The 57671-nt window shown below is 74.2% G+C and carries 48 protein-coding genes (2 of these 48 only partly in view); 18 read left to right on the top strand and 30 right to left on the bottom strand.

Annotated features, from left to right (window positions below; translation table 11 throughout):
• On the bottom strand, positions 1–153 hold the start of the coding sequence (locus ACI79R_RS04510) for an enoyl-CoA hydratase/isomerase family protein (RefSeq protein ID WP_456572381.1). The gene continues 615 nt to the left of window position 1, outside the view; only the first 153 of its 768 coding nucleotides appear in the window; its start codon is at positions 151–153; the stop codon falls past the left edge of the window.
• Between the two features lie 72 nt (positions 154–225).
• The gene (locus ACI79R_RS04505) at positions 226–1029 is read right to left on the bottom strand and encodes an ABC transporter ATP-binding protein (protein ID WP_456572380.1); all 804 of its coding nucleotides are present in this window, start codon (positions 1027–1029) and stop codon (positions 226–228) included.
• Between the two features lie 71 nt (positions 1030–1100).
• On the opposite strand from ACI79R_RS04505, the gene glgX reads away from it, so the two are divergent.
• Positions 1101–3236: a glycogen debranching protein GlgX gene (gene glgX, locus ACI79R_RS04500; protein WP_456572379.1), complete on the top strand. Its 2136-nt coding sequence runs from the start codon at positions 1101–1103 to the stop codon at positions 3234–3236.
• A gap of 82 nt (positions 3237–3318) precedes the next feature.
• On the opposite strand, the gene ACI79R_RS04495 is transcribed toward glgX, so the two are convergent.
• Positions 3319–4290 carry an FHA domain-containing protein gene (locus ACI79R_RS04495; RefSeq protein ID WP_456572378.1) on the bottom strand — a complete coding sequence of 324 codons (972 nt, stop codon included), beginning with the start codon at positions 4288–4290 and terminating at the stop codon, positions 3319–3321.
• A gap of 117 nt (positions 4291–4407) precedes the next feature.
• Positions 4408–6957 (bottom strand): alpha-glucan family phosphorylase, encoded by a 2550-nt coding sequence (gene glgP / locus ACI79R_RS04490; RefSeq protein ID WP_456572377.1) that lies wholly within the window; start codon positions 6955–6957, stop codon positions 4408–4410.
• A 170-nt stretch (positions 6958–7127) separates the two neighbouring features.
• Between glgP and ACI79R_RS04485 the strand changes: the two genes are divergently transcribed.
• From ACI79R_RS04485 to ACI79R_RS04450, 8 genes are all read left to right on the top strand, one after another.
• Positions 7128–9146: an alpha-1,4-glucan--maltose-1-phosphate maltosyltransferase gene (locus ACI79R_RS04485; protein ID WP_456572376.1), complete on the top strand. Its 2019-nt coding sequence runs from the start codon at positions 7128–7130 to the stop codon at positions 9144–9146.
• Between the two features lie 79 nt (positions 9147–9225).
• The gene (treS, locus tag ACI79R_RS04480) at positions 9226–11064 is read left to right on the top strand and encodes a maltose alpha-D-glucosyltransferase (protein ID WP_456572375.1); all 1839 of its coding nucleotides are present in this window, start codon (positions 9226–9228) and stop codon (positions 11062–11064) included.
• Positions 11061–12446, top strand: a complete 1386-nt coding sequence (locus ACI79R_RS04475) for a maltokinase N-terminal cap-like domain-containing protein (protein WP_456572374.1) — start codon at positions 11061–11063, stop codon at positions 12444–12446. The genes treS and ACI79R_RS04475 overlap by 4 nt, the downstream gene beginning before the upstream one ends.
• A 59-nt stretch (positions 12447–12505) precedes the next feature.
• Complete coding sequence (gene glgB, locus ACI79R_RS04470) at positions 12506–15484, top strand: 1,4-alpha-glucan branching protein GlgB (protein ID WP_456572373.1); 2979 nt, start codon at positions 12506–12508, stop codon at positions 15482–15484.
• Between the two features lie 81 nt (positions 15485–15565).
• Positions 15566–16945, top strand: a complete 1380-nt coding sequence (locus ACI79R_RS04465) for a neutral zinc metallopeptidase (protein WP_456572372.1) — start codon at positions 15566–15568, stop codon at positions 16943–16945.
• A gap of 136 nt (positions 16946–17081) precedes the next feature.
• On the top strand, positions 17082–18467 hold the full coding sequence (locus tag ACI79R_RS04460; protein WP_456572371.1) for a neutral zinc metallopeptidase: 1386 nt from the start codon (positions 17082–17084) through the stop codon (positions 18465–18467).
• A 62-nt stretch (positions 18468–18529) separates the two neighbouring features.
• Positions 18530–19915 (top strand): neutral zinc metallopeptidase, encoded by a 1386-nt coding sequence (locus tag ACI79R_RS04455; protein ID WP_456572370.1) that lies wholly within the window; start codon positions 18530–18532, stop codon positions 19913–19915.
• A 52-nt stretch (positions 19916–19967) separates the two neighbouring features.
• Positions 19968–21356, top strand: coding sequence for a neutral zinc metallopeptidase (locus ACI79R_RS04450; protein WP_456572369.1), 1389 nt, complete (start codon positions 19968–19970; stop codon positions 21354–21356).
• 6 nt (positions 21357–21362) lie between these two features.
• Here ACI79R_RS04450 and ACI79R_RS04445 read toward each other — a convergent pair whose 3' ends face one another.
• From ACI79R_RS04445 to ACI79R_RS04430, 4 genes are all read right to left on the bottom strand, one after another.
• The gene (locus tag ACI79R_RS04445; protein ID WP_456572368.1) at positions 21363–22328 is read right to left on the bottom strand and encodes a tetratricopeptide repeat protein; all 966 of its coding nucleotides are present in this window, start codon (positions 22326–22328) and stop codon (positions 21363–21365) included.
• Between the two features lie 860 nt (positions 22329–23188).
• A complete protein-coding gene (locus ACI79R_RS04440) occupies positions 23189–24661 on the bottom strand; it encodes a phytoene desaturase family protein (RefSeq protein WP_456572367.1) in 1473 nt (490 codons plus the stop codon).
• Positions 24662–24684: 23 nt separating this feature from the next.
• A complete protein-coding gene (meaB, locus tag ACI79R_RS04435) occupies positions 24685–25740 on the bottom strand; it encodes a methylmalonyl Co-A mutase-associated GTPase MeaB (RefSeq protein WP_456572366.1) in 1056 nt (351 codons plus the stop codon).
• A complete protein-coding gene (locus ACI79R_RS04430; RefSeq protein WP_456572365.1) occupies positions 25737–26930 on the bottom strand; it encodes an acetyl-CoA C-acetyltransferase in 1194 nt (397 codons plus the stop codon). The genes meaB and ACI79R_RS04430 overlap by 4 nt, the downstream gene beginning before the upstream one ends.
• 207 nt (positions 26931–27137) lie before the next feature.
• Here ACI79R_RS04430 and mce point away from each other — a divergent pair, with 207 nt between their 5' ends.
• The 6 genes from mce (at position 27138) to ACI79R_RS04400 (ending at position 34068) form a co-directional block, all read left to right on the top strand.
• Positions 27138–27593: a methylmalonyl-CoA epimerase gene (gene mce, locus ACI79R_RS04425; RefSeq protein WP_456572364.1), complete on the top strand. Its 456-nt coding sequence runs from the start codon at positions 27138–27140 to the stop codon at positions 27591–27593.
• A gap of 103 nt (positions 27594–27696) precedes the next feature.
• Entirely contained in the window at positions 27697–29028 is a 1332-nt protein-coding gene (gene ccrA, locus ACI79R_RS04420) for a crotonyl-CoA carboxylase/reductase (protein ID WP_456572363.1), read from the top strand.
• Positions 29029–29153: 125 nt separating this feature from the next.
• Positions 29154–30602, top strand: coding sequence for a hypothetical protein (locus ACI79R_RS04415; protein ID WP_456572362.1), 1449 nt, complete (start codon positions 29154–29156; stop codon positions 30600–30602).
• A gap of 84 nt (positions 30603–30686) precedes the next feature.
• Entirely contained in the window at positions 30687–32432 is a 1746-nt protein-coding gene (locus ACI79R_RS04410; RefSeq protein ID WP_456572361.1) for a hypothetical protein, read from the top strand.
• Positions 32433–32548: 116 nt separating this feature from the next.
• On the top strand, positions 32549–33421 hold the full coding sequence (locus ACI79R_RS04405; protein WP_456572360.1) for a DUF4397 domain-containing protein: 873 nt from the start codon (positions 32549–32551) through the stop codon (positions 33419–33421).
• A gap of 5 nt (positions 33422–33426) precedes the next feature.
• Positions 33427–34068, top strand: a complete 642-nt coding sequence (locus ACI79R_RS04400; RefSeq protein ID WP_456572359.1) for a class F sortase — start codon at positions 33427–33429, stop codon at positions 34066–34068.
• Between the two features lies 1 nt (position 34069).
• Here the strand turns inward: ACI79R_RS04400 and ACI79R_RS04395 are convergent, their stop codons facing one another.
• From ACI79R_RS04395 to nucS, 8 genes are all read right to left on the bottom strand, one after another.
• Positions 34070–34372, bottom strand: coding sequence for a hypothetical protein (locus tag ACI79R_RS04395; RefSeq protein WP_456572358.1), 303 nt, complete (start codon positions 34370–34372; stop codon positions 34070–34072).
• Positions 34373–34375: 3 nt separating this feature from the next.
• Positions 34376–36157, bottom strand: coding sequence for a 3-hydroxyacyl-CoA dehydrogenase family protein (locus ACI79R_RS04390; RefSeq protein WP_456572357.1), 1782 nt, complete (start codon positions 36155–36157; stop codon positions 34376–34378).
• A gap of 69 nt (positions 36158–36226) precedes the next feature.
• Positions 36227–37186: a helix-turn-helix domain-containing protein gene (locus tag ACI79R_RS04385; RefSeq protein ID WP_456572356.1), complete on the bottom strand. Its 960-nt coding sequence runs from the start codon at positions 37184–37186 to the stop codon at positions 36227–36229.
• Between the two features lie 92 nt (positions 37187–37278).
• Positions 37279–38004: an SDR family NAD(P)-dependent oxidoreductase gene (locus ACI79R_RS04380; RefSeq protein WP_456572355.1), complete on the bottom strand. Its 726-nt coding sequence runs from the start codon at positions 38002–38004 to the stop codon at positions 37279–37281.
• Positions 38001–39128: an alcohol dehydrogenase catalytic domain-containing protein gene (locus ACI79R_RS04375; protein WP_456572354.1), complete on the bottom strand. Its 1128-nt coding sequence runs from the start codon at positions 39126–39128 to the stop codon at positions 38001–38003. The genes ACI79R_RS04380 and ACI79R_RS04375 overlap by 4 nt, the downstream gene beginning before the upstream one ends.
• A complete protein-coding gene (locus ACI79R_RS04370) occupies positions 39125–40423 on the bottom strand; it encodes an MFS transporter (protein ID WP_456572353.1) in 1299 nt (432 codons plus the stop codon). Before ACI79R_RS04370 ends, ACI79R_RS04375 begins: the two co-directional genes overlap by 4 nt.
• Before the next feature lie 25 nt (positions 40424–40448).
• On the bottom strand, positions 40449–40982 hold the full coding sequence (locus ACI79R_RS04365; protein ID WP_456572352.1) for a 2,4'-dihydroxyacetophenone dioxygenase family protein: 534 nt from the start codon (positions 40980–40982) through the stop codon (positions 40449–40451).
• 172 nt (positions 40983–41154) lie between these two features.
• Positions 41155–41838 carry an endonuclease NucS gene (gene nucS, locus ACI79R_RS04360; protein ID WP_456572351.1) on the bottom strand — a complete coding sequence of 228 codons (684 nt, stop codon included), beginning with the start codon at positions 41836–41838 and terminating at the stop codon, positions 41155–41157.
• 82 nt (positions 41839–41920) lie between these two features.
• Between nucS and ACI79R_RS04355 the strand changes: the two genes are divergently transcribed.
• The gene (locus tag ACI79R_RS04355) at positions 41921–42778 is read left to right on the top strand and encodes a hypothetical protein (protein WP_456572350.1); all 858 of its coding nucleotides are present in this window, start codon (positions 41921–41923) and stop codon (positions 42776–42778) included.
• 75 nt (positions 42779–42853) lie between these two features.
• Here the strand turns inward: ACI79R_RS04355 and ACI79R_RS04350 are convergent, their stop codons facing one another.
• The 3 genes from ACI79R_RS04350 to ACI79R_RS04340 all read right to left on the bottom strand — a co-directional run bounded on the left by ACI79R_RS04350 (position 42854) and on the right by ACI79R_RS04340 (position 47268).
• Positions 42854–44215, bottom strand: a complete 1362-nt coding sequence (locus tag ACI79R_RS04350; protein WP_456572349.1) for a dicarboxylate/amino acid:cation symporter — start codon at positions 44213–44215, stop codon at positions 42854–42856.
• Positions 44216–44407: 192 nt separating this feature from the next.
• Positions 44408–45178, bottom strand: coding sequence for an enoyl-CoA hydratase-related protein (locus ACI79R_RS04345; protein WP_456572348.1), 771 nt, complete (start codon positions 45176–45178; stop codon positions 44408–44410).
• A 56-nt stretch (positions 45179–45234) separates the two neighbouring features.
• Positions 45235–47268 carry a protein meaA gene (locus tag ACI79R_RS04340; protein WP_456572347.1) on the bottom strand — a complete coding sequence of 678 codons (2034 nt, stop codon included), beginning with the start codon at positions 47266–47268 and terminating at the stop codon, positions 45235–45237.
• Positions 47269–47363: 95 nt separating this feature from the next.
• On the opposite strand from ACI79R_RS04340, the gene ACI79R_RS04335 reads away from it, so the two are divergent.
• A complete protein-coding gene (locus ACI79R_RS04335; RefSeq protein ID WP_456572346.1) occupies positions 47364–47693 on the top strand; it encodes a hypothetical protein in 330 nt (109 codons plus the stop codon).
• Between the two features lie 60 nt (positions 47694–47753).
• Here the strand turns inward: ACI79R_RS04335 and murA are convergent, their stop codons facing one another.
• Positions 47754–49037 carry a UDP-N-acetylglucosamine 1-carboxyvinyltransferase gene (gene murA / locus ACI79R_RS04330; protein ID WP_456572345.1) on the bottom strand — a complete coding sequence of 428 codons (1284 nt, stop codon included), beginning with the start codon at positions 49035–49037 and terminating at the stop codon, positions 47754–47756.
• Positions 49038–49111: 74 nt separating this feature from the next.
• Here murA and ACI79R_RS04325 point away from each other — a divergent pair, with 74 nt between their 5' ends.
• Positions 49112–49693: a cob(I)yrinic acid a,c-diamide adenosyltransferase gene (locus ACI79R_RS04325; protein WP_456572344.1), complete on the top strand. Its 582-nt coding sequence runs from the start codon at positions 49112–49114 to the stop codon at positions 49691–49693.
• A gap of 4 nt (positions 49694–49697) precedes the next feature.
• On the opposite strand, the gene ACI79R_RS04320 is transcribed toward ACI79R_RS04325, so the two are convergent.
• The 10 genes from ACI79R_RS04320 to atpE form a co-directional block, all read right to left on the bottom strand.
• Entirely contained in the window at positions 49698–50099 is a 402-nt protein-coding gene (locus ACI79R_RS04320; protein ID WP_456572343.1) for a DUF2550 domain-containing protein, read from the bottom strand.
• Between the two features lie 38 nt (positions 50100–50137).
• Positions 50138–50527, bottom strand: coding sequence for a F0F1 ATP synthase subunit epsilon (locus ACI79R_RS04315; RefSeq protein WP_456572342.1), 390 nt, complete (start codon positions 50525–50527; stop codon positions 50138–50140).
• 162 nt (positions 50528–50689) lie between these two features.
• A complete protein-coding gene (locus tag ACI79R_RS04310) occupies positions 50690–50893 on the bottom strand; it encodes a hypothetical protein (protein WP_456572341.1) in 204 nt (67 codons plus the stop codon).
• An 87-nt stretch (positions 50894–50980) separates the two neighbouring features.
• Positions 50981–51646, bottom strand: a complete 666-nt coding sequence (locus ACI79R_RS04305; protein WP_456572340.1) for a hypothetical protein — start codon at positions 51644–51646, stop codon at positions 50981–50983.
• Between the two features lie 204 nt (positions 51647–51850).
• Entirely contained in the window at positions 51851–53293 is a 1443-nt protein-coding gene (gene atpD, locus ACI79R_RS04300; protein WP_456572339.1) for a F0F1 ATP synthase subunit beta, read from the bottom strand.
• A gap of 73 nt (positions 53294–53366) precedes the next feature.
• Positions 53367–54341, bottom strand: a complete 975-nt coding sequence (locus ACI79R_RS04295) for a F0F1 ATP synthase subunit gamma (RefSeq protein ID WP_456572338.1) — start codon at positions 54339–54341, stop codon at positions 53367–53369.
• A gap of 1 nt (position 54342) precedes the next feature.
• Positions 54343–55980 (bottom strand): F0F1 ATP synthase subunit alpha, encoded by a 1638-nt coding sequence (gene atpA / locus ACI79R_RS04290; protein WP_456572337.1) that lies wholly within the window; start codon positions 55978–55980, stop codon positions 54343–54345.
• Between the two features lie 52 nt (positions 55981–56032).
• On the bottom strand, positions 56033–56902 hold the full coding sequence (locus tag ACI79R_RS04285; protein ID WP_456572336.1) for a F0F1 ATP synthase subunit delta: 870 nt from the start codon (positions 56900–56902) through the stop codon (positions 56033–56035).
• Positions 56902–57474: a F0F1 ATP synthase subunit B gene (locus ACI79R_RS04280; RefSeq protein WP_456572335.1), complete on the bottom strand. Its 573-nt coding sequence runs from the start codon at positions 57472–57474 to the stop codon at positions 56902–56904. Before ACI79R_RS04280 ends, ACI79R_RS04285 begins: the two co-directional genes overlap by 1 nt.
• A 47-nt stretch (positions 57475–57521) precedes the next feature.
• A protein-coding gene (gene atpE / locus ACI79R_RS04275) for an ATP synthase F0 subunit C (RefSeq protein ID WP_456572334.1) crosses the window boundary here: on the bottom strand, positions 57522–57671 show its 3' portion. 60 nt of this gene lie beyond the right edge of the window; the window shows 150 of its 210 coding nt (coding positions 61–210); its start codon lies beyond the right edge, outside the window; its stop codon occupies positions 57522–57524.

Here is a 57671-nt window from a genome sequence, read left to right as displayed (position 1 = left end):
GCCGCCGTACAGGACGACGGCGCGCACGTCGGCGCGGTCGGCCGCCTCCAGGGCCGCCGCCCGGACCTCCCGGTGCAGCTGCTCGTCGATCGCGTTCATCTTGGGACGGTCGAGGCGGATCGTGCCCACCCCGTCGCTCACCTGCAGGGTCACGAACTCCGGCGCTGACAAGGGCACCTCCGGGCGGGGACGACGTCGTCGCCCGAACACTAAGGGGACGGGCCGCTACGCGCGGCGGGCGGTGTACCGGCCGTCGCGGCGCTCGACCTGCAGCGGCACGCCGAAGGTCTCCGACAGCCCCTCCGCGGTGACCACCTGCTCCAGCGGGCCGGCCGCGACCACGCCACCCTCGCGGAGCAGCAGCGCGTGCGTGTAGCCCGGCGGGATCTCCTCGACGTGGTGGGTGACCAGCACCTGGGCGGGGGCGTAGAGGTAGCGGGCCAGGTCGCCGAGCCGGCCGACGAGGTCCTCCCGGCCGCCGAGGTCCAGGCCGGCGCCGGGCTCGTCGAGCAGCAGCAGCTCCGGGTCGGGCATCAGCGCGCGGGCGATCTGCACCCGCTTGCGCTCCCCCTCGCTCAGCGTGCCGAACGGGCGGTGCGCGAAGGCCTCCACGCCCCACTGGCGCATGAGCAGCGCCGCCCGGGTGAGGTCGGCGATGTCGTAGCGCTCCCGCCAGCGGCCGACGACCGCGTAGCCGGCCGAGACCACGACGTCGCCGGTGCGCTCGTTCGGGGCGATCCGCTGGGCGAGGGCCGCGCTGGTCAGGCCGATCCGCGGGCGCAGCTCGAAGACGTCGACCGCGCCGAGCGTCTCCCCCAGCAGCCGCACGGTGCCGCGGGTGGGGTGCATGTGCGCCGAGGCCAGCTGCAGCAGCGTCGTCTTCCCGGCGCCGTTCGGGCCGAGCAGCACCCAGCGCTCGTCGGCGCGGACGGTCCAGTCGACGCCGCGCAGGAGGTACGTCTGCCCCCGGACGACGTCCACCCCGCTGATCTCGACCACCGGCTCCGCCACCGCGGCGCTGCTCGACACGGAGACCATCCAACCAACCTGCCCGGCCCGTCCTGCGACCCGACCCGCGGTCGGGTTGGCAGGATCGGCGGATGCGCAGTGCGACCGACGTCGAGGTGTGGCCGGGTTCCCCCACACCGCTGGGCGCCCACTGGGACGGCAACGGCACGAACTTCGCCCTGTGGTCGGCCGGGGCCACCGCCGTCGACCTCTGCCTGTTCGACCCCGACGGCACCGAGCACCGCCACCGGCTGCAGGAGACCACCCACCAGGTGTGGCACGGCCGGCTGGCCGGTGTCGGCCCCGGTCAGCGCTACGGCTACCGGGTGCACGGCGGCTACGACCCCGGCTGGGGGCTGCGGCACAACCCCGCCAAGCTGCTGCTGGACCCCTACACCCGCGCCGTGGACGGCGAGGTGGTGCTGCACCCGTCGCTGTTCGGCTACCCCGGCGACGCGGTCGACGCCACCACCCCCGACCTGCAGGACTCCGCGCCCTACGTGCCGCGCGGCGTGGTCGTCCACGACCCGTTCCCCTGGGACGGCGACCGGCGCCCGGGCACCGCCTGGTCGGACACCGTGATCTACGAGGTGCACGTGCGCGGCGCGACCATGCGCCACCCCGAGGTGCCCCCGGCGCTGCGCGGCACCTACGCGGGGCTGGCCCACCCGGCGTTCGTGGCGCACCTGCAGTCGCTCGGCGTCACCGCCGTCGAGCTGCTGCCGGTGCACCACTTCGTCAGCGAGCCGCACCTGATGCGGCGCGGGCTGACCAACTACTGGGGCTACAACACCCTCGGCTACTTCGCCCCGCACGCGGCCTACAGCGCGGCGGGCTCGGGCGGCCGGCAGGTCACCGAGTTCAAGGCGATGGTGAAGGCCCTGCACGCCGCGGGCATCGAGGTGATCCTCGACGTCGTCTACAACCACACCGCCGAGGGCGACCACACCGGCCCGACGCTGTCGCTCAAGGGCATCGACAACCCCGGCTACTACCGGCTCGACGGCGGCAACCGGGCCCGCTACACCGACTACACCGGGTGCGGGAACACCCTCGACGTCCGCCGTCCGCCGGTGCTGGCGCTGCTCATGGACTCGCTGCGGTACTGGGTCACCGAGATGCACGTCGACGGCTTCCGCTTCGACCTCGCCGCCGCACTGGCCCGGTCGTTCCACGACGTCGACCGGCTCTCGGCCTTCTTCGACGTCATCCACCAGGACCCGGTGGTCAGCCAGGTGAAGCTCATCGCCGAGCCGTGGGACATCGGCGAGGGCGGCTACCAGGTGGGCAACTTCCCGCCGCTGTGGACCGAGTGGAACGGCCGCTACCGCGACACCGTCCGCGACGTGTGGGCCGGCGCGCACGTCGGCGTCCGCGACCTGGCCTACCGGCTGACGGGCTCGTCGGACCTCTACCGCTCCGACGGGCGCCGGCCGTTCGCCAGCATCAACTTCGTCACCGCCCACGACGGCTTCCCGATGCGCGACCTGGTCACCTACGAGCGCAAGCGCAACGAGGCCAACGGCGAGGACAACCGCGACGGCGAGAGCCACAACCGCAACTGGAACTGCGGCGTCGAGGGGCCCACCGACGACCCCGAGATCCAGGCGCTGCGCGACCGCCAGGTGCGCAACCTGCTGACCACGCTGCTGCTGTCCACCGGCGTCCCGATGCTGACCGCCGGCGACGAGCTCGGCCGCACCCAGCAGGGCAACAACAACGCCTACTGCCAGGACAACGAGATCTCCTGGCTGGACTGGACGGCGACCGACGACGACCTGACCGCCTTCGTGTCCCGGCTGATCCGCATCCGGCGGGAATCCCCGGTGCTGCGCCAGGAGGCGTTCTTCGAGGGGCACGAGATCCCCGGCACCGGCGGCACCCGCGACCTGGCCTGGTTCGCCCCCGGTGGCGGGCAGCTGACCACCGCGGACTGGTTCGACACCGGCCTGCAGACCGTCGGCATGTACCTCGACGGCCGCGGCATCCGCCACCGCGACGAGCGCGGCCGGCGGGTGGTCGACGACTCGTACATGGTGTGGCTGCACGCCGGGCCGGAGCCGGTGCGGGTGGAGCTGCCGGGCCCGCCGTGGAGCGACGGCTACGAGTTCGTCGTCTCCACGGAGTACCCGACCGGGGCGCCACCCCGGCCGGCGGTGGTCGCGCCGGGACCGGTGGAGATGGCGCCGCGGACGGTGTGGCTGCTGCGGGTGCTGCGGAGGCCGTGAGGCCCACAGAGGCACAGGAGGCTCTGCGCACGTTCCTCGGCCGGGAACGTGCGCAGAGCCTCCTGTGCCTGAGCTGCCGCCCCTAGTCCTGGGGCTGCTCGAAGGTGATGACCGTCCAGCCCAGCAGCAGCCGGTCGCCGTCGGACAGCGGGTGCGCGACGCCGGGCTCCAGCTGGGTCCACTCGGTGGCCTCGGGCCCGGCGACGTGCGTGCCGTTGAGCGAGCCGAGGTCGACGAGGGAGACCTCGCGGCCCTGGCGCTGGATGGCCGCGTGCGCCGAGGAGAGCACGTTCTGGGTGTCGGCGATGGGCACCGGGCGGGCGGTGCCGCTGGTGACCAGCTCGTGGTTGTCGGGACGGCGGCCCAGGACGAGGTCCTCGTCGACGGTGACCACGAGACCGTCGTCGAAGCGCAGGATCGGAGCGGCCGGGGCGTCGGGCTTCCAGAACGCCGTCTCCTCGCCGCCGTCGGCCTGCGGGGCGCTCGCGCCGACGGCGCTGCTGCCGCCGCCGAAGCCGGCGTCGGAGGGCGCGGAGAACGACGACGGCGCAGCCGTGGCGGCCGGCACGACCGCGGCCGAGGCGTGCGCGGCGGCGGCCAGGGAGAGCATGGCGCCCGAGCCGGGCACGGTGCCCTCGACGAGGTCGTAGGCCACGCCCGGCGGCATCGACGGCACCGGCTGGCCCGGGCCCACGTAGAGGTTGGCGCCGAGCTGGAAGCCGGCGGCCAGCGTGCAGCCACCGTCGACCTGCTGGCCGGCGACGGGGACGCCGTCGACGGCCGGCTGGCCCTTGCCCGCCCACAGGGCGACGCCGGTGCCCGAGCCCCCGGCGGAGTCGACGAGGACGAGGGCGAACGACGCGCCGCCACCGAGGGCGGCCACCTGACCGGCCACGGCGGCCAGCACCCGGTCGGCGCCGGGGCCGGCGACCCCCAGGCAGGCGTGCAGGGTGGCCGCGAGCGCGGGGGCACCCGGTGCGTCCACCCACAGCAGACCGCCGCCGCGGCGGGCGACGACGGCGTCTCCGGGCAGGACTTCGCAACGGTCGGGCATGCCCGCCAGCCTAGTGACCGCGGACGGAACTGGGCGGTCCGGTCGCGCCGCCACGCCGGTCCCCCCGCGACCTGCGGTGACAGGGGGTACCGGCGTGACGGGAGTGCCGGGCGCCGGCTACGCGCTCGTGACGACCCCGAGCTCGGCGGGATCGGCCAGGTGCGGCGAGTACGGCAGCACCCGGACGGTGTAGCCGAAGGCGCCGGTGCGCTCCAGCGGCAGCGTGGCGGTGAACCAGTGCCGGGAGCCCTCCGCGTGCTCGTGCGTCATCGGCACGGTGGTCACCTCGTGCAGCCCGTCGGCGTCGTCCACCCGGCCGTAGGCGGCCTGCACCTCCACGTCGCCCGGCGCCAGCCCGGGCAGCTCCACCTCGGCGCGCAGCTTCAGCGTCGAGCCGATCTCGGGGGTGTCACCGGCGCCGGTGGCCTCGACGTGCGCGACCCGCACGGTGCTCCACTGCTCGAGCAGGTGCGACCGCCAGGCGGCCTCGCTGCGCGCCGGGGCGTACCCGGCGTCCGACATCGCCCGGGACGAGCCGGCGGCCGGCACGTAGAGCTGCTGCACGTAGTCCCGGACCATCCGGCTGGCCAGCACCTTCGGGCCGGTCTCGCGCAGCGTGTGCCGCACCATCTCCACCCAGCGGGTCGGGACGCCGTCGCGGTCGGTCTCGTAGAAGCGCGGGATCACCTGGGTGGCGAGCAGGTCGTAGATGGCCCGCGCCTCCACCTCGTCGCGCCGGTCGGGGTCGGCGATGCCGTCGGCGGTGGGGATCGCCCAGCCGTTCTGGCCGTCGAACCACTCGTCCCACCACCCGTCGCGGATGGAGAGGTTCAGCCCGCCGTTCAGCGCGGCCTTCATGCCGGAGGTGCCGCACGCCTCCAGCGGGCGCAGCGGGTTGTTCAGCCAGACGTCGCAGCCCCAGTAGAGGTAGCGCGCCATGCCGATGTCGTAGCCGGGGAGGAAGGCGATCCGGTGCCGGACCGCGGGGTCGTCGGCGAACTTCACCATCTGCTGGATCAGCTGCTTGCCGCCGTCGTCGGCCGGGTGGCTCTTGCCGGCGATGACCAGCTGCACCGGGCGCTCGGGGTCCAGCAGCAGGGCCCTGAGCCGCTCGGGGTCGCGCAGCATCAGGGTCAGGCGCTTGTAGGAGGGCACCCGGCGGGCGAAGCCGATGGTGAGGACGTCGGGGTCGAACGCCGAGTCGGTCCAGCCGACCTCGCTCTCGGCCGCCCCGCGGGAGAGCGCGGTCTCCCGCAACCGGCGGCGCACCTCCTCGACCAGCCGCCCGCGCAGCATCCGCCGGGTGCTCCACAGCTCCCCGGCGGGGATGCGGTCGACGCCGTCGAAGTGCACCGGTCCGCCGGCCTCGACCGGGTCGCCCTGGCTCGAGCTCTGGGTGCCGAGCTCGACCAGCTCCCGGGCGGTCCAGGTGGGGGCGTGCACGCCGTTGGTGATCGAGCTGATCGGCACGTCGGCCTCGTCGAAGCCCGGCCACAGCCCCTGGAACATGTGCCGGCTGACGTGCCCGTGCAGCCGGCTGACGCCGTTGGCCCGCTGCCCCAGCCGCAGGCCCATGTGCGCCATGTTGAACTTGCTGGGGTCCTCCTCCGCGCCGAGCGGGACCAGGTGCTCCAGCGGCACGCCGAAGCCGGCGAAGTAGCGCTCGATCAGCGCCCGCGGGAACCGGTCGATGCCGGCCGGCACGGGGGTGTGCGTGGTGAACACGGTGCCCGCCCGCACCGCCTGCAGCGCCTCGGGAAAGGTCAGCCCGTGCGACTCGGTGAGCTCGCGGATCCGCTCGACGCCCTGGAAGCCGGCGTGCCCCTCGTTGGCGTGGAAGACCTCCGGCGCCGGGGTGCCGGTGAGCTGGCAGTAGGCGCGCAGCGCCCGGACCCCGCCGATGCCGAGCAGCATCTCCTGCCGCAGCCGGTGGTCCTCGTCGCCGCCGTAGAGCCGGTCGGTGACGACCCGCTCGGAGGGCGCGTTCTCCTCGATGTCGCTGTCGAGCAGCAGCAGCGAGACGCGGCCGACCTGGGCCCGCCAGACGTGCGCGTGCAGGGTGCGCCCCTCGGGGAGCGGCACCGAGACGACGACGGCCGACCCGTCGCCCTGGCGCAGCAGCTTGACCGGCAGGCCGTGCGGGTCCAGCGCCGGGTAGTGCTCCAGCTGCCAGCCGTCGGCCGACAGCCCCTGGGCGAAGTAGCCGGCCCGGTAGAGCAACCCGACGCCGATCAGCGGGACGCCGAGGTCGGAGGCGGCCTTGAGGTGGTCGCCGGCCAGGATGCCCAGGCCCCCGGAGTACTGCGGGAGCACCTCGGTGATCCCGAACTCCGCGGAGAAGTACGCGATGCTGCGCGGCGCCTCGTCCCCCAGCGACTGGTACCAGTGCGGCGCCGACAGGTACTCCTGCAGGTCGTCGACGGCGTCCTGCAGCCGGCGCACGAAGCGCCGGTCGCGGGCCAGGGTGGCCAGCCGCTCGGCCGACACCTCCCCCAGCACCTTGACCGGGTCGCCGCCGCAGGTGACCCACAGCTGGGGGTCGAGGGCCTCGAACAGGTCCCGGGTCTCCTGGTGCCAGGACCACCGGAGGTTCGTCACCAGCTGGGAGAGAGGCATCAGCTCCTCGGGGAGGGATGCCCGGACCGTGAACCGACGGAGAGCTCGCACGCGCCGAGCGTAGCCAGGTGGACCCCTCGGGGCCGGGTACGGCAGCAGCCCCGTCGACGCCGCCGCGGACCTATCGCCGGCGGACGGACCGGCGGGGGCGGCTCCCTCGCAGGGGCCCGCCCGGAACCCACGAATGGCAGAGGTGAGGGGGTCCTTCTAGCGTGATCGCGATGACTGGCCGCGCTGACCTCCGCCTCGGCATCACCGATGTCGCCCCCGTCGTGTCGTGCGGGTCCTTCTCCGCACGTGCCGTGGTCGGTGAGCACCTCCCGATCACGGCGACCGTCTTCCGCGAGGGCCACGACGCCGTCGCGGCCAACGTGGTCTGGGCGCCCCCGCCCGAGCCCGGCAAGCGGGCGCCCCGGCCCCCGCTGCTGCGCATGGCCCGCTACGGCCAGGAGCCCGACCGGTGGCTGGCCACCGTCGTGCCCGACCGGGAGGGCCTGTGGACCTTCCAGATCGAGGCCTGGAGCGATCCGCTGGCCACCTGGCACCACGCCGTGGAGGTCAAGATCGAGGCCGGGCAGGGTCCGGAGGACCTCGCCAACGACCTCGAGGAGGGGGCCCGGCTCATCGAGCGGGTCGCCGCCACCGCCAAGGAGCACCGCGAGGCGCTCACCGCGGCGGTCACCGCGCTCCGCGACACCTCGCTGGACCTCCCCAGCCGGGTCGCCCCGGCGCTGGCCCCGGCCGTGCAGCGGGTGCTCGAGGAGAACCCGGTCCGCGAGCTGGTCACCCGCTCCCCCCGCTACGAGGTGTGGGTCGACCGCCGCGAGGCGCTCTACGGCTCCTGGTACGAGTTCTTCCCCCGGTCCGAGGGCCCCGTCGTCGGCGGCATCCCCACGCACGGCACCTTCGCCACCGCCGCCGAGCGGCTGCCGGCCATCGCCGACATGGGCTTCGACGTCGTCTACCTGCCGCCGATCCACCCGATCGGCACGGTCAACCGCAAGGGCCGCAACAACACGCTCACCCCCGGGCCCGACGACGTCGGCTCCCCGTGGGCGATCGGCAGCGACGAGGGCGGGCACGACGCCGTCCACCCGCAGCTGGGCACGCTCGAGGACTTCCGCGCCTTCGTCGACCGCACCCGCGAGCTCGGCATGGAGGTGGCCCTCGACCTCGCGCTGCAGGCCGCGCCGGACCACCCCTGGGTCACCGCGCATCCGGAGTGGTTCACCACCAAGCCCGACGGCACGATCGCCTACGCGGAGAACCCGCCGAAGAAGTACCAGGACATCTACCCGATCAACTTCGACAACGACCCCGACGGCCTCTACGCCGAGGTGCTGCGGGTGGTGCGGCACTGGATCGCCGCGGGGGTGAAGGTCTTCCGCGTCGACAACCCGCACACCAAGCCGCTGAACTTCTGGCACTGGCTGATCTGGGAGGTCAAGAAGACCGACCCGGACGTGCTGTTCCTCGCCGAGGCCTTCACCCGGCCGGCGATGATGCACCAGCTCGCCCGGCTCGGGTTCACGCAGTCCTACACCTACTTCACCTGGCGCACCGAGCGCGGAGAGCTGGAGGACTACGGCCGCGAGCTGGCGCGCAACGCGCACTACATGCGGCCGAACTTCTTCGTGAACACCCCGGACATCCTGCACGCGTCGCTGCAGTTCGGCGGGCCGCCGATGTTCAAGATCCGTGCGGTGCTCGCGTCGATGATGAGCCCCACCTGGGGCGTCTACTCCGGGTACGAGCTGTTCGAGCACGTCGCGGTCAAGCCCGGCAGCGAGGAGTACCTCGACAGCGAGAAGTACCAGCTGCGCCCGCGGGACTGGGCCGGCGCGGAGGCCTCCGGCCGCAGCCTGGTGCCCTACCTGCGGCGGCTCAACGAGATCCGCCGCGCGCACCCGGCGCTGCAGCAGCTGCGCACCCTGCGCTTCCACCCCGTCGACAACCCGAACCTGATCTGCTTCTCGAAGGTCGACCCGGCCTCGCAGGACGCCGTCCTCGTCGTCGTGGCCCTCGACAGCCACAACCGGCAGATCGGGACGACGGCGCTGGACCTGTCGGCCTTCGGGCTCGACTGGCACGAGCGCTTCACGGTCACCGACGAGCTCACCGGCGCCAGCTACGACTGGGGGCAGTTCAACTACGTGGAGCTGGACCCCTACCACGAGCCGGCGCACGTCTTCTCGCTCCGGTTCCCCCGCCCGGTCACCTGGCCGCCGCCGGTCGAGTGACCGGCCCGTCTCGCCCGCCCGTGCTCCCCCACCCGCTCGACCGCGAAACCGAGGGCGACACCTCCCGATGACCGTTCCCGTGCCCGACACCCCCACCAGCCGCTCCACGCTGCCGCCGCCCGGCACCGACCCCGAGTGGTACAAGCGCGCCGTCTTCTACGAGGTGCTCGTCCGCGGCTTCGCCGACAGCAACGCCGACGGCGTCGGCGACCTCCGCGGGATGATCGACAAGCTCGACTACCTGCAGTGGCTGGGTGTGGACTGCCTCTGGCTGCCGCCGTTCTTCGCCTCGCCGCTGCGCGACGGCGGCTACGACGTCAGCGACTACACCGCCGTGCTGCCGGAGTTCGGCGACATCGAGGACTTCCGCGAGTTCCTCACCGAGGCCCACGCCCGTGGCATGCGCGTGATCATCGACTTCGTCATGAACCACACCTCGGACCAGCACCCGTGGTTCCAGGCCAGCCGCAGCGACCCCGACGGCCCCTACGGCGACTTCTACGTGTGGGCCGACGACGACTCCGGCTACGCCGACGCCCGGATCATCTTCGTCGACACCGAGAGCTCGAACTGGACGTTCGACCCGGTCCGCAAGCAGTACTTCTGGCACCGCTTCTTCTCCCACCAGCCGGACCTCAACTTCGAGAACCCGCGGGTGCAGGAGGCGATCATCGACGCCCTGCGGTTCTGGCTGGACCTGGGCATCGACGGCTTCCGCCTCGACGCCGTCCCCTACCTGTTCGAGGAGGAGGGGACCAACTGCGAGAACCTCCCGAAGACCCACGAGTTCCTCAAGACGGTGCGCAAGGTGGTCGACGCCGACTACCCCGACCGGGTGCTGCTGTGCGAGGCCAACCAGTGGCCGGCCGACGTCGTCGAGTACTTCGGCGAGAACGGCGACGAGTGCCAGATGGCCTTCCACTTCCCGGTGATGCCCCGGTTGTTCATGGCCGTCCGCCGGGAGCAGCGGTTCCCGATCTCGGAGATCATGGCGCAGACGCCGGACATCCCGGACAACTGCCAGTGGGGCGTCTTCCTCCGCAACCACGACGAGCTGACCCTCGAGATGGTCACCGACGAGGAACGCGACTACATGTGGGCGGAGTACGCCAAGGACCCCCGCATGAAGGCCAACATCGGCATCCGCCGGCGGCTGGCGCCGCTGCTGGACAACGACATCGACACCCTCGAGCTGTTCAACGCCCTGCTGCTGTCGCTGCCGGGCTCCCCCGTCCTCTACTACGGGGACGAGATCGGCATGGGCGACAACATCTGGCTGGGTGACCGCGACGGCGTCCGGACGCCGATGCAGTGGACCCCCGACCGCAACGGCGGGTTCTCCACCGCCGACCCGCAGCGGATGTACCTGCCACTGAACCAGGACCCGGTCTACGGCTACCAGGTCACCAACGTCGAGTCCCAGCTGCGCAACACCACCTCGCTGCTGCACTGGATCCGGCAGATGATCAAGGTGCGCGGCCAGCACCCGACCTTCGGCCTGGGCACCTACGCCGAGATCGGCTCGCGCAACCCCACGGTGCTGTCCTTCGTCCGCGAGTTCGGCGACGACATCGTGCTGTGCGTGAACAACCTGTCCCGCTTCCCGCAGCCGGTGGAGCTGGACCTGCGGCGGTTCGAGGGCTACACGCCGATCGAGCTCACCGGCCGGGTGGAGTTCCCCCAGATCGGCGTCCTGCCCTACATGCTCACCCTCGCCGGGCACGGCTTCTACTGGTTCGCCCTGACCAGGCCCGCCGAGCCCGCCGCCGAGGAGCACGAGGACTGGGAGTCGGCCACCAGCAGCCCGCTGGCCGACTCGCTGCTGGCCGCCGGGGTGGTGACCGCGGCCGAGGAGATCCCCGGCGACAGCGACCTCCGCACCGGCGAGGACGTGCCCACCCCGGGAGGAGACCGATGAGCGCGCTGGCCGCCGTACTGCGGGACTGGATGCCGAACCAGCGGTGGTTCGGCGGCAAGGGCCGCGAGTGGGCCGACGTCAGCGAGGAGGGCTTCCTGCTCGACCAGGCCGACCCGGTGCTCTCGGTGCACCGGGTGCGCGTCACCTACACCGACGGGGCGCAGGAGACCTACCTCGTGCCGATCTCCTGGCACGAGCACGTCATCGACGAGCTGGCCTCGGCGTTCATCGGCGCCGTGCCGGCCACCGGCGGCGACGGCAGCCCCCGCGAGAACTACGCCTACGACGCGATGCGCGACCGGGACGCCACTCCCCCGTGGCTGATCCACCTGGTCAACGCCTCGACCATCGGCCCGATGCACTTCCACCCGGCCGGCGTCGCCTACATCCCGGAGGGCGTGCCCGGCGACATCCTCTCCACCGAGCAGAGCAACACGTCGCTGGTGTTCGGCTCCGAGGCGATCTTCAAGCTGTTCCGCCGGCTCGAGCCGGGGCTCAACCCCGACGTCGAGATCCACGCCGCCCTGCGGCAGGCGGACAACGAGCACATCGCCCCGCTGCTCGGCCACATCGAGATCGACGACCCCGACCCGGCGCAGGAGCCGGCGACGGTGGCGATGCTGCAGACCTTCGTGCCCAACGCCAGCGACGGCTGGCGGCTGGCCACCGCCAGCGTGCGCGACCTCTACGCCGAGGGCGACCTGCACGCCGACGAGGTGGGCGGGGACTTCGCCGCCGACAGCGAGCGGCTGGGCGCGGCCACCGCCTCGGTGCACGCCGACCTCGCGCAGGTGCTGCCCACCGAGCCGGCCGACCGGCAGTGGTTCGCCACCGTCGCCGAGCAGATGACCGCGCGGCTGGAGCAGGCGATCGGCGTCGTCCCGCAGCTGGAGGAGCACGCCGAGGGCCTGCGCCGCGTCTACGCCGCGGTCGCCGACGCCCCGGAGGACGTCGTCCGCCAGCGGGTGCACGGCGACCTCCACCTGGGCCAGGTGCTGCGCACCGCCACCGGCTGGATCGTCCTGGACTTCGAGGGCGAGCCGGCCCGGCCGCTGGCCGCCCGCCGGGAGCTCGACAGCCCGATGCGCGACGTGGCCGGGATGCTGCGCAGCTTCGACTACGCCGCACGTCACATGCTCGTGGAGATGCCCGAGGACTCCCAGCGCGCATACCGGGCGCAGGAGTGGGCAGTCCGCAACCGCAGTGCCTTCTGCGCCGGGTACTCCGCCGCCAGCGGCATGGACCCGTGCGGCGACTCCCCGTTGCTGCGTGCGTTCGAGGCGGACAAGGCGGTGTACGAGTGCGTCTACGAGGCGCGCAACCGCCCGCACTGGCTCATGATCCCGCTGCAGTCGCTGGCCCGGCTCGCCGCCGCGGCCTGACCGGCACCGCGAGACGGCACGGCCCCGGAACCGACAGCAGGGAAGAGGACGACGACGCGATGAGCACCGACGGATCGACCACCAACGAGACACCGAGCAGCCCGGCGAGCCGGGAGCAGCTGCAGCAGGCGGTCGACGCGATGGCGCAGCAGGCCGAGGCCGCGGAGCGCGAGCCGGTGGTCAACGCCGTCCCGGCCAAGAAGCGGGCCCCGCGCAAGGCCCCGGCCAAGAAGGCGGTCGCCGCCGACGGCGCGACCGACGGCGCGACCGACGCCGCACCGGCGAAGAAGACGACCGCGCGCACGACCGCGGCGAAGAAGGCACCGGCGAAGAAGGCGGTGGCCGACGGCGACGCCGACGCCCCGGCGCCACGCAAGCGCGCACCGCGCAAGCGGGCGGCGGCCGCCGCGACGTCGGAGGCGGTGCCCGAGGCGATCCCGGGCACGCAGGAGGAGACGATCGCCGAGCAGGGCGGGCAGACCGCCGCCCCGGTGGTCGCGCCGGCGCCGATCGCCGAGCCCGGCTCGCCCAGCGGCGCCCCGGCCGGGCAGCCCGAGCCGCCCAGCCCCGACCCGGCGGAGCCGAACGAGCCGCAGGCCCCGGGCGAGGGCGGCGCCCCGGCGGACACGACCCCGGCGGACACGACCCCGGCGGACACGACCCCGGTCGCCCCTGCCGACGTGGCCCCCTCCCCGGCCCCCGCCCCGGCCGACGCCCCCGAGGGCGGCCTGGTCTCCTCCACCGAGGCCGGGTCGGTGTCCGGGAGCCCGGAGCCCGAGCCGGAGGTCACCGGCGACCAGCTGCGGGCGATCGTCGAGGGCTGGTCCTACGCCCCGCACGCGGTGCTCGGCGCGCACCGCGCCACCGACGGCTGGGTGGTGCGCACCCTGCGCCCGGACGCCGTCTCGGTGACCGTGGTCGACGAGGACGGCAGCCGGTACGACGCCCGCCAGCTGCACGGCGGCGGCATCTACGAGGCGCGGCTGCCGCAGCAGCCCGGTGACTACCGCATCGACGTCACCTACGGCGACGGGTCCGGCGGCACCAGCACCTACACCGTCGACGACCCCTACCGGTGGCTGCCCACGGTCGGCGAGCTCGACCAGCACCTGATCCGCGAGGGCCGGCACGAGCGGCTGTGGGAGGTCCTGGGGGCGCACGTCCGCCGGTACGACACCCCGCGCGGCCGGGTGGAGGGCGTCTCCTTCGCCGTCTGGGCCCCCAACGCGCAGGGCGTCAAGGTCACCGGCGACTTCGACTACTGGGAGTCCCGCGCCTATCCGATGCGCTCGCTGGGCTCCTCCGGCGTCTGGGAGATCTTCATCCCGGGCGTGCAGGTCGGCACCCGGTACCGCTACCACGTGCTCGGCCGCGACGGGGTCTGGCGCGACAAGGCCGACCCGCTGGCCTTCGCCACCGAGGTGCCGCCGCTGAACTCCTCGGTCGTCACCGAGTCCACCCACGAGTGGGGCGACGGCGCCTGGCTCGAGGAGCGCGCCCGCGGCAACTGGCACGAGCGGCCGATGAGCATCTACGAGGTGCACGTCGGCTCCTGGCGGCAGGGGCTGTCCTACCGGGAGCTGGCCGACGAGCTCGTCGACTACGTGACCGCGGCCGGCTTCACCCACATCGAGTTCATGCCGGTCGCCGAGCACCCCTTCGGCGGCTCCTGGGGTTACCAGGTCACCAGCTACTACGCCCCGACCTCCCGCTTCGGCAGCCCCGACGACTTCCGCTACCTCGTCGACCGCGCGCACCAGGCCGGGATCGGGGTCATCGTCGACTGGGTGCCGGCGCACTTCCCCAAGGACGAGTGGGCGCTGGGTCGCTTCGACGGCACCGCGCTCTACGAGCACGGCGACCCCCGTCGCGGCGAGCAGCCGGACTGGGGCACCTACGTCTTCGACTTCGGCCGCTCCGAGGTCCGCAACTTCCTCGTCGCCAACGCGCTGTTCTGGTGCAAGGAGTTCCACGTCGACGGCGTCCGGGTCGACGCGGTCGCCTCGATGCTCTACCTGGACTACTCCCGCAGCGAGGGCCAGTGGTCGCCCAACGTGCACGGCGGCCGGGAGAACCTCGAGGCGGTGGCGTTCCTCCAGGAGATGAACGCGACCGTCTACCGCGAGGTGCCCGGCGCGGTCACCGTGGCCGAGGAGTCGACGGCCTGGCCGGGCGTCACCCGGCCCACCTACCTCGGGGGCCTGGGCTTCGGCTTCAAGTGGAACATGGGCTGGATGCACGACTCGCTGGCGTACATGTCCCGCCAGCCGGTGCACCGCAGCTACCACCACAGCCAGATGACGTTCTCGATGATGTACGCCTACTCCGAGAACTACGTGCTGCCGATCAGCCACGACGAGGTCGTCTACGGCAAGGGCTCGCTGCTGCGGAAGATGCCCGGCGACCGCTGGCAGCAGCTGGCCAACCTGCGCGCCTACCTCGCCTTCATGTGGGCCCACCCGGGCAAGCAGCTGCTGTTCATGGGCTCGGAGTTCGCCCAGGACTCCGAGTGGGCCGAGAGCCGCTCGCTGGACTGGTGGCACCTCGACGACCCGGCGCACCGCGGCGTGCTGCAGCTGGTCACCGACCTCAACGCCCGCTACCGCGAGTTCGACGCGCTGTGGTCGCTGGACGTCGACCCGGCCGGCTTCCAGTGGATCGACGCCAACGACGCCTCGGGCAACGTGCTGACCTTCCTGCGCTACGGCAAGCCGCCGCGCGCCGAGATCGCCCCGGCGGAGGTGTCGACGGGCGAGGACGTGCCCGTCGAGGCCGCCACGCCCACCCCCGCGGCCGGCCAGGCCCTGGCCGTCGTCTGCAACTTCTCCGGCGCCCCGCACCACGGCTACCGGATCGGCCTGCCCCGCCCCGGCCACTGGCGGGAGGTGCTCAACTCCGACGCCGAGGGCTACGGGGGCTCGGGGGCCGGCAACTACGGCGGCATCGAGGCCGTCGCGGAGCCCTGGCACGGCCAGCCCTACTCGGCGGAGCTCACCGCTCCCCCGCTGGGCACCGTCTGGTTCCTCCACGAGGGCTGACCCCCGCGAGCCTCGTGCCGGGGCCGGGGCCGGGGCCGGGGCATTGACGGCCGGGGAGGCGAGCAGGCAGCCTCCCCGGCCGTGTCCCGCTGCCGCACCGCCGCCCTGGGCGCTGCACTGCTCCTGACCGGCTGCACCGCGGCGGTGTCCGGCACCCCCACCCCGGCGGTGCCGCGCAGCGACGTCCCGCCCGCGGACTTCCCGGTCGGCCTGGCCGGCGACACCGAGGTCGACCGGCTGGCCCGCAACGCGCTGGCCGACGTCGTCACCTACTGGCAGGAGACGCTGCCGGAGGTCTACGGGCAGGAGTACACCGACCTCGCCGGCGGCTACTGGTCGATCGACCCGGCCACCACCCGGGACGCCGACCTCCCGCCGGGCAGCTGCGTCGACGTCGACTACGTCGCGCGCACCAGCGCGCTGTACTGCTCCGACGGCGACGTCGTCCTCTACAACGCCGCCTCGCTGGCCGACTCCGCCGCCGTCGTCGGCCCGCTGGTCATCGGCTCCACGATGGCCCACGAGGTGGGGCACGCCGTGCAGCACCGGGTCGGCACCAGCGACCGGGAGAGCTCCCTGGTGCTCGAGACCCAGGCCGAGTGCTTCGCGGGCAGCTGGAGCCGCTGGGTCGCCGACGGCGGCGGCGCGCACGCCCGCGTGCGCGAGCCGGAGCTCGACCGCTACCTCGAGGGCTACGCCTACTTCGCCGACCCGGTCGGCGCCTCGCCCGACGACCCCGGCGCGCACGGGTCGGCCTTCGACCAGCTCGCCGCCTTCCAGGTCGGGTGGGACGGCGGCGCCGCGGCCTGCCGCGACGAGTTCACCGCCGACCGGGTGTTCACCGTCGCCGAGTACACCTCCGCCGACGATGAGGACGCCGGCGGCGACCTGCCCCTGGCCGAGGCGCTGCCGCTGGCCGGCACGCTGCTGGCCTCCTTCTGGTCCGCGGTCACGGCCGGCGGGCTGGCCGCGCCGCCGGACTGGACCGGCGACGTCCGGCTGCCGGAGGTCCGCGAGGGCCCGGCCGGCTGCGCCGGCACCGGCGACCCCCTGCTCACCTGGTGCGCGGACGGCGGCGACGGCGGCCCCGCGGTGGTCGTCGACGTGGCCGGCGCCCTGGCACCCGCGGTCCGGGCGCGCGGCGACTACGCCGTCGTCGCACTGGTCGCCCTGCCCTACGCCCTGGCCGTGGCCGACGGCCTGGGGCAGCCGACCGACGGTCCCGGCCCGCTCGCCACGGCGGCCTGCTCCGCCGGCTGGCTCACCGCCGCCGTGCACGCCGGCGAGCTGCCCGGCACCGAGGTGCGCCTGTCGCCCGGGGACGTCGACGAGGCGGTGCTGGCCCTGCTCGACGCCGCCGGCGACGCCCGGCTGGTCGAGGCGACCGCGCTGTCGGCCTTCGACCTGACCGACGCCTTCCGGCGGGGTTTCGAGGGCGGCGGGAGCGCCTGCCTCCCCTGATCGGGTCACATGCAGGGCACGCAGTGCCACGAGGCGTGCGCGTTTCGTCCCCACGGGCGGCCCCGAGCAGGGATCATGTCCCGGCTCCGAGTGCCGGTCCACGGCACGATCCCAGGCAGACGAGGAACAAGGCTCCATGACGCAGGTCCTGCGCCGCGCGACGGTCGCGGCTGCCGCAGGCAGCATGCTGCTCGCCGGCTGCTCCAGCCAGGTCGACGGCACCCCCACCGCGGAGAACGCGCTGACCCACGTGACGGCCGAGGAGTTCCCCATCACGGGGGCCACCGACAGCGAGGTCGACCAGTACGCGCGCGATGCGCTCACCGACCTGGTCACCTTCTGGGAGCAGGCCTACCCGGAGGCCTACGGCGAGTCCTTCCCGCCCCTGGAGGGCGGCTTCTTCTCGGTCGACTCCCAGAACATCGACGAGAGCGCCTACCCCGACTACGGCATCGGCTGCGAGCGGGCGCCCGTCGACCCGGCCGAGGTCACGATGAACGCGCACTACGACCCCAACTGCGACGTCATCGCCTACGACACCCAGCTGCTCACCCAGCTCAGCGAGCAGTTCGGCCAGTTCATCGGCCCGGCGGTCATGGCCCACGAGATGGGGCACGCCATCCAGGGCCGGGTGGGCTTCTCCGAGAGCTCCATCCAGGACGAGACGCAGGCCGACTGCTTCGCCGGCGCGTTCACCCGCTGGGTCGCCGACGGCAACGGCTCGCACGTCGGCCTGCGGGTCAGCGAGCTCGACCCGCTGCTGGGCGGCTTCATCTACATCCGCGACGAGGTCGGCTCCGACCCGAACAACGACCGCGCGCACGGCTCGGGCTTCGACCGCGTCTCGGGGTTCTACGCCGGCTTCTCCGAGGGCGTGCTCAGCTGCCGCGACGACTTCGGCTCCGACCGGATCTTCACCGAGACCGAGTTCACCAGCCGGGAGGACGCCGCCAACGAGGGCAACGCCAGCTACGAGGACACCCAGTTGCTGATCAGCAACTCGCTGCCGCTGTTCTACGAGTCCTGGTTCCCGCAGGTGTCCGGCGGCGAGGATTTCTCGGTGCCCCAGGTGCAGACCTTCGACGGCACCGCGCCCGACTGCGGTGACATGGGCGCCGAGGACCGCGAGATCGGCTACTGCGCCGACGACCAGACCGTCTACGTCGACGAGACCGACCTCATCGGCCCCGCCTACGAGGAGATCGGCGACTGGGCCGTGGCGACCGCGGTCTCCCTGCCCGTCGCCGTGGCCGCCCGCGACCAGCTCGGCCTGTCCACCGACGACACCGACGCGACCATCTCCTCGGTCTGCCTGACCGGCTGGTACACCGCCCGGTTCTGGTCCGGTGACTACGCCGAGTCGGTCGGGCAGCTGTCCCCGGGCGACGTGGACGAGGCGATCATCTTCCTGCTGACCTACGGCCAGGACGACGCGGTCTTCCCCAACGTCGAGGCCAACGGCTTCGAGATGGTCGGCGCCTTCCGCGCCGGCTTCCTCGAGGGCGGCACGGCCTGCCTCTGAGCCGATCGACCCGGGCCGCCCGCCGCGCGCGGCGGGCGGCCCCCTGACCCGGGAGGAGTCCGATGAGGCAGACCGTGCGCCGCGCGGTCGGGAGCGCGGCCGTGGGGGTCGTACTGCTGGCCGGCTGCACGGCCGGCATCGAGGGCACGCCCACGGCCGCTCGGCCGATCACCGACGTGACCGCCGAGGAGTTCCCGATCACGGGCGCCACCGACAGCGAGATCGACCAGTACGCGCGCAACGCGCTGGCCGACCTGATCGACTTCTGGGAGCAGGCCTATCCGGAGCACTTCGGCGAGCCGTTCCAGCCGCTGGAGGGCGGCATCTTCTCGGTGAACGGCGCCGACATCGACGAGAGCCTCTACCCGGACACCGGCATCGGCTGCGCGCGCCAGCCGGTCGATCCCGAGCGGGTCGTCATGAACGCGCACTACAACCCCAACTGCGACGTCATCGCCTACGACAGCGCGCTGCTCCAGCAGCTCGCCGAGGAGTCCGACCCCTTCCTGGGCCCGGTGGTCATGGCCCACGAGTTCGGCCACGCGATGCAGGCCCGCTTCGGGTACGCGGAGACCTCCATCCAGGTGGAGACGCAGGCCGACTGCCTGGCCGGCGCCTTCACCCGCTGGGTGGCCGACGGCAACGCCCAGCACGTCAGCTTCCGGGTGCCCGGCCTCGACGCCGTCCTCGAGGCCATCAGCGACGGCCGCTTCCGCGATCCGCTGGGCCGCGACCCCAGCGAGGAGGGCGTGCACGGCTCCGGCTTCGACCGCATCTCGGGCTTCTACGCCGGCTACAGCGACGGCGTCCCGGCCTGCCGTGACGAGTTCGGCCCGGACCGGATCTTCACGCAGGAGGAGTTCAGCTCCGACGACGAGGAGGACACCGAGGGCAACGCCCCGTACGAGGACACCGACGACACCGCGACGCAGACGCTGGCCCTGTTCTACGGCCAGATCTTCGGCGACGGCTTCACCGCCCCCGAGTTCGCGACGTTCGACGGCACCGCACCGGACTGCGGCGACATGCGGGAGGCCGACCGCGACCTCGCCTACTGCGCGGCGGACAACACCGTGTACGCCGACGGGACCGACCTGCTCGAGCCGGTGTACGAGGAGTTCGGCGACTACGCCGTGGTCACCGCCATCTCGCTGGCCTACGCCCAGTCGGTGCGGGCCCAGCTCGGCCGGTCGACCACCGACGCCGACGCCACGCTGTCGGCGGTCTGCCTGACCGGCTGGTACACCGGCCGGTTCTACTCGGGCGACTTCGACGAGCAGGTGGCCTCGCTGAGCCCCGGCGACATCGACGAGGCGGTGTACCTGCTGCTGCGCTACGGCCAGTCCGAGAGCGTCCTGCCCGGCGTCGAGGTGTCCGGCGCCGAGCTGGTCGGCGCGTTCCGCGCCGGCTTCCTCGAGGGCGGGGGGCCCTGCGACATCGGGCTCTGACCGACCGGCGCCCTCGCGGCGCGCCAGGCCGGGTGGCACCATCGGCTCCGCCATGCCCCGGACGCCGCCGTTCCGCGTGCTCGCCGCCGTGCTCGTGGGCGGGGGGCTGCTGACGAGCGGCTGCGTGGTGCAGGTGACCGGGAGCGCGCGGCCCGCCGTCCCGGCCCCGCCCGACGTCACCGACGCCGAGCTGCCCGTCGTGGGCAGCGACGACGGCGAGGTCGACACCGTCGCCCGCAACGCCCTGGCCGACCTGGAGACCTACTGGGCCGAGCAGCTGCCGGCCGTCTTCGACGTCGAGTTCGAGCCGCTCGAGGGCGGCTACTTCAGCGTCGACCCCGCGGACGCCGACCCCACCGACTACCCCGACGGGATCGGCTGCGGCAGCGACCCCGAGGAGGTCGCGGGCAACGCCTTCTACTGCGAGGCCGGCGGCCTGCCCAACTCCGACTCGATCAGCTACGACCGCAGCTACCTCGCCGAGCTCGCCGACCGGTCGGGGCGCTTCCTGCCGGCCCTGGTGATGGCGCACGAGTTCGGGCACGCGGTGCAGGCCCGCGCCCGGTTCCCCCGCACCTCGATCGCCACCGAGACCCAGGCGGACTGCCTCGCCGGCGCCTGGACCGTCTGGGTCGCCGACGGGCAGGCCCCGCACACGCGGATCCGGGAACCCGACCTCGACGACGTGCTGCGGGCCTACCTGCAGCTGCGCGATCCGGTCGGCACCGGCGCCGACGACCGCATGGCGCACGGCTCCTACTTCGACCGGGTGTCGGCCTTCCAGGAGGGGTTCGCCGAGGGGCCGGAGGCCTGCCGCGACAACTTCGGCCCCGGCCGGGTCTACACGCAGGACGAGTTCGACCCCGGGGAGAACGCCGCGACCGGCGGCGACGCCCCGTACGGGGAGCTGGCCGAGATCATCTCCGCGGCCCTGCCGGAGTTCTGGGAGGAGGCGTTCCGGGAGGACCTCGGCGGGGACTTCGACCCGCCGTCCCTGGAGGGCTTCACCGGCACGCCCCCGGACTGCGCGCCCCCCGGCCGCGACCTGGTCGTGTGCGCGGACGGGTCGCTGGTCGGCTACGACGAGCAGGACCTCACCCGCCCGCTGTACGAGGAGGTCGGCGACTACGCCGTCGTCACCGCCGTCGCGCTGCCCTACGCGCTGGCCGCCCGCGACCAGCTGGGGCTGTCCACCGACGGCCCCGACGCGCTGCGCTCGGCGGTCTGCCTCACCGGCTGGTTCACCGCCGAGGTGTTCGCCGGCGAGCTGCGCAGCGCGTCGATCTCCCCGGGGGACGTCGACGAGAGCGTGCAGTTCCTGCTCGACTCCGCCGACGACCCCGCCGTGCTGGGGCCGGCCGAGGTCACCGGGTTCGCGCTGGTCGACCTGTTCCGCGGCGGCTTCCTCGACGGTGCCGCCGCCTGCGACGTGGCGCGCTGAGCCGGCTCAGTACAGCGCGGTGGTGAGCTGCCGTCGGGCGGTGGCGACCCGGGGGTCGGCGTCGCCTACCACGGCGAACAGCTCGACGAGGTGCTTGCGGGCGGTGTCGCGGTCCTCCCCCGCGGTGCGGCGGACGACGTCGAGCAGCCGCGCGAAGGCGCCCTCGACGTCGCCGGTGCCGAGCAGGAAGTCCGCCGCGCGGGTCTGCGCCGTGACGTCGTCGGGCGCGGCCTCGGCCAGGGCGAGCGCGTCGGGGCCGGCCTCGTCGGCACGGCGGAACAGCTGCACCTGGCGCAGCGCCAGACCGGCGACCGGGTGGTCGGGCTCGGCGTCGACGATCGCCTGGTAGGCGGCCTCGGCGGCGGCGAGGTCGCCGCGCTCGAGGGCGGCCTCGGCGGCGTCCAGGCGGGGGTCCTCCAGCTCCTCGTCCTCGTCGGTCGCGCCGGGCACCGCGCCGCCGGTGGTGGCGCGGACCAGCTCGGTGACGAACTGCCGGGCCTGCTCCTCGGGGATTGCGCCGGTGAACTCGGCGACGAGCTGGCCCTGCCACACCGCCTTCACCGCGGGGATGCCCTGCACCCGCAGGCCCTGGGCCAGCGCGGGGTTGGCGTCGACGTCGACCTTGGCCAGCACCCACGACCCGCCGCCCTCGGCGGCCAGCCGCTCGAGCACCGGCGACAGCTGCTTGCAGGGGCCGCACCACTCGGCCCACAGGTCGAGGACGACGGGCACCTGGAAGGACCGGTCGAGGACCTCGGCCTGGAACGTCGCCTCGGTGACGTCGACGACCGCGGCGCCCGGGGCGCCGGCCGGCGCCGAGGCGCTCGGCGGCGGGGCGGCCTGGGCGCGGGCGGCGGCCTCGCTGCGCGCCTTGACGGCGGCGAGGTCGACGGCGCCGGAGAGGGAGGCGGCCAGCCGTGCCTGCTGGGCCTGCGCGCGCGGGTCGGGACGTCCGGGGCGGGAAGGCTGCATGACCCCCATGATCCCATCCCCCGGGCCGGGCGTGTCGGCGCCGGGTGGCGGCTGCGCTGCTCAGCCCACCGGCGCCGGCCGCGAGTGGTGAGGTGACGCGGCCACGGCCCCCGCCGAGGCCGCACGATGTCGCCACTCGGTCGGCGGCGAACCGCCCCGGCTCGGCATGCCACAGGCCGTCGTACTCGACCGCCACCCGATGGTCCGGGCACGCGAGGTCCACCCGCGCGACGAACGAGCCGGCCGCGTCGCGCACGACGTGCTGCGCCACCGGCGGTGGGAGCGCCGAACGGTGCACGACCAGGCGCAGCCGCGTCTCCTGGGGGGACTCGGCCCGACCGTCGGCCAGGCTCGCGGCGGTACGCGCCTGACGGCACCCACGGCCGGCCATCGACGCCGCGGCATCCCGCACCTCGTCGAGGCCGGCCCGCGAGCCGCGAGGGCGAGCAGCGTCGCCAGCGGTGTGGTGACCGGGACCGCCCCCCGCGAGGTCACCGACTCGGGCGACAGGACCATGCGTCGCACCGCCAGTCCCGGGACGACGCTGCGACCGCGATCGGGCGGGACCGTGAGCTCGACGGCGTCCGCCGGCCCCGCCAGGTCCATCCCCAGAGCACGGCCGCGCCGGCCCCGGACACGACGGCCCGGGAGGACCAGCCGCGCCGCCGCTCGTGCGCGGAGCTCGTGCGTGACCTCGAGCGTCGCGCAGGTGTAGACGTCGCGGAACAGCCGGCGCAGCGTGCCAGGAGTACGGGCGAGCGTGCTCCGGCCGTCCACAGGCCGACCTCGAGTGGCGAGCGACGGCGGTGTCGGTGCCCCGCGAGACCGCGACACCGCACCACTCGGCTGGATCCGGCTGCTCAGCCCACCGGCGCCGGCCGCAGCGCCGGCACGTGCCGCAGCCCGAACACCTCGCGCAGCGCCACCCTGGCCGCGTTGTCCCCGCACGCCCCGTGCACGGCGGGCCCGGGCGGGGTGGCCGCCGAGGCGAGGTAGACCCCGCGCACCGGCGTCTTGTAGGTGTTCCAGCGCGGCACCGGCCGGGCCAGCATCTGCCGCAGCGAGGCCTCGCCGTTGGAGATGTCGCCGCCGACGTGGTTGGGGTTCCACGCCTCCATCGCGACGGCGTCCTTGGTCGCGCGGGCCACGACCGTGTCGCGGAAGCCCGGGGCGAACCGCTCGATCTGCGCCTCGATCCGCTCGGTCATGTCGACGTCGGAGCCGTGCGGCACGTGCACGTAGGCCCAGAACACGTGCCCGCCCTCCGGCGCCCGGCTCGGGTCGGGCACCGTCGGCTGGACGGCGAGCACGTAGGGCCGCTCGGCGATCCGGCCGTGCGCCGGACCCTCCTCCCCCGCGATCGTCTCCGCCAGGTCGCCGGCCACGTGGATGGTGCCCGCGCGGCGCACCTCGGGGTTGGTCCACGGCACCGGCTCGGACAGGATCCAGTCGATCTTGAAGACGCCGGGGCCGTGCTTGTAGCGGTTCACCCAGCGCCGGTAGCCCTCGTTCACCCGGTCGCCGGCCATGGCGACGAACGCCCGGGGAGTGGTGTCCAGCAGCACCGCGGGGACGCCGTCGAACTCGCGCAGGTCGGTCACCCGGTGCCCGGTGACGACCTCGCCGCCCTGCTGCTCCAGCGCCGTCACCATCGCCTCGGCCAGCCGCTGCGAGCCGCCCTCGATCAGCGGCCAGCCCGCGTGGTGGGCGAGCATGCCGAGCACCATCCCGAGCCCGGCCGTCAGCGGGCGGGAGAGGTCGAGCATGCCGTGCGCGGCGGCACCGGCGATCAGCGCCTGGCCCTCCTCCGTGTCGAAGTACCGGCGCGCCAGCCAGCGCACGTTGGGCAGCGCGTTGAGCGCGAACCGCGTGACCGCTCCGACGCTGCGGGTGGGCAGCCGGCGCAGCTGGCTGGTCAGGAAGAAGTCGATGACGTCGTCCCCGTGCTCGACCAGCGGGCCGAACAGCCGGCGGTAGGCCGCACCGTCGGCGCCGAGCCCGTCGGCGGTCTCCTCCAGCGAGCGCCGGGAGACCGCGGCGCGACCGCCGTCCAGGGGGTGGGCGTAGGCGATCTCGGGGTGCACCAGCCGCACCCCGCGGCTGGGCAGGTCGAACTCGCGGAAGAACGGCGAGGCGGCGCCCATCGGGTGCACCGTCGAGCAGACGTCGTGCCGGTAGCCGGGCTCCAGCAGCTCCTCGGTGCGCAGCCCGCCGCCGGGGACGTCCGCGGCCTCCACGACCTGCACGCGCAACCCGGCGGCGGCCAGCCGCAGGGCCGCGGCCAGCCCGTTGGGCCCCGCACCGACGACGACGGCGTCCGGCTTCCCGTTCACCCCGCCATCGTGCCCGGCCGGGGTCAGAGCTGCGCGAGGAGCTCGTCGGCCGCGGTGTAGGGGTCGCTGTCGCCGGCCACCACCCGCTCGGCGAGGGCGTCCAGCGCGGCCGACCCGCCGACGTCGCCCATCCGCTCGCGCAGCCCGGCCAGCGCGATCGCCTCGATCTCGCGGGCGGCCCGCTCGGTGCGCCGCCGCCGGCCCTCCCCCGTGCTGGCCAGCCACTGCCGGTGCGCCTCGACCTGCTCCAGCACGCCGTCGATGCCGTTGCCGGTCTCCGCGGAGGCGACGGTCCGGCAGATCGGCGGCCGCCAGCCGCCGGGGCCCTCGTGCCGGCCACCGAGGGACTGCATGTAGCGCAGGTCGCGCACCGTGCGGTCGGCGCCGTCGCGGTCGGCCTTGTTGACCACGAAGACGTCGGCGACCTCGAGGATCCCGGCCTTGGCGGCCTGGATGCCGTCGCCCATCCCGGGGGCGACCAGCACCAGGGTGGTGTCGGCCAGCGAGGCGATCTCCAGCTCGGACTGCCCGACGCCCACGGTCTCCACGAGGACGACGTCGCAGCCGGCGGCGTCGAGCACGCGCAGCGCCTGCGGCGTGGCCCAGGCCAGGCCGCCGAGATGACCGCGGGAGGCCATCGACCGGATGTAGACGCCGGGGTCGCCGGCGTGGTCCTGCATGCGCACCCGGTCCCCGAGCAGCGCGCCGCCGGAGAACGGCGACGACGGGTCGACGGCGAGCACGCCCACCCGCTTGCCCGCCGCCCGCAGCGCGCGGACCAGCGCGGTGGTCGTCGTCGACTTGCCGACGCCCGGCGAGCCGGTCAGGCCCAGGACCTGCGCGGTGCCGGTGTGCGGCGCCAGCGCGGCAGCCACCTCGCGCAGCACCGGGCTGGCGTCCTCGACCAGCGAGATCAGCCGGGCCACCGAGCGCGCGTCGCCCTCGCGGGCCGCGGCGACGAGCGAGGGGACGTCGACTGCGCGCCGGGCGCGGCGGGAGAGCCGTTGCCCGCGGGGGGCGACGGGGTCGGGCGCCTGTACTGCCGTCGCGAAGGTGTCCTCCCCGACGCCGCGGGTCACGCGGCCGGCGCGGGCACGTGCAGGATCAGCGCGTCACCCTGGCCGCCACCGCCGCACAGGGCGGCGGCACCGACGCCGCCTCCGCGACGGCGCAGCTCCAGCGCGAGGTCGAGCACGATGCGGGCGCCGCTCATGCCGACCGGGTGGCCCAGCGCGATGGCCCCGCCGTTGGGGTTCACCTTCTCGGGGTCGATGCCCAGCTCGCGGGTGGAGACGATGCCCACCGCGGCGAAGGCCTCGTTGAGCTCGACCAGGTCGAGGTCCCTGGGGTCGATGCCCTCGCGGGCGCAGGCCTTCTGGATGGCCCGCGACGGCTGGCTCTGCAGCGTGGCGTCGGGACCGGCCACGACGCCGTGCGCGCCGATCTCGGCGATCGGGGTGATGCCCAGCTCGGCGGCCTTCTCGGCGCTCATGACCACGACCGCGCAGGCGCCGTCGGAGATCTGCGAGGCGGTGCCCGCGGTGATCGTGCCGTCCTTGGCGAAGGCCGGCTTGAGCTTGGACAGGCTCTCGGCCGTGGTGTCGGCGCGGATGCCCTCGTCCTCGCGGAACTCGATCGGGTCGCCCTTCCGCTGCGGGATGAGGACGGGGGTGATCTCCTCGTCGAACACGCCGTTCTTGGCCGCGCGGGCCGCCTTCTGGTGGCTCTCCGCGGCGAAGGCGTCCTGCTCCTCGCGGGTGAGGTCGTAGCGGGCGTTGGCCTGCTCGGTGAGCACGCCCATCGCCACCTGGTCGAAGGTGTCGGACAGCCCGTCGTGGGCCATGGCGTCGACGAGCTTGGTGTCGCCGTACTTGGTGCCGGTGCGGCCGTTGAGCAGCATGTGCGGCGCCTGCGTCATCGACTCCATGCCGCCGGCGACGACGACGTCGTACTCGCCGGCGCGGATCAGCTGGTCGGCCAGCGCGATGGCGTTGATGCCCGACAGGCAGACCTTGTTGATGGTCAGCGAGGGCACCGACATCGGGATGCCCGCGGCCACCGCGGCCGGACGCGCCGGGTTCTGGCCCGCGCCGGCCAGGATCACCTGGCCCATGATCACGTAGTCGACCTGGTCCCCGGAGATGCCGGCGCGCTCCAGGGCGGCCTTGATCGCGATGCCGCCGAGGTCGGCGGCGGAGAAGTCCTTGAGCGAACCGAGCAGCCGGCCCATCGGGGTGCGGGCGCCGCTGACGATGACCGAGCGGGACATGGGGCCTCCAGGAGCCGGGCCGCCGCCACTGGCGACCGAGTTCGAGCAGCCACCGCGCGCGGACCGGGCGGTGGGGCGGTGCGTGGGCTGACGATCAGGATAGGACGACGGGCACAACGAGCCAGCCCCCGCGGAGGCGCCCCCCGGTCCGGGTGACGCCGCCCACACCGATGTGACGTCCCAGACGTCTGGCGGCACGATGCCCGCGTGACCGACAACGCCACCGGGCTGCCCGGCGACCTGTTCACCACGATCGACCACGTCGGGATCGCCGTGCCCGACCTCGACGAGGCCCTCGCCTTCTACGACCGCGCCTTCGGGGTGCGCTCGGTGCACGAGGAGGTGAACGAGGAGCAGGGCGTGCGCGAGGCGATGCTCGCCGTCGGGGACGGCGACACCCGCATCCAGCTGCTCGCCCCCCTGACCCCCGAGTCGACGATCGCGAAGTTCATCGGGCGCTCCGGCCCGGGCCTGCAGCAGCTCGCCTTCCGCGTCGAGGACGTCGAGGCGGTGAGCGCGACGCTGCGCGAGCGCGGCCTGCGGCTGCTCTACGACGCCCCCAAGCGCGGCACGTCGGACAGCCGGGTGAACTTCGTGCACCCCAAGGACGCCGGTGGCGTGCTCGTCGAGCTGGTCGAGCCGGCTCGGCACGGCGGCCACTGAGCGCTGCGCCACACTCGGTGGCCTCGTTGGTTACCGGTCGGTAACCTCCGTCCACCGCCACTCGCACAGCCCCTCCGAGCCGACGAAGACCCGGGAGAGACACGTGGAGCAGATCAGGGACGCCATCCTCGCCGACCAGCTCGAGGACATCGCGGGGCTGCCGGTCCCCGAGTCCTACCGAGCGGTGGTGGTCCGCAAGGACGAGCAGGACATGTTCGAGGGCCTGGCCACTCGGGACAAGGACCCGCGCAAGTCGCTGCACGTGGAGGAGGTGGCGACCCCCGAGCTCGGCCCGGGCGAGGCGATCGTGGCCGTGATGGCCTCGTCGGTGAACTACAACACCGTCTGGACGTCGATCTTCGAGCCGGTGTCGACCTTCGGATTCCTGGAGCGCTACGGCCGGGTCTCCGAGCTCACCAAGCGGCACGACCTGCCCTACCACGTGGTGGGTTCCGACCTGGCCGGCGTGGTCCTGCGGGTGGGGCCGGGGGTGAACAAGTGGAAGCCCGGTGACGAGGTCGTGGCCCACTGCCTGTCGGTGGAGCTGGAGGACCCGGCCGGCCACGACGACACGATGATGGACCCGCAGCAGCGGATCTGGGGCTTCGAGACCAACTTCGGCGGCCTGGCCGAGCTCGCGCTGGTCAAGAGCAACCAGCTGATGCCCAAGCCGGCCCACCTGTCGTGGGAGGAGGCCGCCGCGCCCGGGCTGGTGAACTCCACCGCCTACCGGCAGCTGGTCAGCCGCAACGGCGCGAACATGAAGCAGGGCGACGTCGTCCTGATCTGGGGCGCCTCCGGCGGCCTGGGCTCCTACGCCACCCAGATGGCGCTCAACGGCGGGGCGATCCCGGTCTGCGTCGTCTCCTCCCCGGAGAAGGCCGACATCGTGCGCTCCATGGGCGCCGAGCTGGTCATCGACCGCTCCGCCGAGGGCTACCGGTTCTGGAAGGACGAGGCCACCCAGGACCCCAAGGAGTGGCAGCGGTTCGGCAAGCGGATCCGCGAGCTGACCGGCGGCGAGGACGTCGACATCGTCTTCGAGCACCCCGGCCGGGAGACCTTCGGCGCCAGCGTCTACGTCGCCAAGAAGGGCGGCACGATCATCACCTGCGCCTCCACCACCGGATACCTGCACGAGTACGACAACCGGTACCTGTGGATGAACCTGAAGAAGATCCTCTCCAGCCACTTCGCCAACTACAAGGAGGCGTGGGAGGCCAACCGGCTCATCGACAAGGGGCTGATCCACCCGACCCTGTCCAAGGTCTACCCGATGGACGAGGTCGGGCAGGCCGCCCTCGACGTCCACCGCAACCTGCACCAGGGCAAGGTCGGCGTGCTCACCCTCGCCCCCGAGGAGGGCCTCGGCGTCAAGGACGCCGAGAAGCGCGCCAAGCACATCGACGCCATCAACCGCTTCCGCGGCGTGTAGGCAGATCTGCCCGGGAGGTGGGTCCCCGGACGGGCACCCACCTCCCGGGCAGGCGTTCTATCGTCGGGACGGACGGGTCCGACCGACACGCCGACGAGCTCCCCCGACTCTGCGAGGATGACCGCATGACCGATCCCCGCCGCGACCTGATCCCGATGCGCGAGGCGCAGCACTCGTTCGACGTGGTCCTGCGGGGCTTCGACAGGCACCAGGTCGCCGAGACCATCGAGCGTCTCGAGGCCGACATCCGGGTGGCCCTGGCCGACCGCGACGCCGCGGTCAGCCGCACCGCCGAGCTGGCCGGTCAGCTGCAGGCGATGCACGGCGAGATCGAGCAGCTGCGGCGCAAGGCCGCCAACGCCGGTCCGGCCACGTTCGAGAACATGAGCGAGCGCATCTCGCACATGCTCCGGCTGGCCGACGAGGAGGCCGCCGACATCCGCCGGGCCGCCGAGCAGGAGGCCCAGGCGCTGCGCGAGCAGACCGCCGCCGAGGAGCGGGCCATGCTCGAGCGGCACGCCGCCGGGCAGGCCGAGGTGGAGCGGATGCTCGCCGACGCCCGCCAGAACGCCGAGCAGATCGCGAGCAAGGCGCAGATCCGCGCCGACGAGCTCGTCGCCAAGGCCCAGGAGAAGGTCGCCCGCCTCGACGCCGAGTCCCACGCGCGCCGGGTCAAGGTCGAGGAGGACTTCGAGATCGCGCAGCGGGCCCGCCGGGCCGAGGCCGCCCGCCTGGAGGAGGAGCGCGAGCGCGCCTCCACCGAGGCGGCCCGCCAGCGCGTCGCCGACGCCGAGCGGCACGCCGCCCGGCTGGTCAGCGAGGCCGAGGCCGCCGCCCTGACCATCCGGCAGGTGCGCGACGAGCTCACCGGCCGGCTGCTGGAGGCCCGCCGGGTGCTCGACGCCCTGCCCGACCTCGGTGACCGGCCCGCGCCGCAGCAGTCCCCCCAGCCGCAGGCGGGCCAGCCCCAGGTGCCCCAGCAGCAGGTGCCCCAGCAGCAGGTGCCCCAGCCGCAGGCGGCGCAGCGCCCCTCGCCCGAGCCCCGGCCGGCTCCCGCCCCGGCCAGCGGTGAGGCCGCGGCCGCCCGCCAGCCCCTGCGGCCGCCGGCGCCGATCACCCAGCCGGCGGTGCAGCGCGCCCCACAGGCGCAGGACGAGCGGCACGAGGCCCCGGCCCGTCCCGGTGCCGCCGACCCCGCCCTCGACCCGGCGGCCCAGAAGACCACCCCGCCCGGCGCGGCTCCGGCAGCCCGGCCGCGCACCGCTCCCCAGCCGGCCGTGTCGCCGCAGGGGCCGACGACGCAGGTCGCGATGCAGCCGGCGCCGGCGCAGGGCCCGTCCTCCGGCCAGCAGCCGGCCGCGAAGGCCCCCGCACCCGGTGCCTCCGCGGGCCCGCAGCAGACCCAGGTCATCCGCCCGGTGTCCGGCCAGCAGCCGGCTCCCGGGAGCACCGCCACTCCCGGCCCGGTCGACCCGCCCACCCGGGTGCAGCCGGCCGTGACGGTTCCCTCCGACGACAAGCCGGCCGACGGCACGGCCGTCGACGGCACGCCGGCCCAGGCCGTCCGCCGCTGACCGCGGGCTGCGCCGCCTCCCCCCGGTGGCGGCGCAGCCGGTGACGCCCGCGCGCCACCGCCCGGACCGGGGTACGGAGGTGCAGTGCTCGACGACGCCCGGCCGACCGCCGTGCAGCGGTCGGCACCGGGCGGTCGCCGCGGTGGCCCCCGGCACGCCGCCGACGAGGAGGTCGCCGGCCCGGACGGGCCCGGCCGGCCGTGGCCGCCGGCCGCGCTCGCGGTCGTCGTCCTGGCCGGCGCCCGGGCGCTGAGCGGTGCCGCCCGCCCCGGGGAGGGCGCTCTGGCCGGGGAGGCCGGCGCCGGCGCGGCGCACGTCGCGGCCTGGCAGTCCCTGACCGGCGCCGGCGACCGGGGGCTGTTCCTCGTCGCCGCCGTCGTGTCCGCGGCCCTGGTGTGGTGGCTGGGCGCCCGGCTGCGGCTGCCCGGCCCGACCTGCGCGCTCGCCGTCCTCGTCGTCGGGCTGCCCACCCTGCTGCCGGCCACCGCCCTGCTGGACCGGCCGGCTGCCCTCGCCGTCCCGTGGCTGCTGGCCGCCGGGCTGCTGCTCACCGCCGGCCACCGGACGGCCCTCGCCGCGGCCGCGGTGCCCGCCGCGGTCGCCGTGCTGCTCGCGCCCGACGTCCTGGCGCTCGCCGCCGGGGCCGCCGCGACCGCGGGAGCCACCGGCCGCCGGACACCGCCGGCGCTGCGGGCCGCGGCCGCGGCCGGGGGAACGGCGGCGCTCGTCGTGCTCGCCGTCGTCCTGCCCCGGTGGGACGGCGCGGGCGGTGGAGCGGCCGACCCGCTCGGGACCCCGGCCGTGCTGGGCGTCGCCGCGGGGCTGGCCGCCCTCGCCGCGGCCGCCGCGGTGGCGCTGCCCGGGCTGCGCCCGCTGGCCGGCGCGGTGCTCGCGACGGCTCTGCTCGCGGCGGTGCTCGACCGCTCCGCGGCCCTGCAGGTCGCGTTGCCGGCCGCGGCGCTGCTGCTCGCCGCGCTGGCCACCCGGGCGGCGACCCGGCTGGCCGCCGGCCGGCCCGCGCTCCCCCGCGCACTGGCCGCGGCCGGCGCCGCCGCGCTGCTCGCCCTCGCGGCGCTGGCGGGCACCGGGGTGCTCCGGCCCACGGGGGACGACGACGGTCCCCGGACCGCCGCCGCCGACCGCCCGGCCGACGTCGCCCCGGTCCTGGACTGGCTGGCCGGCGAGCTGCCCGACGACGCCCGCGTCGCGGCGCCGGCGGACCTCCGGGCCGAGCTGCTCGCAGCCGGTGCCGACCCCGGCATGCTCCCCGCCGACCTCCCGGACGCACCGGCCGGCCCCGGCGCCCCGGTGCTGCAGCTGGTGGAGACCGTGCCCGAGGGAGCCGTGCTGGTGGCCCGGTTCGTGCCCGGGAACGGCGGCGCCCCCCTGCTCGCCGTCGATCCGTTCCCGGTCGAGCCGACGCCGGAGGAGCTCGACCGCCGGCGGGGCCTGGCCGAGGCGCTGCTGGCCAATCCGACCACCCGCACCGGCGGCCGGGCGGCCGAGGTGCTCGCCGGCGCGGAGGTCGACCAGCGGCTGCTCAGCCTGCTGGCCGGCCTCGCCGCCCGGGAGGGCGTGGGCATCGCCGACCTGCCGCCCGCCCCCGGCGAGGAGGGCGGCGCCGCCCCGGCCCGCCGGGCGCTGCTGGACACCGTCGGCGGCCGCGTCGTGCCGGGCGACCGCGCGGCCACCGAGCGGCTGCTGGCCTGGCTCGACGCGCAACGGCCGCCGTTCGCGCCGGACACCGTGGAGGTCACCGACTCGGGTGTCCTCGTCGGGTTCGACTACGTGTCCGGGCCCGACGCCCTCGTCACCGGGGCGGCGGAATGACCCCCCCTGCCGCCCGGTCGCGGGAGCCGACCGCAGCGGGTACACGTGGTGTCCGACGGTGCACGCTCGGTGCACCCCTGCCACCGGCCCCCGTACCGACCACTGGGAGAGAGCTCGTGAACCGGATCGCCCGCGTCCTCGCCGTGGCGCTGCTCGGCGGGGGGCTGGCCGCCGTACCGCTGGGCAGTGCCCAGGCCGCCGACGGCGGCCTGCTGCGGCTGGCCCACCTCTCCCCCGACACCCCCGCCGTCGACGTCTACGTCGACTCGGTCAGCGACCCCGCCGCCGGGCTGACGTTCCCCGCCGTCGGCTACGGCACGGTGTCGGACTACCAGGCGGTCCCGCCCGGCAGCTACGCGATCAGCATGCGCCCCGCCGGCGCCGATCCGGCCACCCCGCCGGTGCTGTCGACCACCGTCCAGGTGGCGGCCGACCAGGCCCGCACCGTGGCCGGCGTCGGCCCGTTCGCCGACCTCGGCCTGGAGGTGCTGGAGGACGACCTGACCCCGCCGCCGCCGGGCTCGGCGCGGGTCCGCGTGGTCGCCGCGGCGTCCGGCGCGCCGACCATCGACGTGGCCCTGGCCGACGGCACGGCGATCGCCGACGGGGCGGCCTTCGCCGACACCACCGACTACGTCGACGTCCCGGCCGGTGGCACCGGCCTCCGGGTGACCCCCGCGGGCGGAACGCCGGCCGACCTGCCGGTGCAGGTCGAGGCGGGCTCGGTCTACAGCGTGCTGGTGCTCGACTCCCCCGGCGGCGGGCTGACCGTGCAGACGGCGCTCGACGCCGCCAGCCCGGGCGTCGTGCCGGTCGGCGGCGTGGAGGCAGGGGCCGGCGGCACCGCCGGGGACGCCTCCGGCGACGCGGTGCTCCCGACCGTGCTGACCGCCGGCGGGGTCACCCTGCTGGCCGGCGGCGTGCTGTTCGCGGTCGTCTCCGGCGCCGCGCGCCGCGCACCCCGGGCGCGGCACGCCCGCCGTCCCTGACGCCGGTGCCCGCCCGGCACCGGAGGCTCCCCTCCCGGCACCGCGCTCCGCGCTGGCGCCGCCTCACCCTGCTCCGGCTGCTGGTGGCCGCGGTGGCCGCCGTCGCCGGCGGGGTGGCCCTGCTCAGCCCGTCGGCGCCCGCCGCGCCCGCGGCGGCGGGCGAGACGCCGGCCCCGGTGGTGCGGTCGGCGCGCGCCCCCGACGCGGCGGCGGAGCCGGTGCGGCTGCGGGTGCCCGCGATCGGGGTGGACAGCGACCTGGCGCGGCTCGGCACCGACGCGGCCGGCGCCCTGGTGCCCCCGGCCGACTACGGCCGGGCCGGCTGGTACGCCGGCGGTCCCGCACCCGGCGACGTCGGCCCCGCCGTGCTCGCCGGGCACGTCGACTCCACCGCCGGCCCCGCCGTCTTCTTCCGCCTGCGCGACCTCGCCCCCGGGGACGAGGTGCTGGTCGACCGGGCCGACGGGACGACGGCGCGCTTCACCGTCACCGCGGTCGACCGCTACGCCAAGGACGCCTTCCCGACCACCGAGGTCTACGGCCCGACCCCGGACGCGCAGCTGCGGCTGATCACCTGCGGCGGCGCGTTCGACCGCGCCGCGCGCAGCTACCGGGACAACGTGGTGGTCCACGCCCGGCTGAGCTGACTCAACGGCGCCGGGCCCGTGCCCGCCAGCAGACCGTGTGCCAGTGCCGGCGCCGGTCGGTGGCCGACTCGGTGTCCCACGGGTCGAGGTCGGAGTCGCGGGCGTAGGCCGGCCAGGTCACCACGTGCGGCGTCCCGGGCCGGATCTCCTGGTCGCACCCCGGGCAGCGGTAGACCCGGCCGGCCGAGCCGGTGACCGGCCGCACCACCCAGTCGCCGTCGGCGGCCTCCTCGACCGGGTCGGGACGCCGGGCCGGGCCGCGATCGGCAGATCGCGACCCGGCCCGGGGCCGCCGGCGGGGCACCGGTCAGCGAGTGGCGTAGTCCCGGAACCCGCGGCCGGTCTTGCGGCCGAGGTACCCGGCGGTGACCAGGTGCTCGAGCAGCGGCGCCGGCGCGAAGCCGGGCTCGCGGAACTCGGTGTACAGCTCCCGCTCGATGGCCAGGGACACGTCGAGGCCGACGACGTCCAGCAGCTCGAAGGGCCCCATCGGGTAGCCGCAGCCGACCTTCATGGCCGCGTCGATGTCGTCGGCGGTCGCGTAGTGCGCCTCGAGCATCTTCACCGCGTCGTTCAGGTAGGGGAACAGCAGCGCGTTGACGATGAACCCGGCCCGGTCGGTGCACGACACCGCGTGCTTGCCGAGGCGCTCGCTGACGGCGTGCGCGGTGGCCGCGACGTCGGGCGCGGTGGAGATGGTGGAGACGACCTCGACCAGCTTCATCACCTGCGCGGGGTTGAAGAAGTGCATGCCCACGACGTCGGCCGGGCGGCCGCTGGCCTTGGCGCACTCGATGACCGGCAGGCTCGACGTCGTGGTGGCCAGCACCGCGCCGGGCTTGCAGATCTCGCCCAGATTGGCGAACAGCGCCTCCTTGACCGGCAGCGACTCCACGACGGCCTCGATGACCAGGTCGCGGTCGGCGAGGTCGTCGAGCGACGTCGTCCCGCTGACGCGGGCCAGCGTCTCGTCGCGGGCGGCCTCCTCCAGCCGGCCGCGCTGCACCTGCTTCTCCAGCGACTTGGCCAGCGCCTTCTGCACCGCCTCGACCTTCTCCGGGCTGCGCGCGACGAAGCGGACGTCGTAGCCGGCCTTGGCCACGACCTCGATGATCCCGGTGGCCATGGTGCCCGAGCCGACGACGCCGACCGTGGCCACCGGCCGCGCGCCCTCGCTGGCCCCGCCCGCGGCCGGGGTGAACTGGTCGGGCACGACCTCGGCCTCGCCGACGCCGGCGTAGGTGTAGAAGCCGCGGCCGGACTTCCGGCCCAGCAGCCCCGCGGTCATCATCTGCTTGATGATCGGGCTGGGCGCGTGCAGCCGGTTGCGCGACTGCTTGTACATCGTGTCGAGGATCTCGTAGGCGGTGTCGATGCCGATGAGGTCCATGAGCGCCAGCGGGCCCATCGGCAGGCCGCAGCCCAGCCGCATGGCCGCGTCGATGTCCTCGCGGCTGGCGTAGCGGTTCTCGAACATGGAGACCGCGTGGTTGAGGTAGCCGAACAGCAGCGCGTTGGCGATGAAGCCCGCGCGGTCGCCGATGGTGACGTCGACCTTGCCCAGGCGGGTGGCCAACGCCTCGACGTCCTCGACCACCTCGGGGGCGGTGACGACGGTGCGCACGACCTCGACGAGCTTCATGACCGGCGCCGGGTTGAAGAAGTGCATGCCGATGACGCGGCTGGGCCGGCCGGTGACCACCGAGAGCTCGGTGACCGACAGGCTCGAGGTGTTGGTCGCCAGGATGGTGTCCGGCGGGCAGATCTTGTCGAGCTGGGCGAAGACGTCGGCCTTGAGCTCCATCCGCTCCGGGATGGCCTCGATGACCAGCTCGGCGGCGGAGAGCTCCTGCAGGGTGGTGCCGTAGCGGATCCGCCCGAGGATCTCGTCGCGCTCGGCGGCGTCGAGCTTGCCGCGGCTCACCGCGCGCTCGGTGGACTGCTCGACGTGCGCCCGCCCGCGGGCGACCGCCTCCTCGTCCAGGTCCACCGCGGTCACCGACAGCCCCGCTCGGGCGAGCACCTCGGCGATGCCGGCACCCATGGTGCCCAGCCCCACGACGCCGACCTCGGTCAGTTCTCTGGCCACGCTGCCATCTCCTCCCGTCGTTGATCGCGAGGAGTCTCCCACCGACGCACCGGGCGCGCGCGGCCGGGGCTACCGGTGAGTAACCAGCCGGCCCGAGCCCCGGACGTCGGTCGGGGTGCAGCCGAACCGGGCCCGGAACAGCCGCGTGAAGTGCGCCTGGGACGCGAAGCCCCAGCGGAAGGCGACGTCGGCGACGCGCAGCCCGGCGGAGGCCGGGTCGGCGAGCTCGGCGGCGGCGCGGTCGAGCCGGCGGCCCTGCACGTACTGCGCGACCGTCGTCCCCTCGGTGGCGAAGGCGCGGTTGAGGTGCCGCGCGGTGACGCCGACGGCCCGGGCGACGGCCTCGGTGCACAGGCCGGGGTCCTGCAGGTGCTCGTCGACGTAGGCCTGCGCCGCCAGCAACCGGGTCGCGCTGACCGGCGAGCCGGTGCCGGTGGTCATCGTGCGGAGCAGGTCCAGCAGCTGGTCCTCGGCCGGGACCCGCGGGACGACGGGGTCGCCGACGAGGTCCAGCAGCGCACCGCGCAGCGCCCGCGCGGTCACGCTGCCCACGCCGGCGCCGTCCCCGGCGATCCGCAGCGGCCGCTCGAGGTCGGCGCCGACCCGCTCGGCGAACACCTCCCGGGGCACGTCGAGCAGCAGCTGGCGCATCGAGGTGCCGAAGCCGAACAGATAGGGCCGGTCGGTCTCGTAGACCACCACGTCGCCGGCGCCGAGGGTCAGGCAGCCGCCCGGGTGGTAGAAGAACGCCTGCCCCTCGAGCAGCATCGTGACGAAGGTGGCGTCCTTGGGCCGGGCGCGGACCAGTGCCGGGGCCCGCTCGATCACGTGCGCGTTGCCCTCGATGTCGGCCAGCCGCAGGCCGCCCAGGTCGAGGTTGCGCTGCCGGGCGATCAGCCCGTCGGGCTCGTAGGTGCTGCAGGTCAGCCCGACCAGCGCCTCGGCGTTGTACTCCTCCCAGAACGCCAGCCGCTCGGCGGCGTCCAGCTCGGCGGTCGAGACCGACGACAGCAGCGCGGCAGCGGGCACGGCGGGACCTCCGGAAGGGGACGAACGGGCGGATCGGCGACGGCCCGGTCGGCACCCGAGGGTACCGGCCGGGCCGCTCCGTGTCGGCCGCGTCACACGGTCAGGTAGCCCCCGTCGACGGGGAGCACCACACCGGTCACGTAGGCGGCCGCGGGCGAGGCCAGGAAGACGACGGCCTCCGCGACGTCGGCGGGGGCGCCCCACCGGCCGAAGGGCATCCGGGCGAGCACGGCCGGGCCGGCGACGGGGTCGGCCTGCAGCCCCTGGGACAGCGGGGTGTCGATCCAGCCGGGCGCGACCGCGTTGACCCGCACCCCGTCGGCCGCGTACTCGGCGGCCAGCGAGCGGGTCAGCTGGGCGATGCCGCCCTTGCTGGCGCTGTAGGCCGGCCGGTCGGCGGCGCCGAAGAAGCTGTACATCGACGCGGTGGTCACCACGCTGCCGCCGGAGGCGGCGAGCAGCGGCCGGGCCGCCTCGGCGGCGCGCATGGTCGCGGTCAGGTTGACCGCGAGCACCCCGGCGAAGGTGTCGAGGTCGTACTCGGCGCGGTCGCGGCTGAGCCCCGCGCAGCACACGAGGACGTCGAGCCGGTCCAGCCCCGCGACCAGCTCCGGCAGCGCCGTGGGGTCGGTGACGTCGACCTCGGCGACCGTGACCCGCTCGGCGACCGGCGCGTTCGGCCCGTCCGCGGCCAGGCCGACGGCGTGCACGGTCGCGCCCAGCTCGGCGAACCGCAGCGCGGTGCCCGCGCCGATCCCCGAGGTGCCGCCGGTGACCAGCACCGTACGGTCGGCGAAGAGGTCGGGCAGCCAGCTCACGAGGCACCTCCGGGAGTGCAGCGGACGAGGGTCTTGACGCCGGCGGCGCCGCCGCCGGCCATCGCCAGCAGCGCGTCCGGCGCCTCGGCGAGCGGCACGACGTCGCTGACCAGGGCGGCCAGGTCCAGCCGGCCGCCGGCCAGGAGCTCGATGAGCTCGTCGTGGCAGTCGCGGTAGCCGACGCTGGCGGTGATCGTCAGCTCGGCGTTGACCACGTCGAACGCGGGGAGCACGAGCCGGTCGGTGAGGCCGAGCAGCACCAGCTCCCCGCCGGTGCGCAGCGCCGCCAGCGCGGTGTCGAACGCCGGCTGGGCGCCCACCACCTCGAAGGCGACGTGCACGCCGTCGCCGCCGGTGCGGGCGGCCACGGCCGCGGCGACGTCGTCCCCGGGTGCGAGGGCGAGGTCGACGCCGAACCGGCCGGCGAGGTCGCGGCGGGCCGGCGTGGGGTCCACGCCGACCACGAGCGCGGCGCCGGCCTCGCGCAGCAGCGCGCAGACCAGCAGGCCGACCGGGCCGAGCCCGACCACCAGCGCGGTCTGCCCCGCGGCGAACGACGACCGGCGCACGCCGTGCAGCGCCACCGCCGCCGGCTCCAGGACCGCGGCCGCGGCGAGGTCGGTGCCCTCGGGCAGCGGCCGCACCATGTACGACGGGACGACGGCGTACTCGGCCATCCCGCCGTCGCCCATCAGCCCGGCGAAGCCGAAGCCGACGCAGACCTCGTAGCGGCCCTCGCGGCAGGCGGTGCACTCCCCGCAGCGGTAGTTGGGCTCGACGGCCACGCCGGTGCCCGGGGGCGGGCCCTCGACGCCGTCCCCCAGCGCGACGACGGTGCCGGAGAACTCGTGGCCGAGGGTCACCGGGGCGACCGCGCCGGACAGCGGGTGCGGCCGGTCGACCGGGACGGCGTGCGGGCCGTCGGCGATCTCGTGCAGGTCGCTGCCGCAGACGCCGCAGTAGGCGACCGCCAGCAGCACCTCGCCGGGGCCGGGGGCGGGCACCTCGACGGTCTCCAGCCGCAGGTCCCGCGGGCCGTGCCAGCGCACCGCCTGCGCGCGACGGGGTGCGGGGGCACCGGCCGCAGCCGGTGCCCCCGTCCCGCGCGGGGTCGCGACGGTCACGCCGCCGCCCGGCGCGCCGCGATCCGCGACGGCGCCGTCTCGACCAGGCCGAAGCCCAGGAGCAGCACGACCAGTGCCGCGCCCGACGAGATCAGCATGGTGGTGTCCAGGCCGAAGCTGTCCGACAGCCGGCCGGCGACCGAGGGGGCGATGAACCCGCCGACGACCTCGCCGACGCCCATGATGAGCCCCAGCGCGGTGGCCATGACGCCCTTGGGCACCGTCTCGGCCGGGATGGTCGCCATGAACAGCGTGAAGCAGCCCATGCCGGTGTAGGTGAGCACCAGCGCGGCGAACAGCAGCCCGGGCGAGTCGATCGTCATGATCGCGACCGGCGCGAGGACGGCCAGGGCCGTGGCGCCGATCAGCGCGGGCTTGCGGCCGAACCGGTCGGACAGGCCCGGCACCATCGCGCCCCACAGCACCCACGCCACGCCGATGCCGGTGAGCACGAACCCGGCGTCCCCGGGGCTGAAGCCCTTGACCTCGGAGAGGTACAGCGGCGTGAACGTCTGCGTGGTCACGAACCAGGTGAGGTAGAAGATCGCGATCAGCAGGCAGACGACCACGTTGCGGTAGCGCAGGACCGCGCCGAGCCCGCGCACCGCGTGCGCCCCGGTCTCGACCTCGCCGTCCATGGCCACCGTGGCGGGGTGCCGCAGCCGCAGGTCGCGCACCAGCCACAGCACCAGGCCGGCCATGAGCAGGCCGGGCAGCACGGTGGCGTAGAACGCCGTCCGCCAGCCGTAGGACTCGGCGAGCCAGACCGTGACGACCGGGCCCACGATGCCGCCCAGCAGGCCGGCCGAGGAGCCCTGCAGCAGGCCCATGTTCAGCCCGCGCCGCTTGGGCGTGGACGAGTGCGCCATGAGCGTCTGGGACAGCGGCAGCACCGCGCCCTCCGCGCCGCCCATCAGCGCGCGGAACAGCAGCAGGCTGGCCAGCCCGCCCACGAAGCCGGAGAGCGCCGAGAACAGCGTGAAGGTGAGGATCGCGGCGATCAGCAGCGGCTTGCGCCGGTCGATGCGGTCGGACAGCAGCCCGACGCACAGGCCGGCCACGGCCCAGGTGAGGGCCGGGATGCCGCCCAGCAGGCCGATCTCGGCGTTGCTGAGGTCGAGCTCGTCCTTGAAGTACGGCGTCAGGTAGTTCAGCGCCAGCCGGTCGAAGAAGACGAACCCGAAGGTGCTGAACAGGACGGCGAGCAGGACGTTCTCGTACCGGCCGCCCCGCGGCGGCGGGGTGTAGTCCCCCGCCGCCGGGGAGCCGGCCTGGGAGGGCGCGGTGGTGGTCATCGTCGACTCCTGGACTGCGCCCGGCTCAGCGGATGAGGGTCTCGACGAAGTCGGCACCGATGCCGACCCGGTCGTAGTGCTCGCGGCAGAGGGCCAGGTAGTCGTGCACGTCGAAGTAGCCCTCGCCGTTGCCGTCCTCGTCCAGCCACACCAGGGGGCCCTTGACGACGAAGAAGGCGCGCATCGGCTCGTCGGACTCGTAGGCGACGAGCGTGTGGCCCTCACCGGGGGTCTCGAAGACGAACGAGCCCTTGGTGGCGGTCCAGGGCTGCTCGAGGTAGCCCCACTTGCCGCTGATCGTGTACGCGAAGACCTCGTGCGGGTGGTAGTGCCGGTTCACCAGGCCGGCCGACTTGGCCCAGAGGACGTCGGCCCAGCGGTTGTCGCGGGGGGAGATCCACAGCGGCCGGGAGCCGACGGTGGGGCTGAGCGGCACGTAGTAGCGCTCGTCCTCGACCGGGGCGTACTGGTGGAAGACCTCGGGCTGGGCGTCGGGCTTGAGCGCGTTGACGATCGGCTTCAGGTCGCGCCAGAACTCGTTGCCGGGGGCCTCGGGCATGGGTGTGTCTCCTCCGGGGTGGGTGCTGCGTCACATCCGAGTGACGCCGGAGGAGAGTCAAGGCGACGGCGGGCGCGGGGTCTTTCCCGTGCCGGACATGTCCTTTGCCGGTTCCGGACACGCGAGCGGAGTGGCAGGGACGCGTTTTCCGCGCCCCGGCACTCCGCTGGGATCAGAAGAGGCGCTGGGAGGGGTCGTCGGTGCCCTTGAGGACGGCGTAGTCCACGGTCAGGCAGTCGATGCCGCGGTCGGTGGCCAGCACGCGGGCCTGGGGCTTGATCTCCTGCGCCGCGAAGACGCCGCGCACCGGCGCCAGCAGCGGATCACGGTTGAGCAGCTCGAGGTAGCGGGTGAGCTGCTCGACGCCGTCGATCTCCCCGCGCCGCTTGACCTCGACGGCGACCGTCGTCCCGTCGGCGTCGCGGCAGAGCAGGTCGACCGGGCCGATCGCCGTCGGGTACTCGCGGCGCACCAGCGACCAGCCGGCGCCGAAGGTCTCCACGTGCAGCGCCAGCAGCCGCTGCAGCTCGGCCTCGACGCCGTCCTTCTGCAGGCCGGGGTCGACGCCGAGCTCGTGGCTGGAGTCGTGCTCCACCGACTCGATCGTGATGACGAGCTGCTCGCCGGCCTTGTTGGTGACCGTCCAGGTGCCGGCGCGGCCGTCCGGGGTGTCGACGAGCTCGTCGCGCAGCGAGCACGGCGGGCTCATCCAGTTCAGCGGCTTGTAGGCGCGGTCGTCGGCGTGCACCGACACCGAGCCGTCGGCCTTCACCAGCAGCAGCCGGGAGGCCATCGGGAGGTGGGCGGTGAGCCGACCGATGTAGTCGACGGAGCAGCGGGCGATGACCAGGCGCACGGGAGCCGACGCTACCCGGCTGGGACCTGCGTGCCTGGTGGGACGCCGGGAACCCGCCCCCGCCGCGGGTCGTCCTCTGCGCATGACGAGGTCTCGGGTCCTGGGTGCCGTCGTGGCGCTGGCCGCACTGCTCGTGCTCTCCGCGTGCGCGGAGAAGGCCGGCGCCGGCTCGCCCGCACCCTCGTCACCGGGGCCGGACCTCGCCGACGGCCTGGTGCTCCAGGTCGGCTACACCGGTGGCTTCGTCACCCCCGAAATCACCGCGACCCGGCTGCCGCTGGTCAGCATCTACTCCGACGGCCGGGTGGTGACCGAGGGCCCCGTCATCGCGATCTACCCGGGCCCCGCGCTGCCCAACGTGCTGGTGCAGCGGATCGACGAGTCCGCCGTCCGCGCGCTGGTGGACCGGGCGCTGGCCGCGGGCGTGGCCGAGACCGCCGACCTGGGCACCCCGCCCCTGGCCGACGCCCCGAACACCCGCTTCACCCTCCGGACGGCGGACCAGACCTACGTGCGCGAGGTCTACGCCCTCTCCGACGGCTCCGACGAGGGCCTGACCGAGGAGCAGGTCGCCGGACGGCAGGCCCTCCTCGGCCTGCTCGACGCGCTGACCGGCGCCGGCGGCGACGCGCCCGCCGAGCCGTACGCACCCGGGTCGGTCGCCGTGGTCACCCGGCCCTGGGCCGACACCGACGTCGACCCGGAGCTCCCGCAGCCCGACGTCGCCTGGCCCGGCCCGGCGCTGCCCGGCGAGCCGCTCTCCCCGCAGCTCGGCCTGGGCTGCGTCACCGCCACCGGCCCCGAGGCCACCGCGGTGCTGCAGGCCGCCGCGGCGGCCAACGCCCGCACCCCGTGGGTCGCGGCCGACGGCTCCCGCTGGGCGCTCACCTTCCGGCCGCTGCTGCCGCACGAGACCGGCTGCGCCGATCTCTCCGGCTGAAGTTGCGCGGACGTACCGCCGCGACGACGGACGGGCCCGGCCCCTGTCCGGGGGCCGGGCCCGTCCGTCAGCGGGTCAGACCGCGGCAGCTTCCGGACGGCGCAGGTCGGCGTCCACACCGCCGCCCTGCTCGACGCGGGCGAGCGGGTCGACCGTGGACGTGGACCGGTAGCGCTCGACGTCGAGGATGCCCTCGCGCTTGGCCACGATGGTCGGCACCAGCGCCTGCCCGGCCACGTTCACCGCGGTGCGGCCCATGTCGAGGATCGGGTCGATCGCGAGGAGCAGGCCGACACCGGCCAGCGGCAGGCCGAGGGTCGACAGCGTGAGGGTCAGCATGACCACCGCTCCGGTGACGCCGGCCGTGGCGGCCGAGCCGACCACCGAGACGAGCGCGATGAGCAGGTAGTCGGTGATCGACAGGTCCACGCCGAAGAACTGGGCCACGAAGATCGCCGCGAGCGCCGGGTAGATCGCCGCGCAGCCGTCCATCTTCGTCGTCGCGCCCAGCGGGACGGCGAAGGACGCGTAGGCCCGCGGGACGCCGAGGTTCTGCTCGGTCACCCGCTCGGTCACCGGCAGGGTGCCGACCGAGGACCGGGACACGAACGCCAGCTGGATGGCCGGCCAGGCACCGGCGAAGTACCGCACCGGGGACAGGCCGTGCAGGCGCAGGAGCACCGGGTAGACGACGAAGAGCACCAGCGCCAGGCCCGCGTAGACGGCGCCGGCGAACACCCCGAGCGAGCCGAGGGACTCCCAGCCGTAGGTGGCCACGGCGTTGCCGATCAGCCCGACGGTGCCCAGGGGCGCGAGCAGGATGACCCACCACAGCACCTTCTGGACCAGCGCCAGCGCGGAGCGGACGAAGCCGAGGAAGGGCTCGGCCGCCTCGCCGACCTTGAGCGCGGCGATGCCGATGGCCACCGAGATCACGATCAGCTGCAGCACGTTGAACGACAGGCCGACCGAGCCGTCGGCACCCGCCGACGCCTGCAGGCCGAAGACGTTGCTCGGCACGATGCCGTTGAGGAAGTCCCACCAGGAGCCGGTCGTCCCGACGTCCTGGGGTGCCGCGTCCACGGAGCTGTTGCGGCCGGGCTCGGTGAGCAGCCCCAGGCCGATGCCGATACCGACGGCGATCAAGGCGGTGATGGCGAACCAGAGCAGGGTCTGGCCGGCCAGCCGGGCGGCGTTGGAGACCTGCTTGAGGTTGGCGATGCTGACGATCACCGCGGTGACGATCAGGGCCGGGACCAGCGTCTTCAGCAGCGTCACGAAGGTGCCGCCGATGGTCTGGAGGGTGCTGGTCAGCCAGTTGGGCGAGCCGTCGGAGACGGGGCCCATCTCGCGAGCGACCAGGCCGAGGGCGACGCCCACGACCAGAGCGAGGAGTACCTGTGCCGCGAAGGGGACGCGGCGGAGACGAGCGAGCACGGGGGAGCCTTCCGGGGAGCGAGGGGGACGACGAGCGCGGCCGGCGTCAACAGCCGGCGGTCGTCACCCGGCCGAGGTCCAGGGCACGCCGCTGCGTGAGCCCCCACAGGTTCTGCACGGCATGCTCAATGCCGTCCGGCGGGCGGTCATGCCGGGATGTGCGGCGTCTCACCCGCCGGCCGGCCTCGTCGTTCAGTCGGTCCACACCGGCGGGCGCTTCTCCAGGAAGGCGCTCATGCTCTCCCGCGCGCTGGGCAGCTGGCTGGTCTCGGCCATGACCTCGATGGCCACCGCGTAGGCGTCCCGCTCCGGCCGGTCGAGCTGGGCGTACATCGTCTGCTTGCCCCGCGCCTTGCTCGCCCGGCTCCCGCGCGTGGCGCGGGCGAGCAGGTCGTCGACGGCGGCGTCGAGCTCGGCGTCGGGCACGACCCGGTTGACCAGGCCCCAGTCCAGGGCGGTGCGGGCGTCGATGACGTCGCCGGTGAGCGCCAGCTCCATGGCCCGCTTGCGGCCGACGTTGCGGGCGATCGCCACCATCGGCGTGTGGCAGAACCAGCCGGCCTTGCCACCGGGGGCGGCGAAGCCGGCGGACTCCGCGGCCACCGCGAGGTCGCAGGAGGCGACCAGCTGGCAGCCCGCGGCGGTGGCCAGGGCGTGCACGCGGGCGATGACCACCTGCGGCACCGACTGGATGGTCTCCATCAGCTCGGTGCACAGCGCCAGCAGGCTGCGCACCTCGCCGACCGGCTTGCCGGCGACGTCGGCGAAGTCGTGCCCGGCGCTGAACACCGGCCCGTCGGCGCCCAGGACGACGCCGCTGGCGTCGGACTCCCCCGCCTCGGTCACCGCGGCCAGCAGCTGGGTCAGGTGCTCGCGGGACAGCGCGTTGCGCCGCTGCGGGCGCGCCATCGTGATGCGGACGACGTCGCCGTCGCGCTGGACCCGGGGTGCGCCGTCAGCCATGGGCCGACGCTACCCGCGAGGGCGTTTCCCGGCCCCGTTCCGAGGCTCGCCCCGAGCTAGCGAGGGGTGAGGAGGACGGGGTCCTCCTGCTTCTCGTCCAGCTCGTGGGTCTCGCGGATGACGTCGACGACCTGGCCCATGATGTCGGTGAGGCCGAAGTCCTTGGGCGTGAACACCCGGGCGACGCCCTGCTCGCGCAGCCGCCGGGCGTCGCTGTCGGGGATGATCCCGCCGACGACGACCGGGACGTCGTCCAGCCCGGCCTCCCGCAGGCCGCGCAGCACCGCCGGCACCACCTGCAGGTGCGAGCCCGACAGCACCGACAGGCCCACCACGTGCACGTCCTCCTCGACCGCGGCCGAGACGATCTGCGCGGGGGTCAGCCGGATGCCCTGGTAGACGACCTCGAAGCCGGCGTCGCGGGCCCGGACGGCGATCTGCTCGGCACCGTTGGAGTGCCCGTCCAGCCCCGGCTTGCCGACCAGGAAGCGCAGCCGCCCGCCCAGCTCCTCGCCGGTGGCCCGCACCCGCTCGCGCACCTCCGCGAGCGTGTCGTCGGCCTCGCCGCCGCCGGTGGCCGCGGCCACGCCCGTGGGCGCCCGGTACTCGCCGAACACCTCGCGCAGGACGCCGGCCCACTCCCCCGTCGTCACGCCGGCCCGCGCGCACTCCAGCGTCGCGTCCATGAGGTTCTCGTCGGTCGCCGCGACGCGGCGCAGCCGCTCCAGCGCCCGCTGCACCGGCTCGGGGTCGCGCTCGGCCCGCCAGCGGCGGACCGCCTCCTGCGCGGCGTTCTCCACGGCGGGGTCGACGACCATGATCGCGGTGTCGAGGTCGGCGGTGAGGGGGTTGGGCTCGGTGGAGTCGAACCGGTTGACCCCGACGACGACGTCCTCGCCGCTCTCCATCTTCCGGCGCCGCTCGGCCAGCGAGGCGACGAGCTGGCCCTTCATGTAGCCGGACTCGACGGCGGCGACCGCGCCACCCATCTCCTCGACCCGCCGCATCTCCTCGCGGGCGCCCTCGACCAGCTCGGCGACCTTCCGCTCGACGACCACCGAGCCGGTGAACAGGTCCTCGTACTCCAGCAGGTCGGTCTCGTAGGCCAGCACCTGCTGCAGGCGCAGCGACCACTGCTGGTCCCACGGCCGGGGCAGGCCCAGCGCCTCGTTCCACGCCGGCAGCTGCACCGCGCGGGCGCGGGCGTCGCGGGACAGGGTCACCGCGAGCATCTCCAGCACGATCCGCTGCACGTTGTTCTCCGGCTGGGCCTCGGTGAGGCCCAGGGAGTTGACCTGGACGCCGTAGCGGAACCGCCGGTGCTTGGGGTCCTGGACGCCGTAGCGCTCCTGCGTCAGCTCGTCCCAAAGCTGGGTGAACGCGCGCATCTTGCACATCTCCTCGACGAAGCGGACGCCCGCGTTGACGAAGAAGGAGATGCGCGCGACGACCTCGCCGAACTGCTCCTGGGGCACCTGCCCGGAGTCGCGCACCGAGTCGAGGACGGCGATCGCGGTGGACAGCGCGTAGGCGATCTCCTGCACCGGCGTCGCCCCGGCCTCCTGCAGGTGGTAGCTGCAGATGTTGGTCGGGTTCCACTTCGGCATCGCCGTCACCGTGTAGGCGACCATGTCGGTGATCAGCCGCATCGAGGGCCCGGGCGGGAACACGTAGGTGCCCCGCGACAGGTACTCCTTGATGATGTCGTTCTGCGTGGTGCCGGCCAGCTTCGCGACGTCGTGGCCGTGCTCCTCGGCGACGGCCTGGTAGAGCGCCAGCAGCCACATCGCCGTCGCGTTGATGGTCATCGACGTGTTCATCTCGTCGAGCGGGATGCCGTCGAAGAGCGCCCGCATGTCCCCGATGTGCGTGACGGGGACGCCGACCTTGCCGACCTCACCGGCCGCCAGCTCGTCGTCGGGGTCGTACCCGGTCTGCGTGGGCAGGTCGAAGGCGACCGACAGGCCGGTCTGGCCCTTCGCCAGGTTGCGCCGGTACAGGGCGTTGGACTCGGCCGGCGACGAGTGGCCGGCGTAGGTGCGCATGACCCAGGGACGGTCGCGCTCCTTCGGCGATGAAGGGAACGGCATGCTCGGAACATAGCGCTGTTACTCGCCAGTAGCATCCCCGCCCCGGGAGCCGCTCCGGTGGCACACTCGGCAGGGCGACAGACGGGAGGGGCGCCGTGCCGGTGGATGCGGGCGGGCTGCACTACGCCGTGGGTCCGGTGGTCGTGTTCGTCGTCCTGGCCGGGCTGGCGCTGTTCATGCGCTGGGCGTTCGGGTCGACCACCGCCCGCCGGCGCCCTCCCCCGCCGTCCGACGACGGCCTGCTGACCCGGGTGGCCACGCTGTCGCGGCGGGAGTCGGCACTGGCGCTGCGCGCGGTGCTCTCCGACGCCGGCATCCGTTCGACGATCCGGGTCAGCGGGCCGCACCGCGCCGAGGTGCTGGTGTTCCCCGAGGACGCCGCCCGGGCGCGGGAGCTGGCCTCGACCTTCCCGTCGCCCGGCTGAGGAGCTAGGGCTGAGGAGCTAGAGCCGAGGAGCTAGGGCTGAGGAGCTAGGGCTGAGGAGCTAGGGCGTCGGGCGCTGGATGCGCTCGATCCGCGCGCCCAGCCCGCGCAGCTGCTCGACGAAGTCGGGGTAGCCGCGGTCGACGTGGTGCACGTCCTGCACCTCGGTGATCCCGTCGGACACCAGCCCGGCCAGCACCAGGCCGGCGCCGGCGCGGATGTCGGTGGCCAGCACCGGGGCGCTCGAGAGCCGCTCGCGGCCGCGCACCACGGCGTGGTGGCCGTCGATGCGCACCGAGGCGCCCAGACGGACGAGCTCGTTGACGAACATGAACCGGCCCTCGAACACGTTCTCGGTGATCAGCGCCGTGCCCGTGGACACCGCGGCCAGCGCGACGGCCATCGGCTGCAGGTCGGTCGGGAAGCCGGGGAAGGGCAGGGTGACGACGTCCACCCCGCGCGGCCGCTCGGCCATGGCCACGCGCACACCCTCGGGCGAGGCCTCGACGGTGGCCCCGGCGTCGGTCAGCTTGTCGAGGGCGACGGTGAGGTGGTCGGCGACCGCCCGCTCGATGAACACGTCGCCGCGGGTCATGACCGCTCCGATCGCCCACGTGCCGGCGACGATCCGGTCGGAGACGGTCGTGTAGGTGACCGGCGACAGCCCCTCGACGCCCTCGACGGTGAGCGTGGAGGTGCCGGCGCCGTCGATCCGCGCGCCCATCTGGTTGAGCATCGCGCAGAGGTCGGCGATCTCCGGTTCGCGGGCGGCGTTGTCGATGACCGTGGTGCCCTCGGCGAGGACGGCGGCCATGAGCAGGTTCTCGGTGGCGCCGACCGAGGGGAAGTCCAGCCAGATCGTCGTCCCGACCAGCCGGGGGGCGGTGGCGACGAGGAAGCCGTGCTCGCTCTCGATGCGCGCGCCCAGCCGCTCCAGGCCGGCGATGTGCATGTCCAGGCCCCGCGAGCCGATGGCGTCGCCCCCGGGCAGCGCGACCTTGGCGCTGCCGCAGCGGGCCACCAGCGGGCCCAGCACGCTGATCGAGGCACGCATCCGGCGAACCAGGTCGTAGTCGGTCTCCGTGCCCGGGGTCTCCGGGACGTCGATGGTGACCCGCCCGCCCCCGCCTCCATCGGGCCGCCGCTCGTAGGCGACCGCGCAGCCCAGCCGGCGCAGCACCTCGCTCATGATGGAGACGTCGAGGATGTCGGGGACCTCGTCGATGGTGGTGCGCCCGGAGGCCAGCAGCGCGGCGGCCATGAGCTTGAGGGCGCTGTTCTTGGCGCCGGTGACGCGGACGCGGCCGGTGAGGGCAGTGCCGCCGTGCACCTCGAAGCAGTCCACGCGATCACCCTACGGCGGGGCGCCGGCCGGGCGCCGTGGAGTGGGTCGTGCCGCCGTCTCCTAACCTCGGTCGCATGACCGTCCGGCTGACCCGCATCTACACGCGCACCGGTGACGCCGGGCAGACCCACCTGGGCGACATGAGCCGGGTCGCCAAGACCGACCCCCGGCTGGTCGCCTACGCCGACGTCGACGAGACCAACAGCGTCCTGGGTGTCGCGCTGGCGCTCGGCGCGCCGCCGGAGCCGGTCGCGGCCGTGCTCCGCCGGGTGCAGAACGACCTCTTCGACGTCGGCGCGGACCTCTCGACCCCGATCACCCCCGACCCCGCGCACCCGCCGCTGCGGGTGACCGCCGCCTACACCGAGCGGCTCGAGGCGGCCTGCGACGAGTACAACGCCGAGCTCGCGCCGCTGACCAGTTTCATCCTCCCCGGCGGCACGCCGCTGGCGGCGCTGCTGCACCAGGCGCGCGTGGTGGCACGGCGGGCCGAGCGCAGCGTGTGGGCCCTGCTGGCCGCCGACGGCGAGCGGACCAACCCGGAGACCGCCCGCTACCTCAACCGGCTCTCGGACCTGCTGTTCATCCTGGCCCGCACCGCGAACCCGGGCGGCGACGTGCTGTGGCAGCCGGGCGGGCCGGCCGCCGACGCCTGACCGGTCACCGCACGGGCGGGGCCGACTCCACCCAGGAGAGGAAGCCGGTCACGGTCGCGGCGTCCATGGCCAGCTCCCGCCGTCCCTCCGCCGTCCGGCAGGTCAGGACGACGAGGTCCGGCGCGAGCGAGACGTCGTCCCGGCCGGCGGTGCGGCGGCCCTCGATCTCCAGATCGGCTCGGCACAGCCGGTGCTGCGGGCGCACCGACAGCGACAGCGCGCGGTACCAGAGCAGCGCGTCACCGCCGTACCAGGCCACGCCGACCGACCAGCGCGACGAGCGGGAGGTGCGCAGCCACATCGTGACCGCGCCGAGCCCGGACAGCAGGAACCGGCGGCGGAGCAGGAAGACGACGACCAGCACGAGCAGCACGACCCCCACGAGGGTCAGCACGGCGGTGGTCAACGCGCGCGTCCGGCTCCGCCGTCGTCAGCCGACGGGGCTCAGGCGTCCTGACCGGCGGCGCGCAGCCGCGACTGGGCGCGGCGGGCGGCGGCGAGGGCCTCGGGGTCGTCGCCGGCCGCGTCGGCCCGGCGCAGGGCCTCGCGGGCCCGCTCGACGTCGATTTCGGAGGAGATCTCCGCGGTCTCGGCGAGGATGGAGACGCCCTGCTGGGTCACCGACAGGAAGCCGCCGTGCGCGGCGACGACGAGGTCCTCGCCGGCGGTGGTGCGGATGGTGACCACCCCGCCGTCGGCCAGCTGCCCCAGGAGCGGCGCGTGCCCGGGCAGGACGCCGAGCTCGCCCTCGGTGGTCCGCGCGATCACCATGCTGGCCTCGCCGGACCAGATGGTCCGCTCGACGGCCACCAACTCGACCTGCAGGGTCGCCACGACACTCCTCGGGGTCCACCCCTGCACGTGAGGGGCGCGGTGCGGTGCGGATCACCGCCCCGGGATCGGGAGCGGCGACGGGTCGCAGCCCACTCTAACGGCGCGACCTGCCGTGGCCCACGGCGCCCACCTGGTCGGGGGACGCGGCGCTCGCGCGCCCGGTCAGCCGGCCCGGCGGTAGAGCAGCGTCCACCGGCCGACGCGCACCCACGGGTGGCGGACGGTGGAGGCCGGCGCCCACTCGTCGGTGGTGAACGGCGAGCGACCCGGGTGGCCGACGGGGCCCGACGGCGGCCAGCTCCAGTCGGCACCCGACGGGCACGCCGCCCCGGCCGGTCGCGTGAGCATCGTGCTGCCGCCGTCCACCGTGTCCTCCTCCGCCGCTCCCCCGGGCCCTCCGGGATGCGCACCCCGAAGGTCGGCAGGACGGCGGTCGAGCTTGAGGACCGCGGCTCAGCCGATGCGCTGCCAGGTGCCGCAGCCGTCGGAGGAGAACGCGACGTCGCCGGCGCGGACGGTCACGGTGGCGTCCGCGGCGCCGAAGCCGTTGGTGATGAGCTCGTCGAACTCGCCCGACAGCCCCGACAGCCGCTCCCAGTAGCAGTCGCCGCCGTCGCTGGCCCGGTAGGTGCCGGGGGCGATCTCGCTGCCGACGAGGAACAGCCCGGTGCCGGGCACGCTGCCGTCGGCCGCCTGCTGCTCGAGCACGATGACGGCGTCCTCCCGGGCGGCCACGGCGGCCTCGCGGGCCGCCAGGTCGGCGGCCTGCTGGGTCAGCGCGGCCTCGGCCGCCGCGTTCTCCGCCGCCACCGCCGCCTCGGCCTCGGTCCGGGCCTCGGCGACGTCCTCGGCGGCCTGGGCCCGGGTGTCCTCGACCTCGGCCTGCAGGCCGGCCACCTGCTCCTCCAGGCCCGTGACCTGGCTGCTCAGCTCGTCGACCCGGGCCTGGTCGTCCGCGGCGCGCACGCCCCCGACGACACCCCCGGCGACCCCGACGGCCAGTGCCCCGACCGCGACCGCGGCGAGCAGCCGGCCGGACCGGCGCGTCCCGGGAGGCGGCGCCTGCCACGTGACCACCGCGGGCGCCGGTCCGGTGGGGGGCAGGCCGGGACTGACCACGGTCCACTCGCCGCCGTCGGATCCGGGGGCGGGCTGCGCCCCTGCGTCCTCGGGTCGCCCCGCTCCTGCCCTGCCGTCCACCGCTGCCCCCGTGTCCCCGGCGCCGCGGCCGGACCGGGCGATCATCCGGTACCGGCCGGTCCGGGTCCAGGAACCACGACGGCCGGGCCCCTCCGAGGAGGGACCCGGCCGGGTGACGGGCTCCTACTTCTTCAGCTTGTCCGCGTTGCGCTCGAGGTCCTCGAGGCCACCGCACATGAAGAACGCCTGCTCCGGCACGTGGTCGTACTGGCCCTCGGTGAGCGCCTTGAAGGCCTCGAGGGTCTCCGACAGCGGCACGAAGGAGCCGGGCTGACCGGTGAAGGCCTCGGCCACGAACATGTTCTGCGAGAGGAAGCGCTCGATGCGCCGGGCCCGGTTGACCGTGACCTTGTCCTCCTCGCCGAGCTCGTCGATGCCGAGGATGGCGATGATGTCCTGCAGCTCCTGGTAGCGCTGCAGGATCTGCTTCACCCGCTGGGCGATGGTGTAGTGCTCCTGCCCGACGTACTGCGGGTCGAGGATCCGGCTGGTGGAGTCCAGCGGGTCCACGGCCGGGTAGATGCCCTTCTCCGAGATCGGCCGGCTGAGCACGGTCGTCGCGTCGAGGTGGGCGAAGGTGGTGTGCGGCGCCGGGTCGGTGATGTCGTCCGCGGGCACGTAGATCGCCTGCAGCGAGGTGATCGAGTGGCCGCGGGTCGAGGTGATCCGCTCCTGCAGCTCGCCCATCTCGTCGGCGAGGGTCGGCTGGTAGCCCACGGCGGAGGGCATGCGGCCCAGCAGCGTGGAGACCTCCGAGCCGGCCTGCGTGAACCGGAAGATGTTGTCGATGAAGAGCAGCACGTCCTGGTTCTGCTCGTCGCGGAAGTACTCCGCCATCGTCAGCGCGGAGAGCGCGACCCGCAGCCGGGTGCCCGGCGGCTCGTCCATCTGGCCGAAGACCAGCGCGGTCGAGTTGATGACGCCGGACTCGGTCATCTCGGTGATGAGGTCGTTGCCCTCGCGGGTGCGCTCGCCGACGCCGGCGAACACCGACACGCCACCGAACTCCTGGGCGACGCGGCGGATCATCTCCTGGATCAGCACGGTCTTGCCGACGCCGGCACCACCGAACAGACCGATCTTCCCGCCGGCCACGTAGGGGGTCAGCAGGTCGATGACCTTGATGCCGGTCTCGAGCAGCTCGGTGCGGCCCTCGAGCTGGTCGAACCGCGGCGCGTGCCGGTGGATCGACCAGTGCGGGGCGTCGGTGCCGTAGCCGGGCTCGTCCAGGCACTCGCCGAGCGCGTTGAACACGTGCCCGGTGACGGCGTCGCCGACCGGCACCGTGATCGGCGAACCGGTGTCGGTGACGGCCGCACCGCGGACCAGCCCGTCGGTCGGGGCCATGGAGATGGTGCGGACCACGTTGTCACCCAGGTGCTGGGCGACCTCCAGGGTCAGCGTCTTGCCCAGGTCGGCGAGGGTGACCTCCACCTTCAGGGCGTTGAAGAGGTCCGGCATCGCGTCGCGGGGGAACTCGACGTCGACGACCGGGCCGGTGACCCGCACGACGCGGCCGGTGCCCTGCGTCGACGCGGTGGTCGGACGGTCCTCGGTGACGGTCATCTGTACTGCTCTCCTGCCCTGGGGCTCGGTGGTGTCGCGTCTTCGAGTGTCCCCGCTGCTGCGGGGACGGATGTCAGTCGTCGGCGCCGGCCGACACGAGCGCGTCGGCGCCGCCGACGATCTCGCTGATCTCCTGGGTGATCTCCGCCTGGCGGGCCTGGTTGGCCTGCCGGGAGAGGTTCTTCGCCAGCTCCTCGGCGTTGTCCGAGGCCGACTTCATCGCCCGCCGCCGCGAGGCCGACTCGGAGGCCGCGGCCTCGAGCATCGCCGCGTAGATGCGGGTGGTGACGTACTTCGGCAGCAGCGCGTCGAGCAGCGACTCGGCCGAGGGCTCGAACTCGTAGGACGTGGGGACGCCGCTGTCTCCGGCGACCCCGGCCTCACGGTCCTCCCGCTCGTAGTCGAACTCCTCGACCTCCTCGACCTCCAGCGGGGCCATCCGCTTGGCGACGGGGACCTGCGAGAGCAGCGAGCGGAACTCGGTGTAGACGATGTGCAGCTCGTCGACGCCGAGGATGCCGTCGGCACCGGCGCCGCCGGCCTCGTCGTCATCCTGACCGGCGGAGAAGGCGTCGATCAGCACCTGCCCCACGCGCTGGGCGTCGGGGTAGGAGGGCTGCTCGGAGAAGCCGGTGAAGGTCTCCACCATGTCCCGGTCGCGGAAGGAGTAGTAGGTCTCCCCCTTGCGACCGACGACGTAGAGCAGCGGCTCCTTGCCCTCCTGCCGGAGCAGGCTGAGCAGTTCCTCGGTGCGCCGCAGCACGTTGACGTTGTACGAGCCGGCGAACCCGCGGTCGGAGGTGATCACCAGGACCGCCGCCCGACGCGGGTTCTGCCGCTCGGTCAGCAGCGGATGGTCGAGGGACGCCGAGGAGGCCAGCGCCGAGAGCACCCGGGTGATCTCCCGGGCGTAGGGCTTGGAGGCCTCCACCCGCGCCTGGGCACGGACGATGCGGGCACCGGCGATCAGCTCCTGCGCCGAGAAGATCTTCTTCGTCGACTGCGTGGAGCGGATGCGGCGCCGCAGCGCGCGGAGGGAACCGGCCATCTCAGGCGCTCCGCTTGACCTGGACGCGCTCCTGGCCGCGCTCGGACGCGTCCATCGCCTCGGCCTCGGGCTCGTTGCCGGCGATGGTGCCGCCGTCGGAGAGCTGGAACTGGCCGTAGAAGGCCTCGACGGCCTTCTCCAGGCTGGAGACGGCGTCGTCCCCCAGGGCCTTGGTCTGCCGGATCTCGTCGTAGATGCCGTTGTCGCCGCGGCCGATGAACTCGAGGAACTCGGCCTCGAAGCGGCGGACGTCGGACACCGGGACGCGGTCGAGCTTGCCGGTGGTGCCCAGCCACAGCGAGACGACCTCGCGCTCGACCGGGTAGGGCTGGTACTGGCCCTGCTTGAGCAGCTCCACCAGCCGCTGGCCGCGGTCCAGGGTCGCCCGCGAGGAGGCGTCCAGGTCCGAGGAGAACGAGGCGAAGGCCTCGAGCTCGCGGTACTGGGCGAGGTCCAGCCGGAGCCGGCCGGCGACGGACTTCATCGCCTTGATCTGCGCCGAACCGCCCACGCGGGACACCGAGATGCCGACGTTGATGGCCGGGCGGACGCCGGAGTTGAACAGACCGGTCTCGAGGAAGATCTGCCCGTCGGTGATCGAGATGACGTTGGTCGGGATGTAGGCCGACACGTCGTTGCCCTTGGTCTCGATCAGCGGCAGGCCGGTCATCGACCCGGCGCCCATCTCGTCGGAGAGCTTGGCGCAGCGCTCCAGCAGGCGGGAGTGCAAGTAGAAGACGTCGCCCGGGTAGGCCTCGCGGCCCGGCGGACGGCGCAGCAGCAGCGAGACCGCGCGGTAGGCCTCGGCCTGCTTGGACAGGTCGTCGAAGACGATGAGGACGTGCTTGCCCTCGTACATCCAGTGCTGGCCGATGGCCGAGCCGGTGTAGGGGGCGATGTACTTGAACCCGGCGGCCTCGGACGCGGGAGCGGCGACGATCGTCGTGTACTCCATCGCGCCGGCCTCCTCGAGCGCCGTCCGGATGGCGGCGATCGTGGAGCCCTTCTGGCCGACCGCGACGTAGATGCAGCGGACCTGCTGCGCCGGGTCGCCGGTCGCCCAGGCCTCCTTCTGGTTGATGATCGTGTCGGTGACGATCGCCGTCTTGCCCGTCTGGCGGTCACCGATGACCAGCTGGCGCTGGCCGCGGCCGATCGGGGTCATGGCGTCGATGGCCTTGATCCCGGTCTGCAGCGGCTCGTGCACCGACTTGCGCTGGACCACGGTGGGCGCCTGCAGCTCGAGCGCGCGGGTGCCGGTGGTGGCGATCGGGCCGGCGCCGTCGATCGGGTTGCCCAGCGGGTCGACGACGCGGCCGAGGTAGCCGTCGCCGACGGGCACCGAGAGCACCTCGCCGGTCCGGCGGACCTGCTGGCCCTCCTCGATGCCGGCGAAGTCGCCGAGGACGACGACACCGACCTCGCGGACGTCGAGGTTGAGGGCCAGGCCGCGCACGCCGCTCTCGAACTCGAGCAGCTCGTTGGTCATGACCGACGGCAGGCCCTCGACACGGGCGATGCCGTCACCGGCCTCGGTGACGATGCCGACCTCTTCCCGGGACACGTCCGGGGAGTACTCGGTGACGTAGTTCTGGATGGCACTGCGGATCTCGTCCGCGGAGATCGTCAGCTCGGCCATGGCGGTCGTCCTCTTCCCTGCTGGGTGGTCTTCGGGTGCGGTGGTCTGTGGGTCAGCCGACGAGCCGACGTCCGGCGGCCTCGAGCCGGTGCAGCACGCTGCCGTCGATGACCTCGTCGCCGACGCGGATGACCAGGCCACCGAGCACGCTCGGGTCCACGGTCACCTGCAGGCCGACGGTCCGGCCGTAGAGCCGGCCGAGCACGGCCACCAGGCGCAGCTCCTGCGCGGCGGTGAGCGGCACGGCGGAGGTCACGTAGGCCACCGACCGTCCGCGGCGGGCCGAGGCGGCCTCCGACAGCCGCTCGATGGCGTTCTCGGCGTTGCCGAGGTGCCCGGCGGTCAGGTGGTTGCGCAGCAGCTGCTGGGTCACCGGGCTGACCCGGCCGGCCAGCAGCCGGTCCAGCAGCGCGCCCTTCCCCTCGGCCGGCGCGGAGCGGTCGGCGAGGATCCGCGACAGCTCGGCGTCCCCGGCGACGATCCGGCCGAAGCGGAAGAGCTCGTCCTCCACGCCGTCCAGCTCACCGCGGGCGTCCGCGGCGTCCAGCGCCGCGTCGGTCGCCAGGGTCTCGGTCGCCTCGACGAGGTCCAGCGGGCGCGACCAGCGCTGCTGGGCCACCGTCTCGACCAGGTCGACGGCGGCGTCGGAGACCTTGCCGCCGAACAGCCGGCGGGCCAGGCCCGCGCGGTCGGCCGGCTTGCCGGCCGGGTCCGACAGCGCCCGGCGCAGCGCCACCTGCTGGTCGAGGACGCGGGCGACGGCGAACAGCTCGTCGGCGAGGCCGGTGAGCCCCTCCGGGCCGACCCGCGGCAGGCCCGTGAGCCGGTCGCGCGCCTTCTCGACCAGCCCGGACGCGGGCCGGGTCAGCTCGACGAGGCGCTCGCGCGACTGCGCGAGCGCCGCACGGCTGGAGGCGTCCATCAGCGGTTGCCCTCGGGGGCGTAGACCGGCCGCCCGTCCGACGCGCCGCTGGCGGCCATGCCGTCGAGCTGGTCGAGGAACCGGTCGACGGTGCCGCGGCGACGGGCCTCGTCCTCCAGCGACTCGCCGACCACGCGACCGGCCAGGTCGACGGCGAGCACGCCGATCTGCCCGCGCAGCTCGTTGACGACCTGCTGACGGGAGGCCGCCAGCTGCTCCTCACCGCGGGCGATGATCCGTGCCGACTCCTGCTGGGCCTGGGCGCGCAGCTCCTCGAGGATCTGCTGGCCCTCCGCCCGTGCCTGGTCGCGGATCTGGGCGGCCTCGGTCCGGGCCTCGGCCAGCTGGGCGCGGTACTGCTCCAGCGCGGCCTTGGCCTCGGCCTGCATGGCCTCGGCCCGCTCGATGCCGCCCTCGATCGCCTCCCGGCGTGCCCGGAAGACCTGCTCGAACCGGGGCGCGATGAACCGGAAGAACACGACCATGACGATCGCGAAGGCGATCAGCCCGATGATGATCTCACCGAGCGGCGGCAGCAGCGGGTTGTGTCCCTCCGCAGCGAGGATGCTCATGCTCTCAGTGTCCCTGTCTGGAGTCGGTACCCGTACTCAGGTACGGATCAGGTGCCGAAGACGAAGGGGACGACGAAGCCGATGAGGGCCAGCGCCTCGGAGAGCGCGAAGCCGAGGAAGGCGTAGGTACGGGTGAGGCCGGCCGACTCGGGCTGACGCGCGGTGGCCTGGATGTAGGCCGCCCACACGATGCCCAC

The sequence above is a fragment of the Blastococcus sp. SYSU D00820 genome, assembly GCF_054050695.1.
Note: the sequence above shows the minus strand (reverse complement) of the source record. Positions and strands in the feature narration are given on the sequence as shown.

Coding starts and splice junctions, on each gene's coding strand:
- glgX (WP_456572379.1), top strand. CDS start 1,101: ATGCGCAGTGCGACCGACGTCGAGGTGTGGCCGGGTTCCCCCACACCG.
- ACI79R_RS04415 (WP_456572362.1), top strand. CDS start 29,154: ATGACCGATCCCCGCCGCGACCTGATCCCGATGCGCGAGGCGCAGCAC.
- ACI79R_RS04495 (WP_456572378.1), bottom strand. CDS start 4,290: ATGCCCGACCGTTGCGAAGTCCTGCCCGGAGACGCCGTCGTCGCCCGC.
- ACI79R_RS04485 (WP_456572376.1), top strand. CDS start 7,128: ATGACTGGCCGCGCTGACCTCCGCCTCGGCATCACCGATGTCGCCCCC.
- ACI79R_RS04370 (WP_456572353.1), bottom strand. CDS start 40,423: ATGACCACCACCGCGCCCTCCCAGGCCGGCTCCCCGGCGGCGGGGGAC.
- ACI79R_RS04355 (WP_456572350.1), top strand. CDS start 41,921: ATGACGAGGTCTCGGGTCCTGGGTGCCGTCGTGGCGCTGGCCGCACTG.
- ACI79R_RS04365 (WP_456572352.1), bottom strand. CDS start 40,982: ATGCCCGAGGCCCCCGGCAACGAGTTCTGGCGCGACCTGAAGCCGATC.
- ACI79R_RS04285 (WP_456572336.1), bottom strand. CDS start 56,902: ATGGACGCCTCCAGCCGTGCGGCGCTCGCGCAGTCGCGCGAGCGCCTC.
- ACI79R_RS04325 (WP_456572344.1), top strand. CDS start 49,112: ATGACCGTCCGGCTGACCCGCATCTACACGCGCACCGGTGACGCCGGG.
- ACI79R_RS04445 (WP_456572368.1), bottom strand. CDS start 22,328: ATGCAGCCTTCCCGCCCCGGACGTCCCGACCCGCGCGCGCAGGCCCAG.
- atpA (WP_456572337.1), bottom strand. CDS start 55,980: ATGGCCGAGCTGACGATCTCCGCGGACGAGATCCGCAGTGCCATCCAG.
- atpD (WP_456572339.1), bottom strand. CDS start 53,293: ATGACCGTCACCGAGGACCGTCCGACCACCGCGTCGACGCAGGGCACC.
- ACI79R_RS04345 (WP_456572348.1), bottom strand. CDS start 45,178: ATGGCTGACGGCGCACCCCGGGTCCAGCGCGACGGCGACGTCGTCCGC.
- ACI79R_RS04475 (WP_456572374.1), top strand. CDS start 11,061: ATGAGCGCGCTGGCCGCCGTACTGCGGGACTGGATGCCGAACCAGCGG.
- ACI79R_RS04340 (WP_456572347.1), bottom strand. CDS start 47,268: ATGCCGTTCCCTTCATCGCCGAAGGAGCGCGACCGTCCCTGGGTCATG.
- ACI79R_RS04460 (WP_456572371.1), top strand. CDS start 17,082: ATGACGCAGGTCCTGCGCCGCGCGACGGTCGCGGCTGCCGCAGGCAGC.
- ACI79R_RS04455 (WP_456572370.1), top strand. CDS start 18,530: ATGAGGCAGACCGTGCGCCGCGCGGTCGGGAGCGCGGCCGTGGGGGTC.
- ACI79R_RS04295 (WP_456572338.1), bottom strand. CDS start 54,341: ATGGCCGGTTCCCTCCGCGCGCTGCGGCGCCGCATCCGCTCCACGCAG.
- ACI79R_RS04430 (WP_456572365.1), bottom strand. CDS start 26,930: ATGTCCCGCTCGGTCATCGTCAGCGGCGCCCGCACCCCGATGGGCCGG.
- ACI79R_RS04450 (WP_456572369.1), top strand. CDS start 19,968: ATGCCCCGGACGCCGCCGTTCCGCGTGCTCGCCGCCGTGCTCGTGGGC.
- glgB (WP_456572373.1), top strand. CDS start 12,506: ATGAGCACCGACGGATCGACCACCAACGAGACACCGAGCAGCCCGGCG.
- ACI79R_RS04280 (WP_456572335.1), bottom strand. CDS start 57,474: ATGAGCATCCTCGCTGCGGAGGGACACAACCCGCTGCTGCCGCCGCTC.